Source organism: Candidatus Goldiibacteriota bacterium (genome assembly GCA_016937715.1).
GTDB lineage: Bacteria > Oederibacteriota > PGYV01 > PGYV01 > PGYV01 > PGYV01.
In genome coordinates this window covers 1-57,671 of sequence record JAFGWA010000005.1, presented here as the reverse complement: position 1 = coordinate 57,671, position 57,671 = coordinate 1, and the positions used below count along the sequence as shown (strand labels likewise).

Genomic DNA, 57,671 nt, shown 5'->3' with positions numbered 1-57,671 from the left:
TCCGGCAGTTTCTGTAACGTGAAAATAACCGGCGTACAGGGTTATGACCTGAAAGGGGAAATATGCAGATAAGCGAGAATCTTAAGAAACTTCCAAACAGAATTACAATGTTCAGGATAATAATCACGTTTGCGTTTATTCCGACGATACTGGCTGAAAGGCTTATGTGGAATTATGTGGCGCTGGGTATTTTTTTAATCGCGGCCATAAGTGATTTTTTTGACGGCTATTTAGCAAGAAAATATAACATAATAAGTGTTTTTGGGCAGGTAATGGACCCGCTGGCGGATAAGATACTTGTACTTGCCGCCCTGTTATGTTTTGTGCACCTTCAGGTGGCGCCGGTGTGGATGGTGATAATAATTATCAGCAGGGAATTTTTTGTATCCGGAATCAGGACCATGGCGGCTCAGCAGGGAAAAATAATAGCGGCAAGCAAATGGGGCAAGTTAAAGACCGCCACGGAAATGACGGCTATTTCCGCCACGCTTCTTTTAATATCCATACACAAGACCCTTGTATTTTACGGTATAAACGCTGGGGAACTTATGGATGTCAGCCAGGATACCTGGATGCTTAAGGTTATTCCGTACATCCTTTTCTTCATAGCGGCTTCTTTTTCCCTTATTTCCGGTATGGAATATTTTTTCAAGAATAAATCAATTTTTGAAAGTGAGCTGTAATGAGGCAACTTATAATAATTTTTACCTCGTTTTTTTATACCGGCTACGCGCCCAAGGCGTCCGGCACTGTGGCCACTTTCGCGTTTCTTCCCGTGTACTGGTTTTTTCTGCGTGATATGCACCCCGCGCCATACGTAATAATTACTGTAATACTGGTGCTTGCCGGTATATGGGCTTCCAATTACGCGATTGTGATACACGGAAAGAAAGACCCGTCACGGGTGGTAATAGATGAAGTGGCGGGCTATATGGTGACTATGATGTTTATACCTTATACGGATTCAAGGATGATAATAGGTTTTTTCGCTTCGCGTTTTTTTGACATAATAAAACTTTTTCCTGCAAGGCAGTCAGAATCTCTCCCCGGCGGTACCGGCATAATGATAGATGACGTAATAGCCGGAATTCAGGCTAATGTTTTTATGTGGGCTGTAATTTATTTTAAGCTGGACCTTCCGCTGCAGCAGCTGATATCCAATGTTATCCGCCCTTGAAAGGTCAGCAGGGCTAAAAAACACCGCGTTAAAACTTTCTGCCGGCAAAGACTGTCTGGCAGATTCAGTGAACCCGTCTTTTAAGGCTGTGCTGTATTCATATCTGGCATCCGCTGTAAATAAAAATCTTGTGGTGATTACATCATCTGAAAATATATACCCTCTCTTCGGCGAAATGCTAAGTTTAAAAAATATTTTTAACCATACCGCGCGGATTGCGGCGTACCCGGAAGATGACAGCCTGCTTTATACACAGTTAAAAGCGTCCCGTGAAGTTTCCAGGGAAAGGGCGGCGGCAATAAAACTGATGCTGTCGCAGGGAAGGAAAATAATAATTACTGATATAAATGCCGTTTCTGAAAAAATAGCGCCGCCGGAAGAGATATCCCGGTATATGTTTAACATTAAAGCCGGCGCCGGCGCGGGAATGGAAGAAATAATAAAATCGCTTAACAGCAACGGGTACGAGAGATGCGTAAAAGCATCCGAGTGTTTTGAATACAGCGTAAGGGGCAGCATACTTGACGTGTTCGCGCCGGGCGGCGAATATCCGGTAAGGATAGAATTCTTCGGCGATACGGTGGAATCTGTGCGCTATTTCTCGCCGGATACTTTTGACACCACGCATTCGGTAAATGAAGCGGAGCTGTTTGTTTTTAACCCGGGAGGGGCGGCAAGAAGGGGGCATACATCCATACTTGAATATTTAAACGGCAGCGATACCGTGGTAATTACCGACGGGCTGGAAGGGTTAAAAGGGGAGATTCTTGAAAAAATAAGAAAGATAGAAAGATACATTGACCCGAAAGACGCGGAAAAAAATATTTTTACCATAAGGACAATCTTAAAAAAAATAAAAAAGTATCCAAAACTTAAAGTATATGAAACATCGGCTGTTAATAAAGCACAAACTTTAAAAGCGGCAAATAATCCCGTATTTGAACGTGATATGGACCGGCTTTTTGATTATCTGATTGCGCAGGAAACAAAGAAAAATTCCATATATATTGCCTCTGACAATCAGGGGGAAACGGAGCATTTGAAAGAGATAATAATAAAAAAAGCGCGTGAAAAAGAGCGCCCGGTGCCGCATGTTGAATTTATAAACGGCGACATATACAGGGGTTTTGTCTTTGCGGAAGCTAAGCTGTGCGTTATTTCCAACAGGGAAATTTTTGACAGGTATAAAGGCAAGGTTTTAAGCGGGGTAAAAGACAAAAACTTAAAAGCGTTAAAGCATTACACTGACCTGGAAAAAGGCGATTATGTGGTGCACAGGGAGCACGGCATAGGCGTGTTTGAAGGCGTGCGCAATATGAACTTTGACGGAATAATCGGGGACTTTCTTTATATAAAGTATTTCGGCGATGATAAATTGTATATTCCCATTTACAAGATAGACCTTATAGATAAATATACGGGGTCGGATAAAATACCGGTTTTGTCCAAACTTGGGACACAGGTTTTCAGGCGGTCAAAAGAGGCAATAGAGCGGGAGATGAAAGAAATGGCCGCGGAGCTTTTAAGGATTTACGCGTCCAGAAAAACTTCTTCGGGTATAAAGTACAGCTTATCTGACTCCACGGTAAAAGCTTTTGAAAATGCGTTTATCTTTGAGGAAACACCGGACCAGGCAAAAGCCATAAATGACGTGATGGCGGACATGGAAAAAGAAAAACAGATGGACAGGCTTGTATGCGGGGACGCGGGTTTTGGCAAAACAGAGGTGGCGATGCGCGCCGCTTTTAAAGCGGTAAACGACGGCAAACAGGTGCTTGTGCTTACCGCCACCACGCTTTTGGCCGCGCAGCACCTGAATTCTTTCAGGGAAAGAATGGCGGATTATCCCGTGAAAGTGGATATGCTTTCAAGGCTGGTAAAAGCTTCCGATAAAAAAATAATCCTACAGCGGTTAAAAGAGGGTAAAGTTGATATTCTTATAGGCACTCACGCGGTGTTATCCGCTTCTGTGGAATTTAAAAACCCCGGCCTTGTGATAATAGATGAAGAGCAGCATTTTGGGGTTAAGAATAAAGAAAACTTAAGGCAAAAATATCCGTCAGCTGATTTATTAACGCTGACCGCCACGCCTATTCCAAGGACGCTGTATTTTTCCCTCTCCGGCATAAGGGATATAAGCATAATACAGACGCCGCCGCCCGGAAAAAAAGCCATAGAGACTGTAATTATACAGGAACGCATGCAGGTGCTGCGTGAAATAATTTTAAGGGAAGTCTTAAGAAAAGGCCAGGTGTTTTACGTGCACAACAGCATAAGGACACTGGAAAAAACAAAAGAGAACCTTCAGAAATTATTGCCGGAAATACGTTTTAAAACCGCGCACGGGCAGATGGATAAAGGCGAGCTGGAACACCTGATGGAAGATTTTTTAAATAAAAAATTTGACGTATTGATTACCACAACAATAGTGGAGTCCGGGCTTGATATGCCGGATGTGAATACAATAATAGTAAGCAGCGCGGACAGGTTTGGGCTGTCCCAGCTTTATCAGTTAAGGGGCAGGGTGGGCCGCCGCGACAGGCAGGCGTACGCGTATATGATGGTGGCGGATGTAAGGGGCATGACAGAAACCGCAAGGGAGCGGTTAAAAACGCTTGAAAGTTATGTGGATCCGGGCGCGGGTTTTTCCATTGCTATGCGCGACCTTGAACTGCGCGGCGCCGGAAATATACTTGGCACAAGACAGCACGGTTACATGGAAAAGATAGGTTTTGAAATGTATTGCAGGATGCTGGAAGAGGCGGTGGCTGAACTTGAAGGCGAAGTGCATGTGCCGGAAAAGGATACAAAAATAAAAACAGATTTTGAAGCGCACATACCGGATGAATACGTATGGGATACCGGCGAAAAGGTAAGGATATACCGCAGAATTTTCGCGGCGCAGAGCACGGATGAAGCGGAAACCGTAAAAAAACAGGTTGAAGATGTCTGGGGAAAAATGCCGCAGGAAGCGCAGAATATATTTTATGTTTTAAAATTAAAAATTGCCGGCAGGCTGCTTGCGGCGGATGAAATATCCGTAAATGAAAATGAAATGTTTATTGTATGGTATGATAAGCCTTCTATAGGACCAAGGGAACTTTCAAAAGCCGGGGTTAAGGGAGTATCGCTTAAAGAGGGCGTGTTGAATGTAAAAATAAAAGGGATAGAAGAAGCGCTGTCCGCGCTTGATGCCTACTGTAAAGCCATAATAACAAAATAAAAAGAAGCAGTTCAGCGGCTTGGTTTAGATTTGGTAGACGCGGGTCTTCAGCCCGCGGCAGTTGTATTTGCCTTTTATAATTGCTTTTACCAAACGTCCAAGCCTCTAAGCATCCAAGCATCCGGTTTTACAGGGATTGGGTATATTTTTTCAGCACGCGCCGCAAATTGGTGTTCTTGTATTCAAATAAATCTGAATCCGCCGGTGTGTTAACGTCATTGGCAACCGTGGCCTTGCGGTACATCCGGATTTGCCGGCGCGGCATTAAACCGTCCCTGCTGCATATACAGTATACTTACGCGGCACGCACTGAAAAAACACACCCAACCCCTGTTTTGAAACCCGCAACAACACATACGGGTTTTGTTTTGATGTTTTGTTTTTATGCCTTGGTAGGCGCGTCCCTTTAGGGCGCGGCAGTTGAATTGTTATTTGTATTTACTTTTGTCCCCCGGCTTTGTATGCCAACCCTCTAACCATCCAAGCGTCCAAGCATCTGCTTTGCTTTACTTCCGTCCATCTGTCCCTCTGTGCATCCGTCACTCCATCTTTATAACGCCTGCTTTAAAAAATGCGGTCAGAACAAATAATCAGCACAAAAGTGACTTGATAGTTTTTTACTATGGCAGGTTGTTAAATTTAAGTTTGTTATCCGCGATTTTATATGTGGCAATCACAATATGCGGTATGGCAAGCTTTTTTATAATTGAAAGTGCTTCGGGTTTTAACGGCTCGGGAACAAGCAGGTAAAATGTGCCGATTTTCTCCGAAAAACTTTTCCACTCTATCGCGGACCCGTCTGTAACAGTGCTTTCGGTTTCCACTTTAAAAGTGTAAGTCTGGTTTCCCTTAGCGATAAGGTCCGGATATAATCCCTGTACCACCGCTTCTGCTTTGTCAATGTTGGTAAGTACGGCGTCGGCGCCTTTCTGGTTTAAATATATAGTTTTTAAAGTTTTAATAATTGTTTCCTGCATTTTCATTTCTTTAGGGGATCTCATTGACATTATAAACCCTCCTTAATATACAGGCGCCGTGCAAAAGCACGGCGCCTGCCGTAAGATGTTATTTTATTCGTACCACTTAATGTAACCGGGAAGGAATTTAAAAGCTACATCCGGATGCGCCGGCATTACCCTTACGGAATAATTTACAGCACCGGAAGTGGAAGGTGTAACGGTGCTTTCGTATTTTATTTTTCCGTGTTCATTTGAAACGGCTTTCATTTCAAATGTTTTTATTTCTTCCAGTATTTCTCCGCCTCTGTCATAGCCGGCATAAATTTCCACCAGCAGGTCTTCCGCGTTTAATCCGCCGCTTTCAAGTTCCGCGTTTATTTTAAGCGAACCGCCTACTTTAATCGCGGAAGAATCACCGGAACTTACGGAAGTTATTTTTACCGCGTCCCATTTAGAAGCTATTTTTTCTTTCCACTTGCTTATGTTCTTTGGTTTGTCAAGCCCGCTGCCGGCAAGTTTGGCGTAGTTAAGCCCGGCGGGTTTATAGAACATCTCAGTATATTCCATTACCTGCCTGTTTGTGTTAAATACGGGGCCAAGGGTGGCAATGGATGTTTTCATCTTTTTTATCCAGTCATGCGGCAATCCGTCTTTACCGTGTTTGTAATAAAGAGGGACAAGGTCGTTTTCAAGCGTGTCATAAATGGAATTAGCTTCCACAGCGTCCTGATAAGCTATATCTTCATATTCTTCGCCGCGGCCTATGCACCAGCCGTTGTCCGCATCCGCTTTCTCGTCCCACCAGCCGTCAAGCACTGAAAAGTTTAATCCGCCGTTGAAAATAACCTTCATGCCCGATGTACCGCTTGCTTCCAGCGGCCTTCTGGGGTTGTTCATCCACACGTCCACTCCCTGAACAAGATAATGGGCGGTGTTAAGGTCATAGTCTTCAACAAAGACTATGTGGTTTCTTAACCCTTCTTTTTCGGTAATGTGAATTATCTGTTTTATGAACTCTTTGCCGGCATCGTCTTTGGGATGAGCTTTGCCTGCAAATATTATCTGTACAGGCATGTGTTTGTTGGTAAGTATAGCTTTAAGCCTTTCAATGTCGCGCATCATTAAGGTAGCCCTTTTGTAAGTGGCAAACCTTCTGGCGAATCCTATCGTTAAAACGTCTGAAGAAAGCACTTCGCCGGCGCCGTCTATTTCTTCTTTTGAAGAGCCGCGCGCTTTTAACTGTGATTTAAGTTTTCTGCGGACAAATTCCACAAGCCTTTCTTTTCTGCGTTCATGCGTGCTCCACAGTTCCGTGTCCGGAATCTCGTCCACTTTTTTCCATATTTCGTGTTCGTCAGGCGCGTCCACCCAGCGTGTGCCAAGATAACGGAAGAAAAGGTCTGACATTTCTTTTGATATCCAGCTGTTCATGTGAATACCGTTGGTGATGTATCCTATGGGGACTTCCTCCACAGGCACTCCTGTCCAGATGTCTTTCCACATATCGCGCGATACGCGGCCGTGCAGTTTTGACACGCCGTTATTAAAGTGCGAAAGCTTAAGGGCAAGCACGGTCATGCAGAACCATTCGCTTTTGTCTTCCGGATACACGCGCCCCAGTTTCATAAACTCTTCAAATGATATTTTAAGGGAGTGTTCCACATAGGTTTTTAAATATCTTTCCATCATTTCCTGCGGAAATCTGTCGTTTCCGGCGGGGACAGGGGTATGTGTGGTAAACACGCTGCTGGCCGCGACAATTTCTTTTGCTTCGTTGAATGAAAGTTTTTCTTTTTCCATTAGCATCTTTATGCGCTCCAGCGCTAAAAATGAAGAATGGCCTTCGTTCATGTGCGTTACAGTGGGCTTAATTCCAAGGGCGTCCAGCGCAATCATACCGCCGATGCCAAGCAGGTATTCCTGTTTTATTCTCATTTCAAGGTCGCCGCCGTAAAGTTTGGAAGTGATATCACGGTCAGCGTGGCTGTTCTCCGGAATATTTGTGTCTAAAAGGTAAAGGCTTATGCGTCCCACCTGAACCTTCCACAGCGCGAACTTTACAATGCCGTGGGGCATCTTCAGTTCAATTATAATGCTGCTGCCGTCTGCTTTGTTAAGCTGTTTCACGGGAGCCGTATTGTAATCGTGCGTTACGTATTTTTCATGCTGCCAGCCGTCGGTTGTCAGGTACTGGTGAAAATAGCCCTGTGAATACAGAAGGCCAACCGCAATAAAAGGAAGTCCAAGGTCAGAAGCGGATTTTAAATGGTCGCCCGCAAGGACGCCAAGGCCGCCGGAATAAATAGGCAGGCATTCCGCAAGCCCGAATTCAGCGCTGAAATACGCTATCTGATAATCTTTTGGCAGATTGTTCTTTATTTTGTCGTACCAGCAGGGCCTGGACATGTACTGATTGCGTTTTTTAAGGACGTTTTCGATGCGGAAGATAAAACCTTCATCATTTGCAATTGTCTCAAGTTTTTCCTGCTGCACCCTGTAAAGCAGCTTAACCGGGTTGTGTGATGTCTGTGACCATAAGTCCGGGTCAATGTCCCTGAAAAGGGCAAACGCTTCTGAATCCCACGCCCACCATACGTTGTAAGCAAGGTCCAGAAGCGGTTTAAGCTTCTCCGGCAGATTTGGTAACACATTAAAATCCATAAGTTTCATCTATATTTCCTCCTGTAAGTTGTAAAAAATTTAAGTTATTTTAGCATAAAAACTAACCTGCATAAAGCCAAATATTGAGATATTTTGTTATATTCTGCCGCACGGGGAAAAAGGTGTTCTTTTCATCTGTTAATTTAACAGTGTATTGTTATATAATAGGAAAGCATTTTATGGTAATTGGCGGGGCTAAAAATAACCGGAACTTATTTTGGGCGGATTCTGTCCGATTAAATGAGGGATAAATGGAAGAACTGAACGAACAGGAAATAAAAAAGGCGGTTCGCGGAGACAGGCAGGCTTTTGACAGGGTAATTACAGCGTATAAAAGGACGGTTGCGTCTGTCTGCCTGAAGTATATGAGAAACAATGAAGAAGCGTGCGACATGGCGCAGGAAGTCTTCTGCAAAGCGTATGAGAAAATTGGCTCTTTTAAATTTGACTCCAAACTGTCCACCTGGCTTTACAGGGTGGCGGTGAACATGTGCATAAACCGGCTGGATACGTTAAAACGCAGAAAATATTATGAAACCGACTCCATAAGCGGGGACGAAAGCCGCGATAAAGACCCGGTGGATGTGGCGGATGTCCGCGAAGGGCAGGATGTACTGGCAGAAAAGAAGCAGCTGCGCGAATGCGTGATGGAAGCCATGGAAGGTTTTGAACCCGCGGAAAGAAGCGTGGTTATACTTAGGGACTTAGAAGGAATGGAATATGATGAAATAAGTAAAGTTCTTAAAATTCCGCTGGGAAGCGTAAAGTCAAAGCTTTCAAGGGCAAGGGAAAAACTGAAACAAAAACTGGCAAGAAAGTTAGGTGAACGAAATGAGCTGTAAAAAGGTAAACGGATTGATTAACAGCTTAATAGAAGGCAATATAAGCGCTGCTGAAGAGGGTGAAGTAAAAACGCACGTCAAAACATGTAAAAAATGTGCTTTGGAATATAAAGCGGTGCTTGCGCTTAAAAGCGTGTTTTCTGATATGAAAGAAGAGCCAAAACTGCCCGCTGATTTTAATTTAAAGGTTTGGGATAAAATCGGGGAGCAGTCTCCGTCTGTAATTGACAGGGTTATAAAGTATATAAAACGGCCTGTTTTTGCCGTGCCGGCAGCGGCATTTGCGGCTGCTGTGATATTCGGGTTATTTGTAATGAATCCGGGTATTGTTGAGGATAAAAAAGTTGAATTCGCATCGGGAGAACCTGCGGTTAAAATCACGGAAAAACAGCAGACTAAAAAGACAAAAAAAGCCGTTACATATGTCACACAGAAAAAATCTGAAGGCGAAACGCGTATTGTGTCGGCAGAGCCGGTTAAGGAAGATATAAAAAAGGAAGAGCCAAAAGACATTCCGCAGGTAAATCAGTTTGTGGATGAAAAACTCCCAATCGCATTAAAAGGCAGTAATGAAATATCTGACGCGCCGGTTGTTGCCGCCGCTTCTGATAAAAAAATAGTTGTAACCCCCACGCCTGCTGAAATAGAAGTCAGGAATAATGTAATTAACGCTGTCAAGGGAGAGAAGTTTGTTATAAAATACAGGCTGGATGATTTGGGGCAGGTGGAAATAAGGATATACGACAGGACAGGGCAGCCGGTGGTGCATTTTTACGAAAAAAAACCCGCGGGCGCTTATGAATTTACATGGGACGGAAAAGATGATGGCGGGCGCGCGGCAGCTTCGGGGATTTACACAGTTTACATAAAGACGCCGCTGGCGGAAAAAAAGATAAAAGCGGCTGTCATAAGATAATAAAGTATTCAATTAAAAACAAAGAGGGATAAATGGCGGGGATAAGGCGCTTATCATGCGTTTTTTTGTGTTTGTTTTTAAGCGTGTCGTTATTTGCCGCCGGCGGCGTGGGTCCGGATTTTTTAAGGATATCGCCTCCTGCCAAAGCCGCTTCTTTCAGCGGCGCTTACTGCGCCGTACCGCATGACATCAATTCGCTTCTGTTTAATCCCGCGGGCATCGCGGATTTAAAACTTATGGAAATCACGCTTTCTCACTTTGCCTCGTTTGCCGATACCAATTATGAATACGGCGCGCTTGTAATCCCGCTTCAAAACGGTGCGGTTACTTCAGTAGGGGTTTTTCTTGATTATACCTTTGATTTTGTTGAAATAGATGAATTTGGGGATGAATGCGGCAATGTGGAAAATTATGACGTGATGGGTTTAATTTCATACGCTCAGCCCGTTTTTGCGGGCATATACGCGGGCGCAACCTTTAAATTCTTTTACAGCAAACTGTACATTTACGACAAGATAGGGTTTGCGGTGGACGCGGGGGCAATGGTAAAAATAGGGTCCAACCCGGACACTTACGGCGGGATAGCCGTGCAGAACATCGGCTGGCAGCAGGCGTATATTAAAATAGCGGATACAATGCCGATAAACATAAAAGCCGGTGTCAGCACTTCATATGATATATCGCAGGAATTAAACATAAGGGCTTCGGTTGACGTGAACCGGCTGTGGATAAAAGATGAACTTCCCACGCTTGATTTGGGTGCGGAATGCACAATGTTTAAGATACTGTGTGCCAGGGCAGGGTACGGCTTCAGGCATGATTCCGCTAATTTAAGTATAGGAATAGGGGTGCTTTTAGAAAAAGTAAAATTTGCCTACGCGTATCAGCCCTTTGATACGCTTGGCGCCACCCACAGGATAAGCCTGGATATGCTGCTGGAATAATTGGAACTAATTTAAGCTGTATTCTGTCATATAGGCAAGGGTAATAATAAAGCAATAACGGAGGAAATAAAATGAAGATAAAAAAAGCACTGATATTAATTCTTGCGGCGTTCATAATGCTGGCCGCAAATATTTTCGCGGAACCAAAAATAAATTCTGTGACCATGAACCCTGCAAATCCTTTTTTTGGTGATACAGTAACAGTCACAATAGATTACTGTTCGGAACTTTATGATGACTGCCAGATGGCGCTTGCAATAAGCAGTAAGCCGGAAAAAGTTAATGCTTCGTTGTCCGGGCAAGGGCAGATATTTGTGATAAGTGAAAAGGGAGTTGATGTCGCAACCGCAAGGCCGGCTGCCGCGCCGGGCGGAGATATAGATTACCTTGCAAACACGCCAAACGGATGGATGGCGTCGACGCCCTGTATGGATTGCATGAATGAAGGAGGGCAGAGTTACGTAAAAGAATTTGTAATACATATTCCCGATAAAGGCATGTATCCGGAATGTAATGTTTCAGAGATGTATCTTCATCTGGTGATGAAAAATTTTGCTTTAAGAGAATCTGACTGGGATATTGCGGCTGATTGTTCGTCAGAATCCCTTACCTGGACGCCGGCTGTGCCTCCTCCTGATATGAATATAACGATGAAAAGCGAAGGGATACTTCGTAAAGCCGGGGATTTGGTGATGTTCAACGCGGATTATTCATATACAAACGGAGCATTAAGTGCTGCGATACCGCTTCCGGGCGTCGGAAATTTAGAACTTGTAAGTTACGGCCCTGTTTCAATAACCGGCGGCAGCGTAAACGCGCCGGCAATAGGGGTAACATCAGGGACAATCACATGGCAGTTTTCTGATATTACGGGGACAATCGACAAAAAAGAAGGTAAAGTCTGGGTTGTGATGAAAATGACAGCTGATGCTCCTGTGGGCATTAACTATTCGTGTGCTGTAACCGGTTCAATGGCAGGAATTTCGGATGAAATGTCATCAACATCAGTAATGGTTAATCCAATAGAAGAGAGAACTTTAACGGTTTCGACAAATCCTGCAAATGTCTACAACGGGGAGATGCTGACGTATACTATTAATTATGACCTAAGCGGAGGTATTGAACTTGGAGCGATAAGGACTTTTGAAGATACCCCTTTGGGAACTTATACAGCAACACCCCCTACAGGGTGGTCTTTTATGCCATATAATGGCACAAATGGAACATGGTATGTGGAAGATGCATGTAATACAGGCAACAGGGTGATAAGGGGTGACGCGCTGAATACACAATATCCCATGCTGCTTATAGATGACAATAATAATTACTGTGACTCCATTATATATTCTGATTTTAAAATTGGCTTTGGTACAGCCGAATATATGGGTTCGGATGCGATGATAATGATAAGGCATAACGGAATAAACGGCATAGGGTCAAAGTCATATGCTTTGCTGGTGTCTGTTGATACCGCGCCTGCGGGTATGCTGCAATTTCAAAGATGCGAAGAATCCTGCTCGTGGCCTGCTTATACAAATGCCGTGGATATAACAATCAATAAATGGTATACCGCCAAAATATCAGCCGCGAAAGACGGTTCATTAAGCGCAAAGGTCTGGCCAAAAGGCGAACCCGAACCGGTTGGATGGTCGCTTACATGGACAGACCCGTCGCCGATGGAATGCGATAGTTTATGGAAACCCGGTATTGGGGAACAAAGCGGCGACAGCGGAGATACGCAGGATTCGTATGATAATTTTGTAGCTTATGGAAAAACAGCTATGACAAGCGGGGCTATATGGGACACGCTGCCTTCTCAGTTTGACCTGGTATCAGCATCAGCCGGATATAGTGTTGATGTAACAGGCCCGGTTGTAATATCGTGGGATATGACAGGCGCTGATTCGGCAGGAAATAAAGAAATTGTTGTAAGGGCAATTTCTACGCCATGTGAAATGATGGTTTCTAATACTGTAAACTATACATATACCGGTGTAACCGGCGGAGCGTTTACAATAAATGACACGTATTTTTATTGCACAACCAAAGAACCTTCCGCAACATCCACAATAACTATCACACCGTCTGTTGTGCTGACACAAACATCCACAATGACGGCAACCCGTACGATAACAATTAATCCTTCTGCTGTGCTGACAATGACTCCGACAAAAACTTCAACACAAACTGCCACTTCTACGGTTACGCATAACCTGTCAGCTTCATATACAGCCACAAAAACTCCGTCACCCACGGTGACAATAACAGCATCGGTAGACCTTAGCGCTACATCAACGCTTACCCCTGTATCAACTGTGCCTGCTGACAGTTTTCCCGGTGATGATATTATAATTAATCCGCTTCCGGGGGATAATGGTGGAAAAGGTTCGTGTGTTGACAATAACGGCAATTTAATTGTTATCGCGTTGGAATGGGACGATAACTGCACCTGTTATGTTACGGTTCTTTACAGGTATTTACCCGATGGGTCAATAGACACGTCGTTTGGCAATAATGGCAGGATGGTATGCCCCGGCCCTTCAACGAAATATGTATGGGGTGATTCCATAACGGTCAAATGCGACAGCAGCGGGAATATAATTGTGGCAGGTACTGTTGACCCATGCGGCGGAACATGTTCGTATGGAATAATTTACAGGTTCCTGCCTGACGGCACGCCGGATACAAGTTTTAACGCGGGCCAGTGTTTCAGGACGTACGGAAGCGGCAATGATTATTTCTATGATTTTGATATAGATTCAAACGGAAGATACGTATGCGTGGGCAAGTCCTGGAACGGCACCGACTATGACGCGTGCGTAACAAGGATAAATCCCGACTCCAATCCTGATACCACATTCGGCCCATTAGGATGCAGAAAAATTCATAATCAGGCGGGCGGCAACGGCAATGACTGCGCGCTTACAATAAAGTGCATTGGCACAGAAATACTTGTATCAGGGTGGAGCGATTCCAATGACCCGGGCTGCACAGGCACCTGCAGGGCGATGTGTATGTGGAAGTTTTTAAATGACGGAAGTTTGGATTCCACTTTCGGCACAGGCGGCTGTACTTCATATATCAACACGGCTTTAAATCATAAAAACTGCGTGCCAAAATCCATGATAATTACCGTTGGCGGTAAAATAGTTATAAGCGGCTATGTGGATGACGGTAGCGGCTGTACTTTAACGTGCCGTTCTTCAATCACAATAGTATTAAATGCAGACGGTACTTTTGACACCGGTTTTGATTCGGACGGCATATTAACAGCCGGTCCGGGAGAAGAAATAAGAAGCATAATAGAAGTAGACGGCAAACTTGTGATACTTTATGTAAGGCATAATGGCAGCGATACAGACTGCGTTGTAAGGCGTTATGATATGTACGGCACAATTGACACTACATTCGGCACAGCAGGGGAATGGGTTTATGACTCCGGCTATGATGATGAATGTTACTCTATATTACGCCTGACTATCTGCAGGTTACTGGTTACGGGTCATACAGCATCACTTACTACAGGTTATGACCAGGTTATCTGGAACATAGAAGACATGTGTCCGCCGCACACGCCCACGTCTACTATTACACTTACGGCTGTATTGTCGCCAACACTGACAATGACGCCCACTATAACAGTTTCTCCCACTTCTACTATAACAAAGACCGCAACTACAACCATAACTGCAACCGCTTCTTCAACGCGCACTGTTACTTGCACCGCTACACAGACTTCTACTGTTACTTTAACAATAACCCCGACATTTACCCCCACAATGACTATTACCGCACAGCCAACGTTAACATCAACGCCGCTTCCGTGCGACGGGGTGACACCGCCGTCGTTTACGGTAAAAATGATTTTCAACCCCGAGCATACTGACAATATATATTTTGAAATTACTTCAAATGTGCTTCTTGTAAATCCGCCGTCAATTGATGTCTACCCGCACGGCGGCACGGAAAATAAAGATGTGCTTTCTTTTGTAAGTACACTTGTGCCGGGACAGGACAGGGTCTACCGTGTGCTTTATCCAAAGCAGACCGGATTTGGCGACATAGACAGGATTGTGGTAAAAGGGCAGGATATCTGCGGCGTATGGGGTACAAGCAGCGGAAAATTTGACAAGGAAGTTATATCTGAAAAAGATATTAAGATATTCAACAACGTGATAGAACCGGATAAAGGCGAACGGGTGACAATAATGTTTAATGTGTATTCCGGTGATAATGTGAAAGTTAAAGTTTACACAAGAACCGGCGTGCTTGTAGCAACACTTTTTGACGGGGTCATAACACAGGTTGGAACAAAAGAACTTTATTGGGAAGGCAAAAATGACAACGGCAACATAATAAACAGCGGCACATATTTAATAACCGTAGAAACCTCACATTACAAAGCAACTGAAAAAGTAGCGGTGGTTAGGTAAACGGAAGTAGATGCTTAGAGGCTTGGATGCTTAGATGCTTGGAAACATTGGTAGACGCGGGTCTTTAGCCCGCGGCAGTTGCTGTTTTCGCTTGTATCCGGTTTTGACCAAGCATCTAAGCATCCAAGCGTCATGCTTTTCCGAGCATCCAAGCATCTGATTACTTCGATATCTTCATCACATCCACAAATCCCCGTGAGCCGTCTTTCATTTCAATAAGCGCGGAAACGTTTGATGTGCTTAATACCTTTACTTCATCGCCGGGGTTTAAAGTCCTGAATGGCGCGGCGCCTGTCAAAGCCGGGGACAGCCATACGTCAACTGTTTTGTCGGAAATTATTACAGCTTGTTTTCCCGCAGGCGCGTCATCTTTTTTTACAGCGCCGCCTGAAGCGCATCCAGCCATTAAACTTCCGCAAAGTATCAATAAAACCATTATTTTTTTCATAGTATTACCTCCTGTTTTTTTATGATTCTATAGGCGCGCGGGTGAAATGTAAACAGATATTTTAAGGTTTTGTAGGGACGGCGCTCCCGCGCTGTCCGTGTGGTGTTACTTGTTTTGTTGTATCCGGAATGTTATTGATTTATAATATTAAGGAAGTCGTATGAAAGTGGGTATTTCCATAACATTCACGCTTTTCGAGTAGTTTTATATGATGTGTTGTATTGGGAGGCAAGTTAATTATGTGGCATTTAGAGGAGGGTTAACAAGTTGAAGCCGACGATAAAAAAAGACGTGCATAATAAAAACTCCAAGATTGAATCCACTAATAATTTGATAAAAGACAGATTGCTGCTTATATTAACGGCATTATTAATATCATTGTTTTTGATATCTTCAATTTTTCTTCAACTTGCAACAAATTTACCTTGGTTTAATTACGTTGCGGTTATACTTGGCGGAAGTATTTTTACATATTACAGTTATTATTCGGTAAAAGATTATTATTCGAAAAATATAAAAAATATTTTTCTTAATTTATTTGTTTCAATTAATGGTTTGATTTTAGCTGTTTACTTATTTCTGGTGGTTTTTGATAAAGTTAATTTTGGTTTTGGCAACTTTGTTCATGGATTGATTATGGTTGCAGAAATATTTATTTTTAGTTTGATAGTCGGTTATTTTGTTTATAAAAAATAGTTGATTTGATGTTTGCTTTTCTTCCGTCCCTCGTTTCTTCCGCTCTTTCCCCTTGATTCCACACCATTTCGGTGATAATATAAAATTCATACCGGGATTAAATTAATCTTGACATTATCGTTAAAGAAATATATAATTATCACAAGAATGGTGATAAACTAGCAGGAGGCAGGAATGAATGTATCAACAAAAGGCAGGTACGCTTTAAGGGCTTTGACCCATCTTGCGGAGTCCTACTTAAAGAATGGCAACAAGCCTGTCTCCATAAAACACATATCAGAAAGGGAAGATATATCCAACAGGTACCTTGAAAACATATTTGTCACACTTCGCAAAGCTTCCATTATTACAAGTGTAAAGGGAGAAAAAGGCGGGTTTATGCTTGCAAGGGCGCCCAAAGATATTTCGGTTTATGATGTGCTGGAAGCGGTTGAAAAAGGCGTGTCGCCTTCCAAATGCGTAATTAATATAAAAGCCTGTAACAACGCGCCAAAGTGCGGCATAAGAAAAGTATGGGTGGGGCTGGATAAAGTAATAAGCACTTATTTAAAACAGACTAAATTGTCTGAAGTGGCGGAAAACCACACTCCGCAGAAATAATAAAGGAGATATAACATGAAAATTCATTATCTGGACAATAACGCGACAACAAGAATGGACGATGAAGTTTTAAAGGCAATGATGCCTTATATGACTGAAAATTACGCCAATGCTTCAGGTGTTTATTCCTTTGGGCAGGACGCAAGAAAAGCCGTGGAAGAATCACGCGCGGTTGTAGCGCGGTTTTTTAACGCCGCTGACAGCAGGGAAATAATATTCACCTCCGGCGGTACGGAATCTGATAACATAGCCGTGCGCGGCGCCGCTTTGGCTAATTCATCCAAGGGAAAACATATAATCACAAGCGCCATTGAACATCATGCCGTATTAAATGTCTGCAAGGCGCTTGAAAAAGAGGGTTATGAAGTCACTTACCTTCCCGTGGACAAATACGGTGTTATAAATCCGGATGATGTAAAAAAAGCCATAAGGCCGGATACAATTCTTATCTCCATAATGGCGGTAAATAATGAAACCGGTACAATTGAACCCATATCGGAAATAGGCGCAATTGCAAGGGAGCATAATATTATATTTCACACCGACGCGGTTCAGGCTGCGGGCAAATACCCGTTGGATGTAAAAGCAATGAACGCTGATCTGGTTTCTATATCAGCCCATAAATTTCATGGCCCAAAAGGTATCGGCGCGCTGTACATAAGAAAAGGAGTAAAGGTTTCCCCTATAATGCAGGGAGGACACCACGAAAACAGAAAAAGGCCGGGCACTGAAAATGTTCCGGGAATTGTGGGCCTTGCCAAAGCGTGCGAGCTGGCCATGGAGAGTTTTAAAAATCCTGAAGCGCATGAAAAAATAAAACAGCTGCGCGATAAACTGCAGGCGGGTATATTTGAAGAAATTCCCGAAGTTATATTAAACGGACATCCTGAACACAGGGCGGAAAACACGCTTAATGTCAGCGTAGAATTTATAGAAGGCGAAGGAATGCTTATACAGATGGACTTTGAAGGCATATGCGCGTCATCGGGTTCCGCCTGTACGTCAGGTTCCCTTGACCCTTCGCACGTGCTTTTGGCAATGGGGCTTGACCACGGCACCGCGCACGGAAGCATACGTTTCAGCTTAAGCAAATATACCACGCAGGAAGATATAGACGAGGTGCTTTCAGTGCTTCCGCCGGCGGTTGAAAAGTTAAGAAATATGTCGCCATTCTGGAAAAACAGGGATAAAGCATAAAAAATATAAATATGGAAAGGGAGAATTAAAAATGGAAAAAAATGAAATGATTGCAAAAATTAAGGAACTTAAAGCAAAAAAAGGCGGGCTTATCGTCGCGCATAACTACCAGATACCGGATATTCAGGATATTGCTGATTTTACCGGTGATTCACTGGAACTGGCGCGCAAGACAGCGGCTGCGCCGGAACAGTTAATTGTATTCTGCGGCGTAAAGTTCATGGCGGAAACCGCAAAAATTCTTTCTCCCAAGAAGAAAGTATTAATCCCCAGAATGGACGCGGGATGCCCGCTGGCTGATACGATTACGGTTGAAGAGGTAAAAGAGTACAGAAAGAAATATCCCGATGCCGCTCTTGCCGGGTATGTTAACACAAACGCCGAAGTAAAAGTGCTTCTTGACGTGTGCGTAACATCGGCAAACGCTATAGATGTGGTTAAAAAACTTCCCCAAAAACAGGTTGTATTTCTTCCTGATAAAAATCTTGGATACTGGGTGAAAAAACATACTCCCGAAAAAGAGCTTATTATCCATCAGGGCGGATGCATTGTGCACCATCAGTTCACAAAAGAAGATGTAATAAAGTCGCGCGAAGCGCATCCCGGCGCCAAAATACTGGTGCATCCCGAATGCGAACCCGAAGTGGTGGATGCGGCTGATGTGGTGGGGTCAACATCCGGCATGATTAAGTATGTAAGGGAAAGCCCGGACAAGCAGTTTATAATAGGTACGGAAGAAGGGCATATACACAGGCTGAAAAAAGAAAGGCCTGACGCGGAATTTTTCTCGCTGGGCTCCGCGAAAGTATGCGTGAATATGAAAAAAACCAGATTGTCCGACCTGCTTGCGTGCCTGGAAGAGGAAAAGACAGAAGTTATTCTTGATGAAGATACAATAAAAAACGCGATACGCCCCATAGAAAAAATGGTGGAACTGTAATAAAAAAGAGGTGAGCCATGAAATACTCCGAAAAAGTAATGGAAAGGTTTAAGAATTTAAAGAACATGGGAAGGATAGATAACGCGGACGGAATCGGCAAAGTGGGCAACGCCAAGTGCGGCGATGTGATGTGGATATACATAAAGGTGGATGACGGCATAATTACAGACTGTAAGTTTGAAACTTTTGGTTGTGTGGCTGCTATAGCCACATCTTCGCAGGCTACGGATTTAATCAAAGGAATGCCGGTTGAAAAAGCGCTGGAAGTTACAAATAAAAGTATAGTGGAGCTTTTAGACGGCCTTCCGCCGGAAAAACTGCACTGCTCTGTACTTGCCGAAGACGGTATTAAAAGGGCTATAGAAGATTACAACAGAAGAAAACAGGGCCTGCCCCCGCTTCCGGAAAAAGAAGATGACGGCCACGACCACGGCCATGAAGGCGAAGAAGAGTAAAAAGTGAAAATAATAATAGGAATGAGCGGCGGCGCGGATTCCACGGCCGCCGCGTGGCTTTTAAAACAAAAAGGCCATGAACTGACCGCAATAACCCTTTCTTTATGGGATGAAGCCTCCCGCTGCTGCAACATTGAAGACATCATGGACGCCAAAGCCGCGTGCGCGAAACTGGGTATAAGGCATTACACGCTTAACCTGAAAAAAGAATTCAGGGAAAAAGTGGTGGAGCCGTTTATTGATTCTTATCTTTCGGGGGAAACTCCCAATCCGTGCGTGCTGTGCAATGAGGAAATAAAATTTGCGGCGCTTATTAAAAAAATGAAAGAACTCTCGTATGATAAAGTTGCGACCGGGCATTACGCAAGGATAGGAAAAAAATCCGGACAATTTGCGCTTAAAGCAGGGAAAGATAAAAGCAAGACGCAGGAATATTTTCTGGCGCGCCTGAAAAAAGAGGAACTTAAAGACATAATATTTCCCCTTGGGAACATGGAAAAAAAAGAGATAAAAGAGATAGTAAAAAAGCAGGGGCTGTTAAAGGAAAAACAGGAAAGCCAGGAAGTGTGTTTTTTGCAGGGAAATGAAACGCCATATGATTTCATAAAAAGGCAGCGCGGATACAGCGGGGAGCCGGGCGGGCTTTATGACGGGGATAATAAAAAGCTTAAAGTATTAGACACCCCGTATTTTAATTACACAATAGGGCAGCGCAAGGGGCTTAATTACAGCGCGGGGCACCCTGTATATGTGACAAAAATTGACGCGAAAGAAAAAAAGGTATTTATCGGCGATAAAGAAGAGGTTTTCTCTTCCGTATTTGATATTGATTCGCTTAATCTGCTTTATGATGACGGTAAAAAAGATTTTGCCGCGAAAGTCAAGATACGGTACCTGCACAAAGCAGCTGCCGCGAAAGTTAAAATAACGGGCAAAACAGCAGAGATTGCTTTTTTAAAACCGCAGTTTGCGGTGACGCCTGGGCAGCTTGCTGTTATTTACGCCGGAAACACGGTTATCGCAAGCGGGTTTATTGGAGCCATTCGCGGTTAAAGGTAATGAATTTAAAGAGAAGTGTTGAAGGCGTTTTTTTATGTGCTATAATTAGTGGCAGATAAAACTATCACAAAAAGGTGATTTAAATGCCGGCAAAAAAGAAGAAGGTATCATACGGGGTAAGCGGAAAAGCGGATAAGGATATACTTCAGAAAATACTTAAGATAACCGAAGACATACATAATATAAGCGATATTGACATACTTCTTGATAAAATTCTTTTTGAAGTCAGAAAATTCACAAACGCCGAAGCAGGAACAATTTTTCTTACTGAAGGAAATAATTTAAGAATCAGTTATACGCAGAATGAAATCCTTTTCGGGAAAAGCATTTCTAACCGGTATAAATATCTTAATCATGAAATACCAATCAATGAAACATCAATGGCGGGTTTTGCCGCTTTTAACGGGCAGATGCTTGTGGTGGATGACGCGTATAAAATAAGTTCAAAGGAAAAGTATACTTTTAATAAGGATTTTGATATCTCTTCGGGGTACAAAACGCAGTCGGTTCTTAATATGCCGCTTAAAACCGCAAGAAACAGGGTTATAGGCGTAATGCAGATAATCAACGCCAAAAATGAAAGGGGTAAAGTGGTTCCTTTCTCGGATAAGGATGAATTGTATGTGTCATATTTTGCCAACGACGCGGCAATTGCCATTGAAAAAGCGATAAGTACAAGGCAGATGGTTTTAAGAATGTTAAGGATGGTGGAATTCCGCGACCCTAAGGAAACAGGCGGGCATGTAAACAGAATGGGAGCGTATTCCGTTGAAATATATCACCAGTGGGCAAAGGACAGGGGTTTCCCCCCGGAACTTATCAGGCGCTTTAAGGATAAGTTAAGAATAGCCGCCATGCTGCATGATGCCGGAAAGATTGCCATACCGGACAGTATTTTAAAAAAACCGGCAAAACTTGAACCTGAAGAGTTTTCCACGATGAAAATGCATACCATATTCGGTTACCGGCTGTTTGAATCAAAGGATTCGGAAATTGACGCAATGGCCGCGGAAATAGCCCTTGCGCACCATGAAAAATGGGACGGCACAGGATATCCGGGCAGGGTTACAGATGTCATGAACCTGAAAAAACTTGATTCAGCGCCGGGCAAGACAGACCTTGAAATTCCGGTTACAGGCAGGATAGTGGCGGTGGCGGATGTGTATGACGCGCTGGTATCAAAAAGAATTTACAAAGAACCCTGGGACGAAACAAGGGTAATTGAATACATAAAAGACAATTCAGGAAAACATTTTGACCCGGAAGTGGTGGACGCATTTTTAAATGTGTACGATGTAATTGCCGCCATAAGGGATAAATATACGGAAAATAAAGAGCAGGAAGAACAGGCGCCAAATCCCGATTCGGTAAAATAAATAATTCGGTATTGCAAATGAAACATAAAGTTGTATAATAAAAATACGGGGCAGGCGCTTTTTTCCCAAATACCCCCCTCCCAAACCCCCTAAGTGCCTGCTCCTACTAAATTTTGTTCTAAAAACAGATTCTATAGAGAATAAAGCATTAAGGCAGGGGTGGCCGGTAATAAGCCGGTCTGAGATTATACCCTATGAACCTGACGCGGATAATGCCGCCGCAGGGAGCTTATAAATTTAAAAGCCCCTGCAAAACAGGGGCTTTTTTGTTTTTAAAGGTTGCTTTTTGTAATTTTCAATTGTATTTGTTGTTTAATGTAGAGACGCAACATGTTGCGTCTTGCTTTAATGTTGTGTTTTTGTGATTCAGCCCGGTTGATTTTGATGTTATGTTTTAAAATCTAAACAACGCACCCTAAAAGGGTGCGGCTGCCAGGGCAAAAAAGTATATAAAAGGATATTAATGGACACACGTTACGACAGGAACGTAAGGATAAAAGAGATAGGTGTTGAAGGGCAGAATAAACTTATGTCCTCCTCCGTGCTTGTAATAGGCGCGGGCGGCCTTGGTTCTCCGGTTATTTATTATCTTGCTGCCGCAGGCACGGGTACAATTGCTATCGCTGACGGGGATAAAGTGGAAGAAATAAATCTAAACAGACAGATACTTCATTTTGAAGCTGACCTTGGGCGGCTTAAAACAGAATCTGCCGCTGATAAAGTAAAAAAACTAAATTCCGGTGTTAAAGTTATCTGCCATCTGCAGATGATAACCGCGCAAAACGCCGCTGATATAATATCACAGTATGATTTTATAATAGACGCGGTGGATAATTTTGCGGTCAAGTACCTTATTAATGACACGTGCGTGAAGTTAAAAAAACCGTTCTGTCACGGCGGCGCGCTTGCATGGGGCGGACAGATAATGACATACGTGCCGGGGCAGGCGTGTTTAAGGTGTTTTATACCGGATGTTCCAAAGGGCGAAGACGCGCACACATCAATAAACGACGGCATATTGGGCGCGGCAGCCGGCAATATAGGGACGCTTCAGGCAATGGAAGCGGTTAAATATCTGACAGGTAATAATGAACTTCTAACAGGGCGTATGCTGTTTTTTGACGGTTTAAAAACACAATACAGGGTTTTAAATATTACAAAAAAACAGGGATGTTCCGCCTGCGGCGGATAAAAAGGAGTTAACATGGATGATATTTTAAAAATAGCGGACAGGGAATTTAAAAGCAGGTTTATGATAGGTACGGGAAAATTCCCGTCGGACGAAATTATGAACAGGTGCCTTGAAGCGTCAGAAGCGGAAATTATAACCGTGGCTGTGCGCCGCGTGGACCTTGAAAACCCCAACGCGGATATTATGTCCGCGCTTGATCCTAAAAAAATATTCATTCTCCCTAACACATCCGGCGCGCAGAACGCGGATGAAGCCGTAAGGACGGCAATGCTGGCGCGCGGAATGGGGCTGTCAAACTGGATAAAACTTGAAGTGACGCCCGACCCAAAATATCTGTGGCCGGACGGCGATGAAACCCTTAAAGCCGCGAAAATTCTTGTAAAGGAAGGTTTTGTGGTGCTTCCATATATAGGGCCTGATCCTGTGCTTGCAAAAAAACTGGAAGACGCGGGCACTGCCACTGTTATGCCTCTTGCGTCGCCTATAGGTACCAATAAGGGAATGAAATCTGTTGATACAATAAAGATTATTATTGAACAGGCGGGAATACCGGTTGTCATAGATGCGGGCATAGGTTCGCCTTCGGACGCGGCGCTTGCAATGGAACTTGGCGCGGACGCGGTTATGATAAATACCGCTATATCAGCGTCGCCTGAACCGGTAAAAATGGCAGAAGCGTTTAAACTTGCGTCGCGCGCGGGCAGGTTTGCTTATCTTGCAGGCATGGCTGAAAAACGGGATACCGCAAGGCCTTCATCTCCCACGAAATGGCTGGTTAAATAAATGTTTTATGAAGAGTTTTTAAAAATAAACAAAGAATTGATAAAAAAAGCGGTAAATTCCGGCGATAAAACGCGCGTTGAAACAGCGGTAAAGAAAGAAAGCGTGTCGTATGAAGATTTCCTTGCGCTGCTTTCCCCTGCAGCGGCTTCATTGCTTGACAGCATGGCAATAAGGTCAAGGGAGATGACGCAGAAACACTTCGGGAAAAATATTAACATGTATATCCCGCTTTATATTTCCAATGAATGTTCCAATGAATGCGCTTATTGCGGTTTCAACAGGAAAAATAAAATAAACAGAAAGACTTTAAGTGAAGAAGAGGTGAAAGCCGAACTTGAAGGGATAAAGTCCCTTGGATATAACAGTATTCTTCTGCTGACCGGCGAAGCGCCAGATAAAGCCGGGCTTGATTACGTAGCGCGGTGCGTCGCGCTTGCAAGAAAGTATTTTACACAGGTATCGCTTGAAATTTACCCTATGGATACGGACGGATATAAAAAACTTGTGGATAACGGCGCGACAGGGCTTACGGTGTATCAGGAAACTTATGACCCTGAAACATATAAAAAAGTACACCTGTCCGGGCAGAAGAAAAATTTTGAATGGCGCATTAATACTCCTGACCGCGCGGCGCAGGCGGGGTTTCGTAAAATCGGCATAGGCGCGCTTTTAGGGCTTTATGACTGGCGCACGGAAGCGGCGTATGTGGGCGCGCACGCGGCATATATAATGAAAAAATACTGGAAAACAGAAGTATCCGTAAGCTTTCCGCGCATGCGGGGTTCCAGTTCCGGTTTTAAACCAAGTGAGATAATAAGTGATAAAGAACTTGTGCAGATGATATTTGCATTAAGGATATTTACCAAATTTGCCGGCATTACACTTTCCACAAGGGAAGCCGCGGATTTCAGGGACAATATGATAAGCCTTGGCGTAACAAATATGAGCGCAGGTTCAAAAACAAACCCCGGCGGTTATGTGGGAAGCGAATCCGAAGGCCAGTTTGAAATATGCGACGACAGAAGTGTCCGTGAAATTCTTGACGCGATTAAAAGCAGGGGATATTATCCTGTGTTCAAAGACTGGGCTGACACGTTTGGAGGAAATAAATGAAAGCAATAATTAACGGCGCTGAAAAAGAATTTGAAAGCACCATGACAGTATCCGCGCTGCTTGTCTCGCTTGGATTAAAACAGGGCATGACCGTCGTGGAATTAAACGGCGAGATAATTGCAAGGGATAATTTTGAAAGCAGAAACATTAACCACGGCGATAAGGTGGAAATTGTAAGGTTTGTAGGGGGAGGATAGTGGTAGATGCTTGGATGCTTGGAAGGTTGGATGCTTGGAAGGTCGGTTTAGATCTGGTTGGAGCGAGCCTGCGAAGCGGAAATCCCGGCAATGAAGCGAGCTTGCGAGCTGAAGCAGGCGGGATAGACGCGGGTCTTCAGCCCGCGGCAGTTGGTTGTGTTTTTGTAGGGACAGCGCTCCTGCGCTGTCCGGGTATTTGAATTATTTTTTTGTTTTATAATAGTAGAGGCTTAAAATGTTACATATATATGTTTTATTTATGGGATATGGGATAGAAGGTTATGAGATAAACTAATTAAAAGGAGAAACAATGAAAAGCCCCACAGCAAAACTTAACAGCCCGCCTTTTGGCATATATTCCGTTATAACAGAAAAATTCTGTTCCAACGGTTCATCCGTTAAAACGCTTGAAAAGGTTTTAAAGGGCGGCGCGAAGATTGTGCAGTTAAGGGAAAAGGAGTACCATAAAGGCAGAATTCTACAAATGGCCCTTGAATTCAGAAAACTGACAAACAAATATAAAGCCCTGCTTATCATTAATGACCACATAGATATAGCCCTTATATGCAAAGCAGACGGTGTTCACCTTGGGCAGGATGACATCCCATGCAAAGAGGCAAAGAAACTTGCGCCCGGTCTCATAATAGGGGTATCAACGCATAATTTAAAAGAGGCGCTGCAGGCGCAAAAAGACGGCGCGGATTATATAAACATAGGGCCAATATTTGCCACAAAGACAAAAGAAAATTTAATGGCCCCGCTTGGTATTGAAACATTAAAGAAAATCTCCAAAAAAATTAATATTCCGTTTACCGTCATGGGCGGGATTAAAGAACACCACATCCCGCAGCTTGTTAAAGCGGGAGCAAAAAGGATTGCGATGGTAACGGAAATAACGCAGGCCGATAACATCACCACAAAAGTCAAATCTCTGCAGGGGATGATAAAAAGTTGTTAATATATTTATTAAACGTATGATGTCGGAAATATGTGTCTGCTGTATTTATTTATGTAAAATAAATAGGGAGAATAAATGAAGCAAACAAAGAAAGGATTTGTTCTTATGGTTGTTTTTGTTTTGTTTTTACTGCTGAATATTTTTGCGATCATGCATTCTTATAAGATGACCCATTTTACAGACTCTGGTAACAAACCGCCTAAGCCGGAGTCTTTAACGGGTTTAGATAAATTTAAAATATTACTTACAGGTATTGAAGTGCCGAAGCCGCCGAATGAAAGAGTTCCTTTATCAATAAAATACGAAGTTCTTAAGTTTTCCGGGTATAATAATACAGTTCTTGAAGCTTGGCTTTTGAAAGGCTTAAAAAAAGATGAAATTGTACTTATGTTCCATGGTTATGCGGAAAGCAAGACTCAGCTTATCCCGGAAGCTTTAAAGTTTGTTTCTAAGGGTTATAATGTGATGCTTGTGGATTTTTACGGCAGCGGCGGTTCTGCGGGTAATTCAACAAGCGTAGGGTATCATGAAGCGGATGATGTAAAAGCTGCTTATAAAAAGGCGGTGGAACTTGGATATAAAAATATATATTTATTTGCAGTTTCGATGGGAAGTGCGGCATCAATAATGGCAATAAACGTATACGGTATAAAACCTAAATCCATGATAATTGAAAGTCCTTTTGCAGGGCTTTTGGATACAGTAAGGCGCAGATTCGACCTTATGAATATTCCTTCGTGGCCGCTTGCGGAAATATTTGTGTTTTGGGGCAGTGTTGTATCAGGTTACAATGGATTTACTTTTAACCCGGCTGAACTTGCAAAAAATGTTAATGTTCCGGTTCTTATCCTTCATGGAAGTCTGGATAAAAGGGTATCAATCACTCAGGCAGAACTGCTTAATGACAGTTTAAAAGGGAAAAAGAAACTTGTTATATTTTCAAAAGCCGGGCATTTGTCTTTTATGCAGTCGGATGAAGGATTGTGGGATAAAGAGGTTTTTGAGTGGATTGGAAGCAAATAAAAAGATGAATGTTAGTCATACCAAAGACAAGGTGCAGTCTGAGTGTTGCTTTATATGAATCATAAAAACAGGAAGCAATAAATATAAAACTATTTCTAAAACCGGATATTTTTAAAATAATCTTTGTGCTTTGATTTAATAACCGTTATATGTTAGTATTTTAACGTAAAAATAAAAACGTGGAGGAAAAAATGAAAAATTTGACATTCGCAAATCCGGTAAAAATTGTATTTGGCGCGGGGGAAATTAACTCCGTCGGTGCGGAAGCAAAACACCTTGGGAAAAAAGCCGTAATTGTCACCGGTAAAAAATCGGTTAAAACATCCGGGCTTCTTGATGCTGTTCAGAAATCACTTGAAAAAGCAGGCGTTGGATTTGTGGTTTACGCGTATGTGACGCCTAACCCAAAAGTAAATGAAGTGGATGAAGCCGCGGAGCTGGCAATAGCGGAAAACTGCGATATGGTAATAGGGCTTGGCGGCGGGTCGGCTATGGATGCTGCAAAAGGCGTGTGCGTGGCTGCGGCAAATAAAAAAAGCATCTGGGATTTTGTTTATATTCCTGAAAAAGGCGCGGATAAAATAGAAAAAGCGCTTCCGCTTATGCTTATACCCACACTTGCGGCGACAGGGTCAGAAGGCAATCCGGCCGCTGTTTTTTCAAACCCGGAAACAGGGCAGAAACAGGGCTTATATAATCCGGAATTTTTGTATCCAAAAGTTTCTATTGTAGACCCCCTGCTTACAACAACAGTTCCGGCAAAGCAGACAGCCGAAGGCATAATAGATATAATCATGCACGTGCTTGAAGAGTATCTGACAGGCGATGAAAACTGCGCCCTGCAGGACAGGATTACGGAAGGCGTGATGTTAACCTGCGTTGAAAGCGGCACGAAATTAATGAAAGATTTAAAAAATCCTGTATTGCGCGCGGATATCTCATTATCCAGCACGGTCGCGCTTATGGGCGTGCCAAATGCCGGGCGCGCGGGCAACTGGACAGTGCATCCTATTGAACACGCAATATCGGCATTGCATGATGAAATAGCGCACGGCGCCGGAATAGCGGCAATACTGCCGTCGTATCTTCAGTTTCTTGAAAGGTTAAGGCCTGACAGGGTGATTCAATTTGGGCAGCGTGTGTTTGGTATTCCGGAAGACGTTGATGATAAAATGAAAATACCATATACGATAGACCGTTTAAAAGCATTTATGACAGAGATTGGTTTAAAAGACAACCTTAAGGACCTTGGCATACAGCAGGAAGAACTTAAAACAATAGCGGACAAGGTTGTAGAAGTGGCGGGAGTGCCTGCCCCGATAAAAGACAGAAAAGAACTGGAAGAAATTTTAAATAACGCCTTTTAACAGGAGAACGGCCTGAATGTCATATGCGTCAGAAATAAACGCTGTAAAAAAAATATATGTATCACAGAAGAATACAATAGGCCGCGCCCTTGAAAGTTTCAGGAGCAAGTGGAAAAACGGAACATCGCGTGACATAATGCATGAAATGATTTTCTGCATATTCACGCCGCAGTCAAAGGCGGTTAACTGTTGGGCGTGCGTGGAAAAAATACTGGAGAAAAAACTTCTCTTAAACGCCACGCCGGCGCAGCTTCTGCAGCTTAAAGAAATTAACGGCGTCAGGTTCAAGAACAAAAAAGCGGTATATGCCTGCGAAGCAAGGGACAAATTCGTAAAGAACGGGAAGTTTATAATTAAAGAGTTCCTGTCAGAGTTCAAAGACCCGTATGAAATGCGCGAATGGCTTGTGAAAAAAATTAAAGGTTACGGTTATAAGGAAGCCAGCCATTTTTTAAGAAATATCGGTTTCGGCGATGACATTGCCATTTTAGACAGGCACATATTAAGGAACCTTGTCAGGATGGGGGTAATACCCGCGATTCCTGAAAGCCTGACAAACGCGAAGTACCTTGAGACAGAACAGAAGATGAAAAAATTTTCCAAAAAGATAAAAATCCCGATGGACGGCCTTGATTTAACGTTATGGTTCCGTGAAGCAGGGCATGTGTTTAAATAAGGTATTCTTTTGCAAATAAGTTATTGTAGTCGCAGGTTTTAGTCGAGGTACTTTGTTCCATAGATTTTCTTTTCTCGCAGGGGACGTGCTAATTAAGTAAATATAATCTAAATTTTTTAGTGTTTTGTTTGATTTTTGAACTTTAACTATGAGTGATCCGGAAAAAGGGGTATGGTTATCAAAATCCTAAAACTGTTGCTAATCAACTTAAGAACTTAAAACGGCAGATATAAGGATTCCAATAATTGCAAGTAAAACAAATAATATATATAGAATGAAAAGAATATTTACTTTTTCATATATCTTACATGCTGCTAATTTGTTCTCGGCTTTTGAAATCTTTTCTAATTTTTTAAAACGAATAAAGTATATAAAAGATAAAATCAATATAAAGATGTAAGGTCTAGATTGTATTCCAAAAAGGATCATAAAACCAATCATCAAAAAATATAGTATTAAAGAGAATACCAAGACTTCAAAAAAAGATTTTTTTAAAGCTATTGTCTTCTCGTTTTCTTTATCTTTACGGTTCTTTGCCCACAATGATAACAATATTATCAACACAATTAGTTCCGTAACTAATCACCTCGACATTTTGACACTTTAATAGTTAAAACTTTCGGTGCTAATTACCAAAATCATGAATCACTTACTTTTTAAGCTATATAATTGATATTAGCATTTAGAATTGTAAATGGCAAGGTTTGAACAACAGGGTGTCAACAGGGTTATTGTAAACTAAAGAGTGTGAATTAAGAAAGAGGGTTTTCTCGCTGTATAATAGTTGCTTTCCTACCAGGTAAAAAGACCAAAAAAATAAGTAAAGGGCTCAGGTCTTGCTTATAACTTTTATCTTTGACAGCATTTATTTACTTTGAAAAATTAATTTTAAAAAAATCTTGACTTTTTTGATTTTATCAGTATAATTATCACTAAGAAGGTGATACATAAACGGTTCTTTAAAAAGGTACACACTAAAACGATAACAATAAGACGGGGAGCAGGTATCTACGATAATACCCCTCCCAAACCCCTTTATCAGCCTGCTCCCTTCTTAAAAATAAAAAGCCGTGAAAACGGCTTTTTTTAGCGGTCAATATATCACTAAATAAGTGATATATAAGACGAAAGCGTAAATTGCTTATGATATAATTAATACATGTTAAGGAGGGAATAATATGAAAAAGATAAAAGTGGCTTTCTTTGACGCAAAGCCTTATGACATTGTAAATTTTGACCACGTTAATAAGAAATACGGGTACACTATTAAATATCTTCCGCCGCACCTTAATAAAGAGACTGCTTTTATGGCAGGCACGGCTGATGTTGTCTGCGCTTTTGTCAATGACACTATTGACGCCCCCGTAATTGCGGAACTAAAAAAGCAGGGGGTAAAGCTAATTGCCCTAAGGTGCGCCGGTTATAATAATGTGGACTTAAAAGCTTCTTTTAATACCCTTCATGTGGCAAGGGTTCCCGCATATTCGCCAAACGCGGTGGCGGAACACGCGGCCGCCCTTATGATGACCCTTAATAGAAAAGTGCATAAAGCATACTTCAGGACGCGCGACGGCAATTTTTCCATAAACGGGCTTTTAGGATTTGACATGAAGGGAAAAACAGCGGGTGTAATTGGCACCGGTAAAATAGGCAGGGAGATGATTAACATACTTAAAGGGTTCGGCGTTAAGGTGGTTGCCTATGACTCTTTCCCGGATAAAAAGTACGCCGCTGAAAATAAGATAGAGTACGCTTCTCTGGATAAAATTTATAAAGAAGCTGATATTACCACCCTTCACTGCCCTTTAAACAAAGACACCTTTCATATGATAAACACGCAGAGTATCAAAAAGATGAAAAAGGGCGTGATGATAATAAACACCGGCCGCGGAAGCCTTATAGACGCGAAAGCTTTAATCAGCGGATTAAAGAGCGGCAGGATAGGGTACGCGGGGCTTGATGTGTATGAAGAAGAAGATAAGTATTTCTTTGAAGATTTTTCCGGCAGGGTGTTAAGTGATGACGTACTGGCGCGGCTTTTAACTTTCCCCAATGTCATCATCACTTCGCACCAGGCGTTTTTTACAAAAGAAGCGGTTGAAAATATTGCGGATACCACACTTGGCAATATAAAAGAGTATTTTGAGAAACACACCCTGACAAATGAAATATGTTATCAGTGCAATAAAACATGCGTTAAGAAGAAAAATAATATCTGTTTTTGAAAAACAGGAGGCGTATCATGGCTGAAAAATTTAATTTAAACGTGTCTGTTAAATACGGCGAAGGCGCTGTTGTTTCAAAGACTTTAATAGACAAGCAGAGCGGGACCGTAACGCTGTTTGCCTTTGACAAAGGGCAGGGGCTGTCTGAACATACCGCGCCTTTTGACGCGCTGGTAAATGTAACGGAAGGGGAAGCGCAAATAAAGATAGGCGGCAATCAGGTAAATCTTAAAGCGGGGGAATCAATCATAATGCCCGCCGATATTCCGCACTCCCTTAAAGCGGCGGAGAAATTTAAAATGATGCTTGTGATGATAAAAGGATAAAAGCCGGCTTGACACGGGTTAAAACGTCTGATATAGTTTAACAGTTAATAAATTTGTTAACTACTAAACAAACGAAAAAGGCGGTAATGTTATGGAAGAATTGATTAAAGCGCAGTCTGAAATCTGCAAAACTTTTTCAAATCCCAACAGGCTTAAAATTATTAAGCTTCTCTGCGTAAAGGAACAAAGCGCGTCCCAGATTATAAAGCAAACCGGTTTGGGAAAGGCAAACCTTTCGCAGCATATGTCCGTTCTTTCAAATAAAGGCATTGTTTTATCAAGAAAACAGGGGCAGAGCGTTTTTTATTCCATAGCGGATGAAAGAATTCCAAAAGTGTGCATGATGATGGGCGAAATCACCATGTCAACGCTTGAACGCAAAAAAAACATTTATGAAAAAGGCAGAAAAAATATTAACAGGAGGTTAAAACCATGAAAATAGTCATTATCGGAGGGGTTGCCGGAGGAATGTCAACGGCGGCAAGGTTAAGAAGGATGTCTGAAACAGCGGAAATAACAGTATTTGAAAGGGGCGGGTATGTCTCTTTTGCCAACTGCGGGCTTCCTTATTATATAGGCGGAGAAATAACAGAAAGGCAGGATTTACTTGTACAGACGCCTGAATCGTTCAGGGACAGGTTCAATGTAAATGTAAAGATAAATTCGGAAGTATTAAAGGTTGATACAAAGTTAAAAGAAGTAAGGGTAAAAGACCTTAAAACAAACAACGAATATGTTGAAAAATATGACAAACTTGTCCTGTCTCCCGGCGCTGAACCTGTAAAACCGCCTATTCCCGGAATTGACAGCGGGAAAGTTTTTATCCTTCGGAATATGGAAGACACGGATAAAATAAGCAATTATATACGTGATAATAAACCTCAAAAAGCCGTAGTGGTAGGGGGCGGATATATAGGCCTTGAAATGGCGGAAAATCTAAGCCACAGGGGGATGTTTGTTACCATAGTGGAAGCGCTTCCGCAGGTTATGGGGCTTTTGGATTTTGAACTTGCGTCCCAGCTTCACGGGCATATACAGCAAAAAGGAATAGAATTGTACCTTAGCGACGGGGTTAAGTCTTTTAATGAAGGTTCCGGAAAAATAAAAACTGTTTTAAACAGCGGCAAGGAAATAGTATCTGATTTTGTTTTATTTTCTATCGGCGTAAAGCCGGAAGTAAAACTGGCAAAGGAATGCGGGCTTGAACTGGGAGTAAAGGGGATAGCAGTTAATGAATACATGCAGACGTCTGACCCTGATATTTACGCTTTGGGAGACGCGGTGGAAGTTGTAAATCCTATACTTGGTAAAAAAGTATTTATTCCGCTTGCGGGCCCGGCAAACAAACAGGGCAGAATAGTGGCTGATAATATTGTGGAAGGAAATAAATCAAAGTACAGGGGCACTATAGGGACAGGGGTTTTAAAAGTATTTGACATGACTGCGGGCGCCACCGGACTTAACAGCAAACAGCTTGACAGTGAAAAGATAAATTATGAAAGCGTTCTCATACATCCTAACAACCATGCCGGTTATTATCCCGACGGCACGCAGATGTCTTTAAAGATGATGTTTTCGCCTTCTGACGGAAAAATACTGGGCGTTCAGGCGGTCGGGTATGAAGGCGTTGAAAAGCGTATTGATGTGGCCGCTGCTTTTATTCAGAAAGGCGGCACAATAGAAGACCTGTTTAGTTTTGAGCACTGTTACGCCCCTCCTTTTTCCTCGGCCAAAGACCCGCTTAATATGGCGGGTTTTATAGCGGAGAATATTATTAAAGGAAGGGTAAAACAGACAACCTGCGGGGAGCTTGTAAAAAACGGGGATGAATGGTTTATTATTGATGTGCGTGAAAAGGAAGAAATTGACCTTGGCATGATACCCGGGGCAATACATATACCGCTTAATGAAATCCGCAGAAGAATGAATGAAATTCCCAAAGACAGGAAAACCGCGATTTACTGCAGGGTCGGGTTAAGGGGATATCTTGCAGCCAGGATACTGATGCAGAACGGGTATGATAATGTATATAACGTTTCAGGCGGATACATTACATATGCTTTCATAACAGGCAAGCAGTCTAATGAGGGTATATTTGATGAAAAGCAGGAGATGGGAGTTTTAAAACCTCAGGACCGCAGGGAGGATGTTATTGTTTCCTCAAAAGTCATTACCGTCAATGCCTGCGGGCTGCAGTGTCCGGGGCCTATTATGAAACTTAAAACCGAAATAGACGCAATAAGACCGGGTGACAGGCTTGAAATAAAGGCGACAGACCCGGGGTTTTATAATGATGTCGGTTCATGGGCGCGCGCAACGGGCAATAAAATATTTTCCCTTGAATCAAATAAAGGGGTAATAAGCGCTGTTATAGAAAAAGCCGGCGAAAAAACGGAGGTAATAAAAACAATGGCTTCGTCACACGATAAAACAATGATAGTATTTTCAGGCGATATGGATAAAATAATCGCGTCGTTTATTATTGCCAACGGCGCGCTTTCCATGGGGCGCAAAATGACCATGTTCTTTACGTTCTGGGGATTAAACGCCCTTAAAAAGTCAAAGCAGCCCGGCGGGCTTAAAAAGAATCTTATTGAAAAAGCTTTTGGTTTTATGCTGCCGCGCGGAAGCAAAAAACTTTCCCTTTCCAAGATGAATATGGCGGGGATGGGGCCATTGATGATAAGGGGAATAATGAAACACCATAATATAAGCAGCGTGGAAGAACTTATTCAGGCTGCAATTGCAGGGGGCGCTAAAATAGTGGCGTGCCAGATGACTATGGACCTTATGGGGATTAAAAAAGAAGAGCTGATTGACGGCGTGGAAATAGGCGGAGTCGCGTCAATGCTTGAATCATCGGACGGGTCAGACGCCACGCTGTTTATTTAATAAAAATTAAAGCAGTTTATTGTAAAGCCAAAAGCCGGGGGAAGCGGGAGCGGTTCTGTGCTTTTAAAGGCGGTCATAATGGAAGCCCATGATTTAATGCAAAGAATTAAACAGGGGGATAAAAACGCGTTTAATGAACTGCTTGATAAATATCAGCAGGCGGTTCTTAATTACGCTTACAGGTTTATACGCAGCAGGCAGGAAGCTGAAGACATAGCGCAGGAAGTGTTTATAAAGGTTTATAAAGGCGCGGGCAATTATTCACCATCGGCAAAGTTTACCACCTGGCTTTACAGGATTGTTTCAAACACCGCCATAGATTTTTTAAGAAAGAAAAAGACGGATGCCGGCCTTGGCGCCAAAAGCATACATGAGGAAACCGGGGAACAGGGCGCGGAAAATTTTACGCAAATCGCTGATAATACGTCTGTATCCGCGGACCTGCGCGCGGAAAAAAATCAGGCCGAAGAAAATATAAATAAAGCGCTTTTATCGCTGCCGGAAAACCAGCGCATGGCAATTGTGCTTCTGGTATATGAAGAGAAATCTTATAAAGAGATAGCGCGGATTATGTCGGTTTCGGCCGCTTCTGTTGAATCTCTGATATTCAGGGCAAGGGAAAATCTTAAGAAGTCCTTAAAAGTTTAAAAATAAAAGTTGACATTTTAAATTGTATGAATATAATTACTACTATCAAGACCTAAATGGTAGAGATTAAAGGAGAATAAAGTGAAACTTTCAACAAGGACAAGATACGGCACAAGGCTTTTATTTGAACTTGCCTATAATTACGGCAAAGGGCCGCAGTTATTAAATGTGATAGCGGAAAAACAGGATATCTCGGAAAAATATTTAAGCAAAATAGTGCTTCAGCTGAAAAGCGCGGGAATTATTAATTCACAGCGCGGGGCTAAAGGCGGCTATGAGCTGGCAAAAGAACCTTCAAAAATAAACATGCTGCAGGTAATGAATTCGCTTGAAGGGGATACCGGAGTTGTTGAATGCGTAAAGGATGCGGGGTTGTGCGATAAAAGCAGGCGGTGCCCGGCGCGCGGTTTTTGGTGCAAGCTTGAAAGCCAAATGGTAAAAACGCTGGAAAGTACAACGCTTGAAGATATTGTGAATGATTATAAAGTGCTTAATAAAGAAAACGAAGGGACATACTGCATTTAATTTAGAAGGAGGACGCCATGAAAATAGCAGGCAATATTACTGAACTGATAGGCAACACGCCCCTTGTTTATATAAATAAAATGAATGCGGATGGCTATGCAAAGGTGGCTGTTAAACTTGAATATTTTAACCCGTTGTCCAGTGTAAAAGACAGGATAGGGCTTTCTATGATTGAAGCGGCGGAAAAAGAAGGCAGATTAAAAAAAGGCGGTATTATTATAGAGCCTACTTCCGGCAATACCGGAATTGCGCTTGCGTATATAAGCGCCGTAAAAGGGTATAAACTTATACTGACAATGCCCGATACAATGAGCGTTGAAAGAAGAAAATTGTTAAAAGCCCTTGGCGCGCAGCTTGTTTTAACCGATGGCGCAAAAGGCATGAAAGGAGCGGTGGAAGCCGCGGAAGAGCTTGCGTCCAAAACGCCGGGCAGTTTTATACCGCAGCAGTTTAATAACCCGGCTAATCCTGAGGTTCATAAAAAAACAACAGGCCCGGAAATATGGAAAGACACTGACGGTAAAGTTGATATTTTTGTTGCTGCGGTCGGAACAGGCGGGACCGTTACAGGGACCGGAGCGTACTTAAAATCCAAAAATAAAAAAGTAAAAATTGTGGCAGTTGAACCGGAAAAATCCGCGGTGCTGTCAGGCGAAGCGCCGGGGCCGCATAAAATTCAGGGAATAGGCGCGAATTTTATACCTGATGTGGTGAATTTAAAGGTAATTGACAGTATAATGAAGGTTAAGGAAGAAGACGCGGGTATGGCGGCCCGCCGCGCCGCCAAAGAAGAAGGGCTGTTAATAGGTATTTCCGCGGGTGCCAATCTGCACTGCGCGCTTGAACTTGCAAAGCTTCCGGAAAATAAAGGAAAATTGATAGTGACTGTAATGTGTGATACAGGCGAAAGATATTTAAGCACCTGGCTTTTTGAAGAATAAAAAATAAGGAGAAAACACAATGGCGGAAAAAAATTACAGGCTGGAAACACAAGTGCTTCACGCGGGGCATAAACCGGACAACGATACAAAATCAAGGGCTGTTCCTGTTTACAGGACAACGGCTTATGACCTTGGCACAACGGCAAGGGGCGCGGATTTATTCGCGCTTAAAGAACTTGGAAATATTTACACAAGGTTAATGAATCCCACAACTGATGTTTTGGAACAAAGGCTTGCCGCGCTTGAAGGCGGCGTGGCTGCTGTGGCAACGGCTTCCGGAACTTCTGCAGTGCATTACGCCCTGATTAACATCTGTAAAATGGGGGATGAAATTGTGTCTGCCAATAACCTTTACGGCGGAACGTTTACAATGTTAAATGACATACTGCCGCAGCACGGAATTGTGACAAGGTTTGTTGGCCACAATGATTTTGCAGGTTATGAAAAGGCGATTAACGCAAAGACGCGCGCTATTTATATTGAAACAATAGGCAATCCCGGGCTTGGCGTCACGGATATTGAAGAGGTTTCAAAAATTGCCAAAAAGCATAATCTGCCCCTTATAGTTGATTCCACATTCACGACGCCCGCGCTGTTAAGGCCGATAGAACACGGCGCGGATATTGTGGTGCATTCGCTTACAAAATGGATAGGCGGCCACGGTACGGTAATGGGCGGTATTGCGGTTGACGCCGGCAAATTCAACTGGAAAGACGAAAAATTTGAACTTTTCAACAACCCGGATGAAAGCTATCATGGGTTAAGATGGGCGCACGACCTGGGGCCGCTCTCCCCGCTGTGTTACGCGCTTAAATTCCGGTTAACGCCGCTTAGAAATTTGGGCGCCGCGATATCGCCGGATAACGCGTGGCAGATTCTGCAGGGAGTGGAAACGCTGCCTTTAAGGATGGAACGCCACAATTATAACGCTTTAGAAACCGCGAAGTTTCTTGAAAAACATCCGGCTGTCGCGTGGGTTAAGTATCCCGGCCTTGCGTCGCATCCGGATAATAACACGGCAAAGAAGTATTTAAAAAATGGTTTTGGCGGTGTGGCGGTATTTGGGATAAAAGGCGGATACGATGCGGCTGTTAAGCTTATAAATAATATAAAGCTGTTTTCACACGTGGCAAACGTGGGCGACGCAAAGAGCTTGATAATCCACAGCGCAAGCACGACGCATTCGCAGTTAACCGAAGAACAGCAGAAAACCGGCGGAATTACTCCGGATTTAATAAGGCTTTCAATCGGCATAGAGCATATTGATGACATAAAAGAAGCGTTGGATGAAGCGCTTAAACTGTCACAAAAGTAAATTACTTTTAAAAGCCCTCCTGAATAAGGAGGGCTTTTAATTTGAATGTGTTTGTATTAGTTTTCGTTTTCGTTTTCGTAGGGACAGCGCTCCCGCGCTGTCCGGTATTTGATTTTATTAATGATTAAATTATAAAATAAGGATAAAATGTCTTAAAATAAACATTAAAGGGGAAAAATATGCGTATAAAAAGTTTTTGTTTTGCAGTTGTGTTAATACTGGCGTGTGGTGTAATGGCCGGCGCGGATGATTCAAACGGAAAGCGTTACATTACTGTGACGGGAATGGCGGATGTAAAAGCGGTGCCGGACCGGGCTATAATCAGTTTTGGGGTTAATTCCGACAGCAAAGAAATAGAAGCGGCAAAGAAAGACAATGACACCAAGACAAAAAAGATATTTGAAGCGCTTAAACAGAATGGCGTTGATGAAAAGGACATTCAGACGGACAGGATATCAATTCAGCCCAGATATGATTACAGCGGCAAACAGGTGCTTGTTGGTTATACCGTGACAAAAAATATTACTGTGCTTCTGCGCAGCCTGGAAGCATATGAAACAGTGGTTGCCGGAATATTGCAGGCAGGGTCCAACTACCTTAATGGTATGGAGTTTATAGTATCAGAAAAAAGAAAGTACGCGGACGAGGCAAGGGCTTTGGCTTTAAAAGCAGCTCAGGAAAAAGCAAAGGCAATGGCGGCATCGCTTGGCAGCGTAACAGGAAAACCGCTTGCTATTGAAGAACTGCAGACAGAACAGCAGCCCTACCGTGCTGCCGGAAAAATGGCGGCAAACGTGATGATGAACAGCGTTACTGCGGAATCAGAAAGCGGCGGCACTTTATCGGCGGGTACGGTTAAGATATCAGCAGGTGTAATGGTAAAATTTGAACTAAAATAATAATTTTTTCTGCTGAAGTTGGTCTGTGTTTTTTAGTCCTGGTAGGCGCGGGCTTCAGCCCGGGGCAGTTGTAGTTAGTTTAGGTTTATTTTAACAACTAAAATATAAAGAAAATCCGAATATTATCAGATTGTTTATCATGGAAGTTGACGGTGTAAAAAGTATTATTTTTGGAGACGGCGGCGCATCCGGATAATTTTGGAGGGAGATTAATGAGGAAAGATTACAAAATAAAAGAAATACCATTTACCCCTTTGTCCGCGCTGTATCCGCATAAAGAATCATTCGGCTATAAAGAAAGTTATGAGTGCGTGTTTGCCCGGTGGGGAAGGCAGATAACGATAGAAGATGTAAAAAAAGCGCTTATGAAGGTCCTTGACGGAAGCATGGACCCGTGGTGGATGAAAGTTCTTGAAAAAATCAGGGACAAAGCCGGACTGCTGATAGGGTCAAAGGAATTTTATACAAAAGAGAATCAGATGAAATCCGGGGGGCCTGATTCAATTAAACAGGGCGATAAGTTCGGCGGCTTTATGGTTTTTCAGGTTCTGGAAAATGAAGTGATAATGGGCCTGGATGATAAAAATATGGATTTCAGGTTATCTGTACTGCTGGACAAAAATAAGGATAAAGCGGGAATTTACAGAATAATAGAGTCTACAACGGTGAAGTATAATACAGGGTTTGGAAAACTGGAGTTTTTTTTCATCCGGCCGTTTCACAGGATGATTATTATACCCATGTTTTTTAATCAGCTGATGGCACAGGATGCTTTAAAGGATATTGATAAACCGTTGTAATACCGGGATTGTTTAAACTTAATATTTATGCAACAATTATAAAAATATCAAAAAATGCAAAGTTTAAAGTTCAGGGGGTAAGTGCCATAAAAAAATATGATGTAATCGTTTTAGGCGGGGGGCCGGCGGGCTTAACTGCCGCGCGTGAAATATCCAAAACAGGATTAAAAACCCTGCTGATAGAAAAAAACTATATTGGCAGCACTCCCAGAAGCTGGATAACATGGTACAGCGGGCTTAAAAAGGCGGGGTGCGCGTCCGCGGTAAAACACAGGATAGATACGCTTGTATTTTCAAGTTATCTGGGCGGGGCGTACGAACTTAAAAAGTCCGATTCAGCGGTGGTGGATACTAAAAAACTGCTGCTTATGCTTAAAGCAAGGGCGATAAAAGCCGGGGCGGAAATAAAGGAAAAAGAAGCCGTTTTAAAATGCGTTCAAAACGGCGGTTATGCCGGCGTGAAAACAAATAAGGGTTATTACAAAGCCGGATATTTTGTTGATGCCATGGGGTGGTATTCAAAGAATCAGAGGCCGCTTGGAAAAAAAGAGCCGCGCGGCGATTATATGGGGTGCTGCGCCGCGGAGATAAAACTTGAAAAACCCTTAAAAGACATTTCCAAAGCGCATATTTTTCACGCGCCTTTTCCGGGCAAAGACTATTTCTGGTTGCTTCCGTATAACAAACACGAGGCGCTTGCCGGCTGTTTTGCTTTTGAAAAACTTGACGCGAAAAGCCGCGCAAGAATGGAAAAATCGCTTAACATGTACATAAAGTACATGGGGGCGGGGGGAAGGCGGTTAAAAGAAATACAGGGAAATATTCCGCTTATGGAAAGAAGGTATTTAAGGCGCGGGCGGATTTTTTTCTGCGGCGACAGCGTGTCATCACCTTTACCTTCAAGCGGTTTTGGGCTTCTTCGCGCGATTGAAGAAGCACGGCTTATTGGCAGATGTTTTAAGCGGGGCGTTAAGAATAATTATTCCGAGTACGAGGAAAAAATTGTGGCGTTAAGATATCCGGGGTATGAACTTCATTATCTTGTGGCTGATATATTAAAAAATATGGATGAAGTGATTTTTAACAAGGCAGTCAGCGGAATGAAAGATAACAGCGTTAAATTTATAAAGAGTTTTTTAAAGGGAAATGACTTAAGCCTGATATTCGCGGCACAGGCGCTTATCGCGATATTTAAAACCTTTACGTTAAAAGAGATTGCTTCAATGGCAATTAAGCGTGATTACAAGGAATTCCTGATGCGCGCGGCAAGGGATTACCCGAAAATAAAGCCCGGGCAGATAAAAAAGGCATTGAAAAAACTGGCCGGCGAGCTTAAAAAAACCGGAATAAAAGAACTTATGAAAATAAGGGGGCGCTTATGACAAAAGTACTGTGTGTCGGCACGCTTGTTGTGGATATTTTCGCGCAGGGTCTGGATTCTGCTGTTGCGCCAAACACCGGATTTAAATCGCGGATTTCGCACCATCCGGGCGGTAATGTGTTAAATGTGGCAATAGACCTGTCAAAACTGGGAGTAAAGAATGTCATCTGTGGAAGTGTTACCGGTGATGACATGTTTGGTAATATGCTGGCCGGGTATCTTGAAAAATACAAAATTAAAAGCAGAGTTAAAATTATAAAAAACGGGCAGACCGCGAAATGTTTTATTCTTGGATTTGATGACAAGAGCAGGGCGTTTATAGGGGATAAAGGTTCAAATCCGATCTATACGGCAGCTGAAGTTATTAAACTGATAAAAAAAGAGAAACCGGCAATATTTTACGCGGGTGAGACGCCGTCAATGCCCAACGTGGAAAGCGGGCTGATGCGGATTATGGAAACAGCCAAAAAATCCGGAGCAATAACTGTTCTGGATTACATCATTTCCTCGGATAAGTTTAAAGGTAATCTGCTTAAGTGCGGCAAGTTCACGGACATACTGCACGTTAATGATTATGAAGCCGGCCTTATAACAGGCAAAAAAGACGTCAGAGAAGCGCTGAAGTTTCTGACGGAGGCGGGTTTTAAGTTTGCTGTTATTACATGCGGCGGCGGCAACACTGTATTTTCGTATAACGGCAAGACATATGATATGGCAGTGCTGCCTGTTAAGTGCGTTGATTCTACCGGCGCGGGCGACGCGTTTACAGCCGGGATAATCGCAAAACTTTCAAAGCTTAAGGGGAAGACGGTTAAAGAAAAAATAAAAGATGAAAATACTCTCCTGAATACAATGCTGTTTGCCTCTGCGTGCGGCGCGCTTGCAGTAACGCAGACCGGCTGCACAGGCGGGGTTTCCGCAAAAAAAGCAAATGAACTGTTAAAAAAGTACGGTAAAAAGTTTTGTTTGAATTAAAAAAATACAGTTGAGTTTGTTTAATTTCTGAGTTATTCTTTTGTCATTAAAAAATAAATATCTATTCATAATATTGGGAGGGTTTATGAAAAGCATAATTGTATTTTTCTGTATCGTGTTTTTGTTTGTTTTTACAATATCTTCCTGTTCCAAAAAATTATCCGTATCAGAGCCGGAACCTGAAATTGGAACTGTAAATGACGGGGATATCCCGACTCCGATGGCAACGGTAGAAATGCTACCTTCTGCCAGTTATGCTCCGGGTTCTAAATGGGGTGTGCTGGGCACCGAAGACGGAAATTTTAATAATCCGCAGAGTCTTGCTGTGGACTCCCAGGATAATATATATGTTGTAGACAAAGGAAATAACAGAGTTCGAAAATTCAATTCCTCGGGAACATTTTTAAAAAAATGGGGATCCGCAGGCAGCGGGAACGGAGAATTTAACGCTCCTGACGGGATAGCGCTTGATACCAATAACAATGTTTATGTTGTGGACACCGGCAACAATAGGATTCAGGTATTTAATTCTGACGGAGTATATCAGGCGCAGTGGGGAACGTCCGGTTCCGGAAACGGGCAATTTAACGGACCTGTGGATGTGGCAATAGACGGTAATAATATTGTTTATGTCACTGACGGCAACAATGCAAGAATACAGAAGTTTATGACAGACGGGACTTTTATTGAAGAGTGGAAAAGTGCGGTTTCGGGCCATCCGTATTATACGGCAGGCAACATAAGGGTCGCAATAAATAAAAGTAATAATTATGTATATGTGTCCAACAATGCATCCCATATATATGTTTTTACACCTGATGGAAATCTTTCAGTAAATCCTGTCTGGATAGGCTGGGCGTTAAATGTGGGATGCGAAAGTACAGGCATAATTATAAGATTGGACAGTTTTAATATTGATTTTATAGGATTAGATGGTAATAGAGTGGCGTATATACAGTCTAATACCTGGCCTGATATCAATGAGCCGTTTCATGGATTAAGGGATATTGTTTTTGATAATCAGGGAAATCTTTATGTCACCGATTACTATACCGGTTTTAATACTAACAGGGTTGTTAAGTATAATAAAATTTTAACACAATAGTTATTTTTGCTGAAATTAAACTTAAACGAAACTAATATCTTTATGTGTTGTCATAACTGATGCGTTGTTTTACCGGGGGCGGTAAAAAACAGGGGGTTATTATGAAATTTAAATTTGTTGCGGCTTTACTCTGCTTGTTCTTTTTATTTTCATGCTCTGACAGAAAAAATCCGGCGGCAGTAACCAATCCTTCCGGTGAATCGGAAATCCTAAACACCGCGGCGCCGTCATCCGCGGTAAAGCTTATTTTTATCCACCACAGCACAGGGCAACACTGGCTTGAATCGTCTTATGGCGGGCTGGGAACCGCGCTTAACGCGAATAATTACTTTGTCAGCGATACAAATTACAACTGGAATGACCCGGGCTATGACCAGGGTTCCTATACCGATACCGAAGACTGGCCGAATTGGTTCAGGGATGAAGTGATGCCGTATGTATATGATGAAAACTCAAACACCTGTTATACAAACACAATAACCGAACCTGCGGGTGAAAATGAAATAATAATGTTCAAGTCGTGCTACCCTAACAGCGAAATTGAAGGGTCTATCGACGACGAAAAAATAATTTATAATAATATTCTTACATATACAGCGCTGCATACAGACAAACTTTTTATCCTCATAATCCCGCCGCCGGAGCAGGTGCTTGAAGACCCGCTTTTAACAAGGGAAATATCCAACTGGCTTGCGGACAGGGAAAACGGCTGGCTTAAAAATTACACTCACGGTAACGTATACGCCTATGATTATTACAATGTGCTGACGCACCCTGACAACCACCATATGGTAATAAACAGCGCAGAACACCATGTTGTGGCTAACAGCCAAAATACTTTATATTATCCCTCCACAGACAACCACCCAAGCGTTGCAGGGCAGCAGAAAGCTGTGTCTGAATTTGTACCCCTGTTAAACGGCTGGTACAATGAGTGGAAAAACAACTGAAAAATGTTTGCCTTCAAATAATCCTGATGTTATTATGGTGTAACTAAACCATTATCAGGAGGTTTCTATGGCGGGCGTAAGTTTTTTCGAACATAAAGGTAAAAAAATTTTATATGAGGACTATTCCGAAAGCACTCCGGCACAGCTGCCGGGGCTTCTTGCTGAAGCAAAGAAGATAATTACAAGCCAGCCAAAAGGTTCCGTGCTTGCCCTTGTAAATATAAGCAGGACAAAATATGACAGGGCGGCTGTGGCTGCAATGAAAGACTTTGTAAAGGATAATACACCGTATATAAAAGCATCCGCGATAATAGGCATGGAAGGCATAACCGAAGTGGTCTTTAAGGGCGTTGTGGCTTTTACCGGCAGAAAAAATCTTGTTACATTTGATGACGCTGAAAAAGCAAAAGATTATCTTGCCGCTCTGGAATAAAAATTTGATAAATTTTGAACTGCATAAACAGCTTGAATTTATAAAAGAAATAGACAAACTAAAATCAATATTCAGAAAGACCCGCATTTTTGATAATTCCCGCCATGAAAACGACGCGGAGCATTCCTATCACCTTGCCATGATGGCAGTCATCCTGTCGGGGTATTCAAACACCGCAATTGATGTAAATAAAGTGATTAAAATGGCGCTTGTGCACGACCTGCCGGAGATTTATGCCGGCGACATAATGGTGTACAACAAAAAACAGGGGGAGATAAGCGCTGAAGATACAGCGGCCGCTGATAAGATATTCGCAATGCTGCCGCAGCCGCAGGGAGATGAACTAAAAGCGCTTTGGCGGGAGTTTGAAGAAAAGAAAACCCCGGAAGCGAAATTCGCGGCAGCCATAGACAGGCTGGAGCCCATAATGCAGAACCACGCCCATAATGGCGGCGCGTGGGCAGAGCATAAAATAAGCAAAGAGCGGATTCTTGAACTGAACGGCCATATTAAAAACGGCTCTGATGAATTATGGGAATACGCGGAAAGCCTGATAAAAGAGTGCGCGGATAAAGGTTTTATTAAATGATAAAGGTGGCCGCGGCGGTAATTATTAAAGGAAAGAAAGTACTTATAGCAAAACGCGCCAAAGGCGACAGCCACGGGTTAAAGTGGGAATTTCCCGGCGGCAAGACGGAAAAAGGCGAATCCCTTAAAGCCTGCCTTAAACGCGAGATAAAAGAAGAACTTGACCTTGATATAAAAGTGGGAAAAAAATTTGAAATAACAAAATCCGAATCAATAGAGTTAACCTCTTATTTATGCGAAATAACGGCAGGGGATATAAAGCTTAATGTTCATGAAGAGTATAAGTGGGCGGAAATCCGCAGCCTGATGAAGTATGATTTTGCGCCCGCGGACAGCGGTGCTGTCAGTAAATTAACAGGGTTGAAAATCAATAAACAGGTGCTATAATAAATCAATAAAAAAAAATCAGGAGGCGTATAAATGGCGGCAGACAAAAAAACAATTACCATCTTGCTTTGTTGTGCGGGGTTTTTCGGGCTTGCGGGACTGCACAGGTTTTATAATGGAAAGATAGTTTCCGGGCTTATCTGGTTTTTTACGGTAGGGTTTGCGGGTACAGGAACATTAATTGACCTTATACTTCTGCTTACGAAGAAAAAAATGCTTTTTGATTAATACTAAATTTTTATAAAAACGGGCGGTGCGCTTTTAGTGCGCGCCGCCCGTTTTTTTGTTATAATATGCTTGTTTTAATTTGTTAAATAATAAAAACGGCGGTTATATGAAAACAATTATTCACATACCCAACAACAAGGCGAAACTGAAACAGTACATAAGCATTCTTAGAAAAAACGGCGGGCTGGTGGAATTTGACAATTATATTTTTGACACTTACAGCCTGTTTCACACCACGTACGAATGTGACTCTTCCAAGTGCCTTAAACTTAAAGGTAAAAAATACCATGGGTCCTGCTGTACCGATTACACGGTGGATATAGAGCCAAAAGAGAGAAAAAAGCTTGAAAAGTTTATAAAAGACAATAAAGAAAAATTCGCGGAAAAATATCCGTGGGTGCTGAAAGAAAAAGTCTTTAAAAAGGATAAAAGCGGCATATACCTTAATCACAGAAAAGACGGCAGCTGTATGCTGTCAGTTATTAAAGGAAAAGCGCTGCTTTGCCTTATAGATTTAATATGCATAGAAAAAGGGCTTAACCGCGCCAAATACAAGCCGGCGGTGTGCTATTCGTGGCCGCTTGAAACCATAAAAGTAGATAAAAAAATATTTGTAACCACCATTTGCGGGCATAACGGGTATTACCTTTCGCAGCAGACCTGCGCGCTTGGATGCGTTTCCGGGAAAATGGATGTGGTGGCGGCGTTTTCGCTTGCCGAGCAGCTGGAAAAATACCTTGGCAAAAGCGTTGTGCATAAACTGATAGAAGTGTACGCGGAAAAACTTCACGCGGAGAAAAAAGAAAAGAAACAGAAAAGGGGATAATGATGGAAAAAATACTGCTTCTTCTGGTAATCGGCGCCGCTGCTTTTGCGGGCGGTATTTTTTACGGTTTTAAAAACGGCGTAAAAACGGTGCTGCCGTCTGATCCGGGTATATCATATATCGGGCGTATTGATTTTACGGATAAAAACGCGCCAAAATTTGACTGGCCCGGCATTGAAATAGCGTTTAATTTTGAAGGCACATACTGCGCTGTAATGCTTGAAGACGGGGCAAACCATTACAATGTATTTATTGACGGCACGCGCATGCCGGTGCTTGTGGCGGATGCTAAAATAAAAAAGTATGTCATAGCAAAAAAGCTAAAACGCGGCGCGCATTCGGTAATTATCACCAAAAGGACGGAAGCATACGACGGCATAGGTGTTTTTAAGGGTTTCATACTTGATAAGAAAGCAAAGGTATTGCCGCCTCCGGTGAAGCCCGCAAAGAAGATAGAGTTTATAGGCGATTCGCTTACAGTGGGTTACGGTATAGAAGGGCCTTCGGTTACCTGTGAAGAAGGCAGCGAGAAAAAATATAAGAATAATTTTCTGTCTTTTGCCTCCATTACTTCGCGCGTCCTGGGCGCCCAGGCGCATATGATTGCCATTTCCGGGCGCGGCGTGGTAAAAAATTACGGCGAATCAAAGATTCCGGCGGATAAGCCCGTTGGTTATTATTACAAAAAAACTTTAATGAATATAGATTCCTTGGAATGGGATTTTAAATCGTGGATACCGGAAATAGTGGTAATTAACCTTGGCACAAATGACTTATCCACGGAACCTAAACCGGACAGGGAGCTTTTTGAAAAAGGGTACCTTTCAATTTTAAACACAGTGCGCGGTTATTATCCGCAGGCGGATATATTCTGCGTATCAGGCCCGATAATGGGAGCCCCGCTGCCGGAATATTTAAATAGCATTATAAAACGTTTCAAGGATAATAAAACGCATTTTGTGTCATTATCTCCCGTACCCCAGGAACTGATGGGTTGTGACTGGCATCCAAATGCAAAAGCCAACAAAAAGATGGCGGAAGAACTGGTAAAACAGATAAACGAAAAACTGAAAAAATAGGTTTTATTTATGGTTCTCTTGACTTTTGGGCGGTATGTAATATAATCCTTCAAAAGAGATAAGGCGGATAAATGTTAAAAAAGCTTAAGAACGCGTTTTTAAAACTGTTAATAAAAATTGACAACGGTTTTCTGTGCGACGTATGCAGGCTTAACCACCCTTCCACATGCGCGCATCCGGAACGCCCCAATTCCAAAAAATGCGCGGATTTTGAACATAAAAGATTCAGGTAGCGGAGGAAAAAAAGATGCCCACTTATGATTACCAATGCGAAAAATGCGGTGTATTTGAGTACAAACAGTCAATTAAAGATGATGCTTTTGAAAAGTGCCCCAATTGCGGCGGCAGCAATATAAAAAGGCTTGTAAGCCGCGGAAGCGGAATAATCTTTAAAGGCAGCGGTTTTTATGAGACCGATTATAAAAGGAAGGAAAACAACATAAAAGAAGGAAACAAAGAATCCTGCTCTGCCTGTGAACATTCAAAAGACGGATCGTGCGGTAAATAACAGAATGAAAAACAAGCGGAATAACGAAAAGTACAAAGTGGGCAAAAACCTGAAAGGCAAAGAAATGGAGATAGATGTCGCGTTTTTTTCGGGCAAAGAGCGCGCTGAAAGTTCTGACGGTGTTGAGGCTTTAAAAACAGAAAAAATAATTAAACCCGTCAACGGAATTTCCGCCGTAATTCTTGCCGCCGGAAAAGGCACAAGGATGAAATCGGACAAAACAAAGGTCCTGCATGAAGTAAGCGGAAAACCAATGCTGGCGCACGTTATTGACGCGTGCCTTGAAGCGCGGGTTTCTGATATCACCGTTGTAGCCGGCGCCAATATGCAGCAGCTTAAAAGTTTTGCCGCAGCGCGGTATAACGGAAAAAATATAAGATTTGTACTGCAGAAAGAACAGCTTGGAACGGCAGACGCCGTGAATTCGGTGATTAAGGCGAAAATTCCCTTAAAAGACGGGGTAATGATATTAAGCGGGGATACGCCGCTTATAACGGCTGATACAGTCAGTTATTTAATTAAAATGTTTACAAAGAAAAGTGACGGTGGTATAATTGGTGTCTCTTTTGCCGAAAATCCGGCCGGTTACGGCAGGATTGTAAGAAACAGCGAAGATTATGTAATGCGTATTGTTGAAGATAAAGACGCCGATGACCGCGAAAAGACAATTAAAGTTATAAACGGCGGCATATATATAATAAGGAAAGACAGCCTTGAAAGAAACCTTGAAAAAATAAAGGTAAATAAGGCAAAAGGCGAATATTACCTGACGGATATAGCGGCTTTAATGTACGCTGAAGGCAGGCCGCTTATTCCCGTGGATGTACCTTACAGGGAGCTTGCGGGCGTGAACAGCAGGGCTCAACTTGCGGAGGCGGCAAAGATTAGAAATAAAAAAGTTCTTGAAAAGCTTTCTGAAAATGGTATAACTATTGTTGATTTTGACACGGTTTACATTGAAGAAGGCGTTGAAATAGGTAATGAAACTGTTATTCACCCTTTTACGGTAATTAAGTCAGGGGTAAAAATTGGAAAAAACTGCAGTATAGGGCCTTCGGCGCATTTAAGGCAGGGCGCTGTAATCGGAAATAACTGCAAGATAGGAAATTATGTGGAAGTAAAAAATTCCACTGTAGGCAATAATACCAACGTCGCGCATTTAAGCTACATCGGCGATTCGGAAATTGGCAGTAACGTCAACATAGGCGCGGGCACCATTACCGCAAATTATGACGGCGTAAAAAAGAACAAAACAGTCATAGGTGACGGCGCGTATGTCGGAAGCAATTCGGTTTTTGTGGCGCCGGTTAAAATAGGAAAAAATTCGGTAATTGGCGCGGGTTCCGTAATAACGGATAACGTGCCGGATGATTCTTTGGCAATTGCAAGGCCCAGGCAGGAAACAAAAACAGGATGGGTAAAAAAGAGGAGAAAGAAATAATTATGAAAAAAGCTAAAAAAGGGCACAGGACAGACAGGCTGCTTGTATTTTCGGGCACAAGCAACCTTAATCTTTCAAAAGAAATAGTTAAAAACGCGGGCGTTGAACTTGCGGACGCGTTTGTTGGAAGGTTTCCTGAAGGCGAGATAAGGGTAAAAATAAACGATAACGTGCGCGGCGCGGATGTATTTGTAATTCAGTCCACCTGCATGCCCACAAATGATAATTTAATGGAACTTTTGGTAATGATGGACGCTTTAAAGCGCGCTTCCGCGGGAAGGATAACAGCGGTACTGCCTTATTACGGTTATGCCAGGCAGGACAGAAAAGACCAGCCCAGGGTGCCTATCACGGCAAAACTTGTGGCAAATGTACTTACAGTAGCCGGCGCTGACAGAATACTGACAATGGATCTGCACGCCGACCAGATACAGGGATTTTTTGACATACCGGTGGACCACCTTTTAGCGGCTCCGGTCTTTATAGATTATTTCAGAAAAATGGTGGAAAAGGATAATTTTGTCGTGGCAGCGTCAGATATCGGCGGCGTAAAACGCGCCTGGTACTTTGCCGATAAATTAAATACCCCGATAGCTATTGTTGATAAAAAGAGAAGCGGGCCTGAATCAGTGGAGGCCATGCACATAATAGGCGATGTAAAAGGAAAGAATGTAATTATACCGGACGACATGATTGCCACGGGCGGCACGCTTGTGCAGGCTGCAAAGTTTTTAAAGGCAAAAGGCGCTAAAAAAATATACGCGTGCATGACGCACGGGATATTTTCCGGTCAGGCAGTTGAAAAAATAAATGATTCAGAGATACTGGAAGTGGTGGTATCAAATACCATTCCCCAGGCAGAACGCGAAAAAGTGAAAAAAATAAAGGTACTGTCAGTCGGAAAGTTATTCGGCGAAGCCATAAAGCGGATACACGACGAGCAGACCATAAGTGAGCTGTTCAGGTAATACATAACCTTGAATACAGCGTAACATTCCGATAGGAGGAGTTTTAAAATGGAAAAAGTAACAATAGAGGCGGAAGTAAGACAGGAAAATGCGTCAGTAAAGAAACTGAAAAAAGAAGGAAAGATTCCGGCTGTAATCTACGGCAAGGAAACAAAGACCATGCCGATAGAGATAAGGATTAAGGATATCGAAAAAACCGTTAAGACGCTTCAGGAAGGGACTATTCTTATCACCCTGAAACTTACCGACCACGACAAAAAAGAAGAAAAGACAGTAATTATTAAAGAAGTTTCAAGGCACCCTGTCACGGATGAAATTATTCATGCTGACCTGCATGCTGTAACTGACAATAAAAAAGGCAGGTTTGATGTGCCTGTGTTTACAACAGGGCTTGCGGAAGGCGTTAAAGCCGGCGGAGTTCTGGAACACATTGCAAGGCACATTAACGTAAAATGTTTCCCTAAAGACCTTCCAAGCAGGATAGACCTTGACGTTTCCGCGCTTATGATTAATGACGAAATTAAAGTTTCGGATATTAAGTTAAAAGAAGGCGTGGAAATAATGGATAACCCAAAATTCCCTGTTGTAATTGTTAAGGGAATCAAGGTGGAAGCTGCGGCAGTACCGGGAGCGGAAGGTGCGCCTGCGGCTGAAGCGGGTAAAGAACCTGAAGTTATTAAAGGCGCGCCAAAAGCTGAAGAAGCGGCGCCTGCAGCGGGAAAAGCGGGAGCAAAAGCGGCGCCTGCGGCGAAAGCGGCACCTGCAGCTAAGAAAAAATAACAATATAAGCCATGAAGCTTATAGCCGGCCTGGGAAACAAGGGAACAGAGTACAAAGGCACAAGGCACAATGTGGGCTTCATGTTCGCGGATTTTCTGGCGTCAAAGCTGGGATTTTCGTTTACAGAGAAAAACAAGTACGCCGCGTATGCGACAAAAAGCATCCGCGGCGTTTCTGTTTTATTTATCAAACCTTTGACATACATGAACCTGTCCGGCGAAGCGGTAAAATTTTTCGCGGAAAAACACAAAATCTCTCCTGAAGACATTCTTATATGCCACGACGATATGGACCTTCCTCTTTTTACGGTAAAACTTAAAAACGGCGGCGGAGACGGCGGGCATAACGGCATAAAGTCAATAACCGAAAATCTTGGCACGGACAAATATCCCAGGATAAGGTTTGGCGTGGGAAGGCCGGAAAGAAAGAGTATGGTTGTGGATTATGTGCTTGGGCCTTTTACGGATGATGAGAAAAAAGAGTTTGAAAAGAAGTTTGATAACCTGCAGGATTTTGTACATAACTTCGCGTCGCTTGGCTACGAAAAATCCGCGGGAAGGTTTAAGGATTTAAAGACGGAAGGATAGAGGGACGGATGCACGGAGGGACGGAAGGAAAGCGGCGGTTTAAGCTATAGCTTAATTGCTTAATCTGATAAAGTGCTATATTTTGTATTGGTAGCCGCACCTTTTAAGGTGCGTTGTTTAGATTTTAGGTTTATTTATGGGATATGGGATAGATGTCTATGGGATAAAATACTGATTCAATATACAAACGGGTAACCGGAAAACAGAGGGGCCAGAGATGGGAACATTCACTACAGAAGAGAAGTCTGTCATTTTTACTATTCTTACAGGGGCTATAGCGGGAATTCTTATTCTTGCTTTTATCAATCCAAAAACCACAAGTATTCAGCCGCAATCTTCCACGAAACAAATGCTTATAAATATTAATCAGGCGCCTGCGGAAGAACTGATTAAACTTCCGGGAATAGGACCTTCATACGCGGATAAAATTATCAGGTACAGGCAGGAAAACGGCGGTTTTAAGTCGCCTGAAGAACTGCAGAAAGTAAAGGGTATTGGAAGTAAGAAATATAGAAAGATTAAAAGGTTTGTTACAATCCAATGAACAGGCCGTTTTTGGCGCTTATTGTTTTATTTTCCTGCGGGATAGCAGCCGGCGGAGTTGTTAATAATAATCTGCCCGCGGTTATAACTGTTCTGTGCGTGGCGGCAGCGGGTATTATTATATTCAGAAAGAAGATGACGTCGGTGTTATTAATCACTGCCGCCGCAGGGTTTGTTGTGGTGTCTTTAAGTATTCTTCTGATCAACAGCGCGTCTGTTGATGAATACCTTTTGGATATGAAATCTTTTACCGTAAGGGTCTGTGGAATGCCGGAGCGCTCCGGGGGCAGGACGTATTTTGACGGCAGCATAACCGGGATAAAAACAGGAAGCCGGGATATTAAAGAGACAAAATCACGCGCGCCAAAAGTAAGGGTGACTGTTGAAGAAAAGGCAAACCTTAAAATTGACCATGGCGATATACTTGAAATAGAAGCCGGGCTTAAAAAACCGCAGAAAGCCGCTTATAAAGGCGGTTTTGATTATTCGCTTTATCTTAAGCGGAACGGCATATTGTATACGGCATACGCGTCTGATTTTAAGGTGATAAAAATCGGAAGTAAGACAAATATTATCGGGAAAATCTCATACAGCGCAAGGGAAAAATTACTGGCGCTTATTTATACGCATGTGCCTGCCCCGCAGGCCGGCATTCTGGAAGGGGTAATGCTTGGCAGCAGAAAATCTATTCCCGCCAATGTGTACGATGATTTTAAAAAAACAGGCACAGCGCATATTCTTGCGGTTTCCGGAATGAACGCGGGGCTTATAACTGTTTTTGTATTTGTGTTTCTAAAATTGTTAAGGGTAAAAAAAGAAATCTCCGCGTTTATTGCAATGTTTTGTATCTGGTGCTTTGCCCTTATAACGGGCGGGGAAGCATCCATAGTAAGGGCGGCCATAATGGCGTCGTTTATCCTGTTTGGGTACGTGATACAGCGCGATGGGGACGCGTTAAATTCACTGTGTGCGGCGGGTTTTTTTATATTATTATTTGATTCTCAATCCCTGTTTGAAGCCGGGTTTCAGCTCTCTTTTCTTGCCGCATTTGGAATAATTTATCTTAATGAAAAAGTATCCGGGTATTTTTCTTTTCTGCCAAAATGGGTTTCTGAAACGCTGTCCGCCACGGTAACCGCGCAGATTTTTGTCCTTCCCGTGATGATAAATACCTTTAATCAGCTTTCAATTATTTCTGTATTTGCCAACCTTATTATTGTGCCGCTGTCGGGGTTTGCCACGATACTTGGTTTTGCCATGTGGCTGTTTGGGTCAATAGCACCCGTGCTTGCCGCGCCTTTTGGCGCCGCCCAGTGGCTGATAATAGAAGTTATGACAAAATCATCCGCTGTCATGGGTCAGCTGCCGCTTGCATCCGTATCATTAAAATCGCTTCCTGCCGCGGCTGTGATACTTTATTACATCTATTTTCTGGCGCTTCCGCACGCTGATGTGGAACTTAATTATAAAAATCTGAAGTTTAAGCATTCATTAATAATTATTGTGATTCTTGTATATACGGTTTCGGCTTTTCCTAAAAAAGGTTTTGCCGCTTCATACATCCCGGCGCAGGGGATAAATTCGGTTTTTTACAGGCTTGAAGACGGGTCCTGTATGCTTGTGCTTGCCTGTGATGAAGGCAAAGTTTCACAGGGTTTAAAAAATACAGTCCTGTCATACCTGCGTTCTAATGGTATTAATAAAATAGATTATGCTGTATTTTATGATATGAAAGAACAGGCCAATATCAGGGCTATAACTGAAAATTTTTCCGTGGGTATGCTATACGCGGACGAAGGCACCCTGCACATGCCGGACAGCGCGCTTGAAATAGGCGCCGGCAGCCATAATTTTTACGCGGGTAAAAATCTTGTGGGTATAAATCCGGAAGGTGTTACAATTACAGGCAATGAAGAACACCGCTTTGTAAAAGTTTTAACGCCTATTGCCGCCAAAAGCAAAGGCGGCGTCATTTATATGTGCTATCCGGATAAAGGCAGCTTAAGCAAAGTATCCAAAGAGAATAAATGCCTGTATAACGGTTCAAATGTGTCCGTTTTTGGCAGAAAACCGGATTTGCCGGGTGGGTATGACGTGGGGGAAAAGGGCGCTTTTGAGATTAAATAAAGTAAGTTTTAGTATATAATTGTTTAAAGGTATTTAAAGACAGAGCATAGTTATAAAAATGGGAGGGAAAAATGAAAAAAGCGGGTTTAAATCAAAATCAGGCAGAAAAACTTCTTGGGGTTTTAAAAGCGCGTTTTGAAAAGAACTTAAACAGGCATAAAGGCGTTAAATGGGCGGATGTGCAGAAAAAGCTTCTGTCAAAACAGGCTGTGTTATGGACGCTTAATGAAATGGAGAAAACCGGCGGAGAGCCGGATGTTATAGGTGTTGATAAAAAAACAGGCGCGTTTGTTTTTTGTGACTGCAGCGCCCAGACACCCGCCGGCCGTGTTAACGTGTGTTATGATAAAAAAGCGCTTGATTTAAGAAAAAAGTTTAAGCCAAAAAATAATGCCGCTGATATGGCATCTGATATGGGGATTGAATTACTGACAGAAGAAGAATATATGGCTTTGCAGAAACTTGGGGAGTTTGATACAAAGACATCAAGCTGGATAAAGACGCCTGATGATGTTAGAAAATTAGGCGGCGCGCTGTTTGGCGACAGACGTTTTGGCAGGGTATTTATTTATCACAACGGCGCGGAATCATACTATTCTGTCAGGGGATTCAGGGGGATAATCAAAATCTAAAAATAATTTATTTAGTGGCGCCGGGTAATTGTATTATGTTAAAATTTACTCATATAGGGTGTTTAAATTATTAGAATATCAGATATGAGGGGAAAAATGAAAAAACTTATTAATGTTTGTCTGACTGTGTTAATTTTTGTGTTTGTAATTCAGGGGTGTAAAAAGAATAATCCGGCAGCACCGGCTCCGGCGCCGACAGAACAGGCTGTGGAAGAAAACACGCTTACGGCAACTTCGACTGTAACGCGGACTGCAACTACGGGCGCGTCAGATACAGTTACTTTGACAGTGTCGCCGGTTCTGTCCGCGACATCCACTTTCACAGTGACACGCACCGCCACAAGGACTGCAACGCGAACCAGGACTCCGGCTGCTACGGCCACTTTTACACGCACTGCGACAAGGACAATAACAAAAACCATAACGATAACAGCAACCCGCACGCATACATCAAGTAATACGCCAAATGCGACGCAGACACACATAGCCGCTGTTGCAACGCAGACTGCTGTTGCGGTGCCTGTGTACAGCTCGCAGTTTGGGGCTTCTGGCACAGGAAATGGGCAGTTTAACCTGCCTGCGGGAATTACAGTTATAGGTTCAAATGTTTATGTTTGCGACAGGAATAATAAAAGGATTCAGCAGTTTACAACTGCCGGAACTTATGTAAGGCAGTGGGGAAATTCAACCTCTTTTGTAAACCCTCAGGGCATTGACGGTTACGCCGGAGCGTCAGAAGATATTGTGTTTATAACGGACTCTACAAAAATAAAAAAATTCGGAATTTCGGGTTCCACGCCGGTATATTACGGCGCAAGTACGGAAAATTTTGGCGGCGGTTCAGAAGGCGCCTGGGGCGGCACAATGGCAAGAGTTACATCTGACAGTTTTTATTTTGTGCCTGACACAGACAATAATGTAATAAAAAAAATGGATTTGTCCAATGTTAAACAGAGCCAGTTTGGAACCGCGGGATCCGGCACCGGACAGTTTAATAAGCCCTGCGCGATTGCGCCGGACAACAAAACTACCACACAATATTTTTACGTGGCAGATACATTTAACCACAGGGTACATAAATTTACAGCCGGCGGGACGCATGTTTTAACCTGGGGAAGCGCGGGTTCAACGAACGGTAAATTTAATACTCCTTATGGCATTGCTGTAGATTCAAGGGGTTTTGTGTATGTATCTGATATGAATAACAGAATACAAAAGTTTGATTCTTCAGGCAATTATCTTTCTAAGTGGGGAAGCAGCGGCACGGGAAACGGGCAGTTTGATTTCCCGGGAGCTATTTACATTTCCGGAGATGTTTTCTATGTGGTTGACGCGTATAATCACAGGATACAGAAGTTTACGTATTAGTATATATATTTTAAAAAGCCCGGGAAATTTTATATAGGGATCAAATAAGATAAAAGTCCCTGATGACATCATAAGATCAGGGAGCTTTTATTGCAGACAGGTGCTTTAGATTCTATTTATACCATCACCCGGATAAAAGAATAAGGAGGGGAAATGGCAAAATATGAAAAACAGCTGCGTGAGGAATTTTTAAAATTTATCGCTGACCACAGCCCAAAATACGGCAACTGGTATATGGGGATTGCGAAAAAAGCCGAAGACGCGCTGTATAAAAAGCACAAAGTGGATAAAAAGAAAGACCTGTGGCTTTGGGATGTTGCCACGGATAACAGGGAAGCAAAAATGCTTGAAGAACACATGCTTATGATGGGTGTGGACGGGGACGCGATAAATTCTGACCCAAAGGCTGTGCAGGTTTACATATACAAGAAGACAGCAAATACGGTGCAGTAAAAAATGGCAACGGACAAAAGCTTCGCGGATTTTATAGTTGATCAGATGCAGGGTGCGGGCGGAATTACGGCAAAAAAGATGTTCGGGGAATATGGCGTTTATAAAGACGGGGTGATTGTCGCGCTTATCTGCGATGATAAACTTTTTATAAAACCTACCAAAGCGGGAGAAGAATTCATACTTAAGGATGATAAAATCACGTACGGCGCGCCTTATCCCGGCGCAAAGATGTACTTTTATATCAAAGACAGGTTTGAAGACAGGGATTGGATAAGCGCGCTGGTTACGCTGTCAAAAAACGAACTTGGTGAAGTAAAGCAAAAACGTAAAAAGAAAAAATAAGTATTTTATATTGTTAATACCAATTTCGTGGGAAGTAAAACCCGACGATTAAAATAAAAGAGTTTTTGTAAATAAAAACTGTAACCGCAAAGTGATAATGTCCTAAATATGCAAAATAGAAATGTCCTATTCCAAGGCGTGGTAGCATAGAAATACGGAGGTGC

58 protein-coding genes and 1 riboswitch (1 of these 59 running past the window's edge) are annotated in these 57,671 nt (G+C 42.7%); of the genes, 55 read left to right on the top strand and 3 right to left on the bottom strand.

Annotation, left to right across the window (positions count from 1 at the left end):
- The 4 genes in view from rimO to mfd are tightly spaced (each overlapping or abutting the next) and all read left to right on the top strand, a layout consistent with a single transcriptional unit that may run on beyond the window.
- Positions 1–72, top strand: the final stretch of a protein-coding gene (gene rimO / locus JXR81_00885) for a 30S ribosomal protein S12 methylthiotransferase RimO (GenBank protein MBN2753397.1). It extends 1,233 nt beyond the left edge of the window; only the last 72 of its 1,305 coding nucleotides appear in the window; the start codon falls outside the window, past its left edge; its stop codon occupies positions 70–72.
- Positions 63–683 (top strand): CDP-diacylglycerol--glycerol-3-phosphate 3-phosphatidyltransferase, encoded by a 621-nt coding sequence (pgsA, locus tag JXR81_00880; protein MBN2753396.1) that lies wholly within the window; start codon positions 63–65, stop codon positions 681–683. The genes rimO and pgsA overlap by 10 nt, the downstream gene beginning before the upstream one ends.
- Positions 683–1,177 (top strand): phosphatidylglycerophosphatase A, encoded by a 495-nt coding sequence (locus JXR81_00875; protein MBN2753395.1) that lies wholly within the window; start codon positions 683–685, stop codon positions 1,175–1,177. The genes pgsA and JXR81_00875 overlap by 1 nt, the downstream gene beginning before the upstream one ends.
- Positions 1,161–4,400 (top strand): transcription-repair coupling factor, encoded by a 3,240-nt coding sequence (gene mfd / locus JXR81_00870; protein MBN2753394.1) that lies wholly within the window; start codon positions 1,161–1,163, stop codon positions 4,398–4,400. Before JXR81_00875 ends, mfd begins: the two co-directional genes overlap by 17 nt.
- A gap of 620 nt (positions 4,401–5,020) precedes the next feature.
- Here the strand turns inward: mfd and JXR81_00865 are convergent.
- Entirely contained in the window at positions 5,021–5,401 is a 381-nt protein-coding gene (locus JXR81_00865; protein ID MBN2753393.1) for a hypothetical protein, read from the bottom strand.
- A gap of 69 nt (positions 5,402–5,470) precedes the next feature.
- Positions 5,471–8,029 (bottom strand): alpha-glucan family phosphorylase, encoded by a 2,559-nt coding sequence (gene glgP, locus JXR81_00860; protein MBN2753392.1) that lies wholly within the window; start codon positions 8,027–8,029, stop codon positions 5,471–5,473.
- 242 nt (positions 8,030–8,271) lie between these two features.
- On the opposite strand from glgP, the gene JXR81_00855 reads away from it, so the two are divergent.
- The 4 genes from JXR81_00855 (at position 8,272) to JXR81_00840 (ending at position 15,155) form a co-directional block, all read left to right on the top strand.
- Positions 8,272–8,862, top strand: coding sequence for a sigma-70 family RNA polymerase sigma factor (locus JXR81_00855; GenBank protein MBN2753391.1), 591 nt, complete (start codon positions 8,272–8,274; stop codon positions 8,860–8,862).
- Complete coding sequence (locus tag JXR81_00850) at positions 8,852–9,778, top strand: hypothetical protein (GenBank protein ID MBN2753390.1); 927 nt, start codon at positions 8,852–8,854, stop codon at positions 9,776–9,778. Before JXR81_00855 ends, JXR81_00850 begins: the two co-directional genes overlap by 11 nt.
- Positions 9,779–9,810: 32 nt before the next feature.
- The gene (locus JXR81_00845) at positions 9,811–10,722 is read left to right on the top strand and encodes a PorV/PorQ family protein (GenBank protein MBN2753389.1); all 912 of its coding nucleotides are present in this window, start codon (positions 9,811–9,813) and stop codon (positions 10,720–10,722) included.
- Between the two features lie 71 nt (positions 10,723–10,793).
- The gene (locus JXR81_00840) at positions 10,794–15,155 is read left to right on the top strand and encodes a hypothetical protein (protein ID MBN2753388.1); all 4,362 of its coding nucleotides are present in this window, start codon (positions 10,794–10,796) and stop codon (positions 15,153–15,155) included.
- 160 nt (positions 15,156–15,315) lie between these two features.
- Here JXR81_00840 and JXR81_00835 read toward each other — a convergent pair whose 3' ends face one another.
- Positions 15,316–15,603 (bottom strand): hypothetical protein, encoded by a 288-nt coding sequence (locus tag JXR81_00835; protein MBN2753387.1) that lies wholly within the window; start codon positions 15,601–15,603, stop codon positions 15,316–15,318.
- A gap of 267 nt (positions 15,604–15,870) precedes the next feature.
- On the opposite strand from JXR81_00835, the gene JXR81_00830 reads away from it, so the two are divergent.
- From JXR81_00830 to JXR81_00600, 47 genes are all read left to right on the top strand, one after another.
- Positions 15,871–16,299, top strand: coding sequence for a hypothetical protein (locus JXR81_00830; GenBank protein ID MBN2753386.1), 429 nt, complete (start codon positions 15,871–15,873; stop codon positions 16,297–16,299).
- A gap of 174 nt (positions 16,300–16,473) precedes the next feature.
- Entirely contained in the window at positions 16,474–16,899 is a 426-nt protein-coding gene (locus JXR81_00825; GenBank protein MBN2753385.1) for an Rrf2 family transcriptional regulator, read from the top strand.
- A gap of 15 nt (positions 16,900–16,914) precedes the next feature.
- Positions 16,915–18,096 (top strand): cysteine desulfurase NifS, encoded by a 1,182-nt coding sequence (gene nifS, locus JXR81_00820; protein ID MBN2753384.1) that lies wholly within the window; start codon positions 16,915–16,917, stop codon positions 18,094–18,096.
- A gap of 31 nt (positions 18,097–18,127) precedes the next feature.
- Positions 18,128–19,036 carry a quinolinate synthase NadA gene (gene nadA, locus JXR81_00815; GenBank protein MBN2753383.1) on the top strand — a complete coding sequence of 303 codons (909 nt, stop codon included), beginning with the start codon at positions 18,128–18,130 and terminating at the stop codon, positions 19,034–19,036.
- A gap of 17 nt (positions 19,037–19,053) precedes the next feature.
- Positions 19,054–19,491, top strand: coding sequence for an iron-sulfur cluster assembly scaffold protein (locus JXR81_00810; protein MBN2753382.1), 438 nt, complete (start codon positions 19,054–19,056; stop codon positions 19,489–19,491).
- 3 nt (positions 19,492–19,494) lie between these two features.
- Entirely contained in the window at positions 19,495–20,544 is a 1,050-nt protein-coding gene (gene mnmA / locus JXR81_00805; protein ID MBN2753381.1) for a tRNA 2-thiouridine(34) synthase MnmA, read from the top strand.
- A gap of 89 nt (positions 20,545–20,633) precedes the next feature.
- On the top strand, positions 20,634–21,926 hold the full coding sequence (locus JXR81_00800; GenBank protein ID MBN2753380.1) for an HD domain-containing protein: 1,293 nt from the start codon (positions 20,634–20,636) through the stop codon (positions 21,924–21,926).
- Positions 21,927–22,071: 145 nt separating this feature from the next.
- Positions 22,072–22,170, top strand: a riboswitch (TPP riboswitch).
- Between the two features lie 219 nt (positions 22,171–22,389).
- On the top strand, positions 22,390–23,118 hold the full coding sequence (locus JXR81_00795) for a HesA/MoeB/ThiF family protein (GenBank protein ID MBN2753379.1): 729 nt from the start codon (positions 22,390–22,392) through the stop codon (positions 23,116–23,118).
- Between the two features lie 12 nt (positions 23,119–23,130).
- On the top strand, positions 23,131–23,901 hold the full coding sequence (locus JXR81_00790; GenBank protein MBN2753378.1) for a thiazole synthase: 771 nt from the start codon (positions 23,131–23,133) through the stop codon (positions 23,899–23,901).
- The gene (thiH, locus tag JXR81_00785) at positions 23,902–25,014 is read left to right on the top strand and encodes a 2-iminoacetate synthase ThiH (GenBank protein MBN2753377.1); all 1,113 of its coding nucleotides are present in this window, start codon (positions 23,902–23,904) and stop codon (positions 25,012–25,014) included.
- Positions 25,011–25,211 carry a sulfur carrier protein ThiS gene (thiS, locus tag JXR81_00780; GenBank protein ID MBN2753376.1) on the top strand — a complete coding sequence of 67 codons (201 nt, stop codon included), beginning with the start codon at positions 25,011–25,013 and terminating at the stop codon, positions 25,209–25,211. The genes thiH and thiS overlap by 4 nt, the downstream gene beginning before the upstream one ends.
- Positions 25,212–25,521: 310 nt before the next feature.
- Complete coding sequence (gene thiE, locus JXR81_00775) at positions 25,522–26,169, top strand: thiamine phosphate synthase (protein ID MBN2753375.1); 648 nt, start codon at positions 25,522–25,524, stop codon at positions 26,167–26,169.
- A 75-nt stretch (positions 26,170–26,244) separates the two neighbouring features.
- On the top strand, positions 26,245–27,192 hold the full coding sequence (locus JXR81_00770) for an alpha/beta hydrolase (GenBank protein MBN2753374.1): 948 nt from the start codon (positions 26,245–26,247) through the stop codon (positions 27,190–27,192).
- Positions 27,193–27,383: 191 nt separating this feature from the next.
- Positions 27,384–28,559, top strand: coding sequence for an iron-containing alcohol dehydrogenase (locus JXR81_00765; GenBank protein MBN2753373.1), 1,176 nt, complete (start codon positions 27,384–27,386; stop codon positions 28,557–28,559).
- 16 nt (positions 28,560–28,575) lie between these two features.
- The gene (locus JXR81_00760) at positions 28,576–29,235 is read left to right on the top strand and encodes an N-glycosylase/DNA lyase (protein MBN2753372.1); all 660 of its coding nucleotides are present in this window, start codon (positions 28,576–28,578) and stop codon (positions 29,233–29,235) included.
- A gap of 1,178 nt (positions 29,236–30,413) precedes the next feature.
- Positions 30,414–31,460 carry a 2-hydroxyacid dehydrogenase gene (locus JXR81_00755; GenBank protein MBN2753371.1) on the top strand — a complete coding sequence of 349 codons (1,047 nt, stop codon included), beginning with the start codon at positions 30,414–30,416 and terminating at the stop codon, positions 31,458–31,460.
- Between the two features lie 17 nt (positions 31,461–31,477).
- Positions 31,478–31,786: a cupin domain-containing protein gene (locus JXR81_00750; GenBank protein MBN2753370.1), complete on the top strand. Its 309-nt coding sequence runs from the start codon at positions 31,478–31,480 to the stop codon at positions 31,784–31,786.
- A gap of 91 nt (positions 31,787–31,877) precedes the next feature.
- The gene (locus JXR81_00745; protein ID MBN2753369.1) at positions 31,878–32,222 is read left to right on the top strand and encodes a winged helix-turn-helix transcriptional regulator; all 345 of its coding nucleotides are present in this window, start codon (positions 31,878–31,880) and stop codon (positions 32,220–32,222) included.
- On the top strand, positions 32,219–34,678 hold the full coding sequence (locus JXR81_00740) for an FAD-dependent oxidoreductase (protein MBN2753368.1): 2,460 nt from the start codon (positions 32,219–32,221) through the stop codon (positions 34,676–34,678). The genes JXR81_00745 and JXR81_00740 overlap by 4 nt, the downstream gene beginning before the upstream one ends.
- Before the next feature lie 78 nt (positions 34,679–34,756).
- Positions 34,757–35,326 carry a sigma-70 family RNA polymerase sigma factor gene (locus JXR81_00735; GenBank protein MBN2753367.1) on the top strand — a complete coding sequence of 190 codons (570 nt, stop codon included), beginning with the start codon at positions 34,757–34,759 and terminating at the stop codon, positions 35,324–35,326.
- A gap of 81 nt (positions 35,327–35,407) precedes the next feature.
- Positions 35,408–35,851 (top strand): Rrf2 family transcriptional regulator, encoded by a 444-nt coding sequence (locus JXR81_00730; protein MBN2753366.1) that lies wholly within the window; start codon positions 35,408–35,410, stop codon positions 35,849–35,851.
- Positions 35,852–35,868: 17 nt separating this feature from the next.
- Positions 35,869–36,792 (top strand): cysteine synthase A, encoded by a 924-nt coding sequence (gene cysK, locus JXR81_00725; GenBank protein MBN2753365.1) that lies wholly within the window; start codon positions 35,869–35,871, stop codon positions 36,790–36,792.
- Positions 36,793–36,811: 19 nt separating this feature from the next.
- Positions 36,812–38,107, top strand: a complete 1,296-nt coding sequence (locus tag JXR81_00720; protein MBN2753364.1) for an aminotransferase class I/II-fold pyridoxal phosphate-dependent enzyme — start codon at positions 36,812–36,814, stop codon at positions 38,105–38,107.
- 179 nt (positions 38,108–38,286) lie between these two features.
- Positions 38,287–39,006, top strand: a complete 720-nt coding sequence (locus JXR81_00715; GenBank protein ID MBN2753363.1) for an SIMPL domain-containing protein — start codon at positions 38,287–38,289, stop codon at positions 39,004–39,006.
- A gap of 212 nt (positions 39,007–39,218) precedes the next feature.
- Positions 39,219–39,806, top strand: coding sequence for a DUF2867 domain-containing protein (locus JXR81_00710; protein ID MBN2753362.1), 588 nt, complete (start codon positions 39,219–39,221; stop codon positions 39,804–39,806).
- 8 nt (positions 39,807–39,814) lie between these two features.
- On the top strand, positions 39,815–41,188 hold the full coding sequence (locus tag JXR81_00705) for an NAD(P)/FAD-dependent oxidoreductase (protein MBN2753361.1): 1,374 nt from the start codon (positions 39,815–39,817) through the stop codon (positions 41,186–41,188).
- The gene (locus tag JXR81_00700; GenBank protein MBN2753360.1) at positions 41,185–42,162 is read left to right on the top strand and encodes a carbohydrate kinase family protein; all 978 of its coding nucleotides are present in this window, start codon (positions 41,185–41,187) and stop codon (positions 42,160–42,162) included. Before JXR81_00705 ends, JXR81_00700 begins: the two co-directional genes overlap by 4 nt.
- A gap of 85 nt (positions 42,163–42,247) precedes the next feature.
- Positions 42,248–43,267, top strand: coding sequence for a 6-bladed beta-propeller (locus JXR81_00695; protein MBN2753359.1), 1,020 nt, complete (start codon positions 42,248–42,250; stop codon positions 43,265–43,267).
- A gap of 101 nt (positions 43,268–43,368) precedes the next feature.
- Positions 43,369–44,217, top strand: coding sequence for a hypothetical protein (locus JXR81_00690; GenBank protein MBN2753358.1), 849 nt, complete (start codon positions 43,369–43,371; stop codon positions 44,215–44,217).
- 67 nt (positions 44,218–44,284) lie between these two features.
- Positions 44,285–44,650: a hypothetical protein gene (locus JXR81_00685; protein MBN2753357.1), complete on the top strand. Its 366-nt coding sequence runs from the start codon at positions 44,285–44,287 to the stop codon at positions 44,648–44,650.
- 4 nt (positions 44,651–44,654) lie between these two features.
- Entirely contained in the window at positions 44,655–45,239 is a 585-nt protein-coding gene (locus JXR81_00680; protein MBN2753356.1) for an HD domain-containing protein, read from the top strand.
- Positions 45,236–45,625, top strand: a complete 390-nt coding sequence (locus JXR81_00675) for a (deoxy)nucleoside triphosphate pyrophosphohydrolase (protein MBN2753355.1) — start codon at positions 45,236–45,238, stop codon at positions 45,623–45,625. Before JXR81_00680 ends, JXR81_00675 begins: the two co-directional genes overlap by 4 nt.
- A 33-nt stretch (positions 45,626–45,658) precedes the next feature.
- Positions 45,659–45,853, top strand: a complete 195-nt coding sequence (locus tag JXR81_00670; protein MBN2753354.1) for an NINE protein — start codon at positions 45,659–45,661, stop codon at positions 45,851–45,853.
- 106 nt (positions 45,854–45,959) lie between these two features.
- A complete protein-coding gene (locus tag JXR81_00665) occupies positions 45,960–46,679 on the top strand; it encodes a hypothetical protein (GenBank protein ID MBN2753353.1) in 720 nt (239 codons plus the stop codon).
- Positions 46,680–46,681: 2 nt separating this feature from the next.
- Positions 46,682–47,758, top strand: a complete 1,077-nt coding sequence (locus JXR81_00660; GenBank protein MBN2753352.1) for an endoglucanase — start codon at positions 46,682–46,684, stop codon at positions 47,756–47,758.
- 71 nt (positions 47,759–47,829) lie between these two features.
- The gene (locus JXR81_00655; protein ID MBN2753351.1) at positions 47,830–47,991 is read left to right on the top strand and encodes a hypothetical protein; all 162 of its coding nucleotides are present in this window, start codon (positions 47,830–47,832) and stop codon (positions 47,989–47,991) included.
- Between the two features lie 14 nt (positions 47,992–48,005).
- Entirely contained in the window at positions 48,006–48,266 is a 261-nt protein-coding gene (locus JXR81_00650) for a zinc ribbon domain-containing protein (protein ID MBN2753350.1), read from the top strand.
- A 4-nt stretch (positions 48,267–48,270) separates the two neighbouring features.
- Positions 48,271–49,707 carry a bifunctional N-acetylglucosamine-1-phosphate uridyltransferase/glucosamine-1-phosphate acetyltransferase gene (locus tag JXR81_00645; protein MBN2753349.1) on the top strand — a complete coding sequence of 479 codons (1,437 nt, stop codon included), beginning with the start codon at positions 48,271–48,273 and terminating at the stop codon, positions 49,705–49,707.
- A gap of 2 nt (positions 49,708–49,709) precedes the next feature.
- Positions 49,710–50,675, top strand: coding sequence for a ribose-phosphate pyrophosphokinase (locus tag JXR81_00640; protein MBN2753348.1), 966 nt, complete (start codon positions 49,710–49,712; stop codon positions 50,673–50,675).
- 48 nt (positions 50,676–50,723) lie between these two features.
- Positions 50,724–51,455 carry a 50S ribosomal protein L25 gene (locus JXR81_00635; GenBank protein ID MBN2753347.1) on the top strand — a complete coding sequence of 244 codons (732 nt, stop codon included), beginning with the start codon at positions 50,724–50,726 and terminating at the stop codon, positions 51,453–51,455.
- Between the two features lie 11 nt (positions 51,456–51,466).
- Positions 51,467–52,042, top strand: a complete 576-nt coding sequence (locus tag JXR81_00630) for an aminoacyl-tRNA hydrolase (protein MBN2753346.1) — start codon at positions 51,467–51,469, stop codon at positions 52,040–52,042.
- Between the two features lie 217 nt (positions 52,043–52,259).
- Positions 52,260–52,586, top strand: a complete 327-nt coding sequence (locus JXR81_00625) for a helix-hairpin-helix domain-containing protein (protein ID MBN2753345.1) — start codon at positions 52,260–52,262, stop codon at positions 52,584–52,586.
- Positions 52,583–54,712, top strand: a complete 2,130-nt coding sequence (locus tag JXR81_00620) for a ComEC family competence protein (protein ID MBN2753344.1) — start codon at positions 52,583–52,585, stop codon at positions 54,710–54,712. The genes JXR81_00625 and JXR81_00620 overlap by 4 nt, the downstream gene beginning before the upstream one ends.
- A gap of 71 nt (positions 54,713–54,783) precedes the next feature.
- Entirely contained in the window at positions 54,784–55,344 is a 561-nt protein-coding gene (locus JXR81_00615; GenBank protein ID MBN2753343.1) for a DUF4256 domain-containing protein, read from the top strand.
- Positions 55,345–55,440: 96 nt separating this feature from the next.
- Positions 55,441–56,712, top strand: coding sequence for a hypothetical protein (locus tag JXR81_00610; GenBank protein ID MBN2753342.1), 1,272 nt, complete (start codon positions 55,441–55,443; stop codon positions 56,710–56,712).
- 153 nt (positions 56,713–56,865) lie between these two features.
- Entirely contained in the window at positions 56,866–57,165 is a 300-nt protein-coding gene (locus JXR81_00605; protein ID MBN2753341.1) for a hypothetical protein, read from the top strand.
- A 3-nt stretch (positions 57,166–57,168) separates the two neighbouring features.
- Positions 57,169–57,507: a TfoX/Sxy family protein gene (locus JXR81_00600; GenBank protein ID MBN2753340.1), complete on the top strand. Its 339-nt coding sequence runs from the start codon at positions 57,169–57,171 to the stop codon at positions 57,505–57,507.
- Positions 57,508–57,671: the final 164 nt, after the last annotated feature.

Coding starts and splice junctions, on each gene's coding strand:
- JXR81_00760 (MBN2753372.1), top strand. CDS start 28,576: ATGTCATATGCGTCAGAAATAAACGCTGTAAAAAAAATATATGTATCA.
- JXR81_00695 (MBN2753359.1), top strand. CDS start 42,248: ATGAAAAGCATAATTGTATTTTTCTGTATCGTGTTTTTGTTTGTTTTT.
- JXR81_00875 (MBN2753395.1), top strand. CDS start 683: ATGAGGCAACTTATAATAATTTTTACCTCGTTTTTTTATACCGGCTAC.
- JXR81_00720 (MBN2753364.1), top strand. CDS start 36,812: ATGGCGGAAAAAAATTACAGGCTGGAAACACAAGTGCTTCACGCGGGG.
- JXR81_00635 (MBN2753347.1), top strand. CDS start 50,724: ATGGAAAAAGTAACAATAGAGGCGGAAGTAAGACAGGAAAATGCGTCA.
- JXR81_00700 (MBN2753360.1), top strand. CDS start 41,185: ATGACAAAAGTACTGTGTGTCGGCACGCTTGTTGTGGATATTTTCGCG.
- JXR81_00800 (MBN2753380.1), top strand. CDS start 20,634: ATGCCGGCAAAAAAGAAGAAGGTATCATACGGGGTAAGCGGAAAAGCG.
- JXR81_00855 (MBN2753391.1), top strand. CDS start 8,272: ATGGAAGAACTGAACGAACAGGAAATAAAAAAGGCGGTTCGCGGAGAC.
- glgP (MBN2753392.1), bottom strand. CDS start 8,029: ATGAAACTTATGGATTTTAATGTGTTACCAAATCTGCCGGAGAAGCTT.
- JXR81_00665 (MBN2753353.1), top strand. CDS start 45,960: ATGAAAACAATTATTCACATACCCAACAACAAGGCGAAACTGAAACAG.
- JXR81_00670 (MBN2753354.1), top strand. CDS start 45,659: ATGGCGGCAGACAAAAAAACAATTACCATCTTGCTTTGTTGTGCGGGG.
- JXR81_00865 (MBN2753393.1), bottom strand. CDS start 5,401: ATGAGATCCCCTAAAGAAATGAAAATGCAGGAAACAATTATTAAAACT.
- JXR81_00845 (MBN2753389.1), top strand. CDS start 9,811: ATGGCGGGGATAAGGCGCTTATCATGCGTTTTTTTGTGTTTGTTTTTA.
- JXR81_00840 (MBN2753388.1), top strand. CDS start 10,794: ATGAAGATAAAAAAAGCACTGATATTAATTCTTGCGGCGTTCATAATG.
- JXR81_00765 (MBN2753373.1), top strand. CDS start 27,384: ATGAAAAATTTGACATTCGCAAATCCGGTAAAAATTGTATTTGGCGCG.
- JXR81_00795 (MBN2753379.1), top strand. CDS start 22,390: ATGGACACACGTTACGACAGGAACGTAAGGATAAAAGAGATAGGTGTT.
- JXR81_00755 (MBN2753371.1), top strand. CDS start 30,414: ATGAAAAAGATAAAAGTGGCTTTCTTTGACGCAAAGCCTTATGACATT.
- pgsA (MBN2753396.1), top strand. CDS start 63: ATGCAGATAAGCGAGAATCTTAAGAAACTTCCAAACAGAATTACAATG.
- JXR81_00620 (MBN2753344.1), top strand. CDS start 52,583: ATGAACAGGCCGTTTTTGGCGCTTATTGTTTTATTTTCCTGCGGGATA.
- JXR81_00625 (MBN2753345.1), top strand. CDS start 52,260: ATGGGAACATTCACTACAGAAGAGAAGTCTGTCATTTTTACTATTCTT.
- JXR81_00745 (MBN2753369.1), top strand. CDS start 31,878: ATGGAAGAATTGATTAAAGCGCAGTCTGAAATCTGCAAAACTTTTTCA.
- JXR81_00715 (MBN2753363.1), top strand. CDS start 38,287: ATGCGTATAAAAAGTTTTTGTTTTGCAGTTGTGTTAATACTGGCGTGT.
- JXR81_00850 (MBN2753390.1), top strand. CDS start 8,852: ATGAGCTGTAAAAAGGTAAACGGATTGATTAACAGCTTAATAGAAGGC.
- JXR81_00770 (MBN2753374.1), top strand. CDS start 26,245: ATGAAGCAAACAAAGAAAGGATTTGTTCTTATGGTTGTTTTTGTTTTG.
- nadA (MBN2753383.1), top strand. CDS start 18,128: ATGGAAAAAAATGAAATGATTGCAAAAATTAAGGAACTTAAAGCAAAA.
- JXR81_00605 (MBN2753341.1), top strand. CDS start 56,866: ATGGCAAAATATGAAAAACAGCTGCGTGAGGAATTTTTAAAATTTATC.
- thiE (MBN2753375.1), top strand. CDS start 25,522: ATGAAAAGCCCCACAGCAAAACTTAACAGCCCGCCTTTTGGCATATAT.
- JXR81_00660 (MBN2753352.1), top strand. CDS start 46,682: ATGGAAAAAATACTGCTTCTTCTGGTAATCGGCGCCGCTGCTTTTGCG.
- thiH (MBN2753377.1), top strand. CDS start 23,902: ATGTTTTATGAAGAGTTTTTAAAAATAAACAAAGAATTGATAAAAAAA.
- JXR81_00630 (MBN2753346.1), top strand. CDS start 51,467: ATGAAGCTTATAGCCGGCCTGGGAAACAAGGGAACAGAGTACAAAGGC.
- JXR81_00645 (MBN2753349.1), top strand. CDS start 48,271: ATGAAAAACAAGCGGAATAACGAAAAGTACAAAGTGGGCAAAAACCTG.
- JXR81_00750 (MBN2753370.1), top strand. CDS start 31,478: ATGGCTGAAAAATTTAATTTAAACGTGTCTGTTAAATACGGCGAAGGC.
- thiS (MBN2753376.1), top strand. CDS start 25,011: ATGAAAGCAATAATTAACGGCGCTGAAAAAGAATTTGAAAGCACCATG.
- JXR81_00650 (MBN2753350.1), top strand. CDS start 48,006: ATGCCCACTTATGATTACCAATGCGAAAAATGCGGTGTATTTGAGTAC.
- JXR81_00710 (MBN2753362.1), top strand. CDS start 39,219: ATGAGGAAAGATTACAAAATAAAAGAAATACCATTTACCCCTTTGTCC.
- JXR81_00655 (MBN2753351.1), top strand. CDS start 47,830: ATGTTAAAAAAGCTTAAGAACGCGTTTTTAAAACTGTTAATAAAAATT.
- JXR81_00600 (MBN2753340.1), top strand. CDS start 57,169: ATGGCAACGGACAAAAGCTTCGCGGATTTTATAGTTGATCAGATGCAG.
- JXR81_00735 (MBN2753367.1), top strand. CDS start 34,757: ATGGAAGCCCATGATTTAATGCAAAGAATTAAACAGGGGGATAAAAAC.
- nifS (MBN2753384.1), top strand. CDS start 16,915: ATGAAAATTCATTATCTGGACAATAACGCGACAACAAGAATGGACGAT.
- JXR81_00690 (MBN2753358.1), top strand. CDS start 43,369: ATGAAATTTAAATTTGTTGCGGCTTTACTCTGCTTGTTCTTTTTATTT.
- JXR81_00810 (MBN2753382.1), top strand. CDS start 19,054: ATGAAATACTCCGAAAAAGTAATGGAAAGGTTTAAGAATTTAAAGAAC.
- JXR81_00685 (MBN2753357.1), top strand. CDS start 44,285: ATGGCGGGCGTAAGTTTTTTCGAACATAAAGGTAAAAAAATTTTATAT.
- JXR81_00835 (MBN2753387.1), bottom strand. CDS start 15,603: ATGAAAAAAATAATGGTTTTATTGATACTTTGCGGAAGTTTAATGGCT.
- JXR81_00825 (MBN2753385.1), top strand. CDS start 16,474: ATGAATGTATCAACAAAAGGCAGGTACGCTTTAAGGGCTTTGACCCAT.
- JXR81_00790 (MBN2753378.1), top strand. CDS start 23,131: ATGGATGATATTTTAAAAATAGCGGACAGGGAATTTAAAAGCAGGTTT.
- mfd (MBN2753394.1), top strand. CDS start 1,161: ATGTTATCCGCCCTTGAAAGGTCAGCAGGGCTAAAAAACACCGCGTTA.
- JXR81_00640 (MBN2753348.1), top strand. CDS start 49,710: ATGAAAAAAGCTAAAAAAGGGCACAGGACAGACAGGCTGCTTGTATTT.
- cysK (MBN2753365.1), top strand. CDS start 35,869: ATGAAAATAGCAGGCAATATTACTGAACTGATAGGCAACACGCCCCTT.
- JXR81_00615 (MBN2753343.1), top strand. CDS start 54,784: ATGAAAAAAGCGGGTTTAAATCAAAATCAGGCAGAAAAACTTCTTGGG.
- JXR81_00675 (MBN2753355.1), top strand. CDS start 45,236: ATGATAAAGGTGGCCGCGGCGGTAATTATTAAAGGAAAGAAAGTACTT.
- JXR81_00610 (MBN2753342.1), top strand. CDS start 55,441: ATGAAAAAACTTATTAATGTTTGTCTGACTGTGTTAATTTTTGTGTTT.
- JXR81_00740 (MBN2753368.1), top strand. CDS start 32,219: ATGAAAATAGTCATTATCGGAGGGGTTGCCGGAGGAATGTCAACGGCG.